The sequence below is a fragment of the Delftia sp. SD018 genome (genome assembly GCF_017355445.1).
Classification (GTDB): Bacteria; Pseudomonadota; Gammaproteobacteria; order Burkholderiales; family Burkholderiaceae_C; genus Comamonas; species Comamonas acidovorans.
In genome coordinates, this window is record NZ_JADDRN010000016.1 from 1 (window position 1) to 54650 (window position 54650).

The 54650-nt window shown below is 68.5% G+C and carries 56 protein-coding genes (1 of these 56 running past the window's edge); 18 read left to right on the forward strand and 38 right to left on the reverse strand.

All coding sequences use genetic code 11. The annotated features are described in order from the left end of the window. From INR38_RS16630 to INR38_RS16675, 10 genes are all read right to left on the reverse strand, one after another. Positions 1-952: PDR/VanB family oxidoreductase (locus tag INR38_RS16630; protein ID WP_207475978.1), on the reverse strand; the 952-nt coding region annotated here is incomplete at its 3' end. Continuing rightward, entirely contained in the window at positions 949-1974 is a 1026-nt protein-coding gene (locus tag INR38_RS16635; RefSeq protein WP_012202896.1) for an aromatic ring-hydroxylating dioxygenase subunit alpha, read from the reverse strand. The genes INR38_RS16630 and INR38_RS16635, both read right to left, overlap by 4 nt. A gap of 24 nt (positions 1975-1998) precedes the next feature. Beyond that, a complete protein-coding gene (locus INR38_RS16640) occupies positions 1999-2220 on the reverse strand; it encodes a recombinase-like helix-turn-helix domain-containing protein (protein ID WP_012202895.1) in 222 nt (73 codons plus the stop codon). 38 nt (positions 2221-2258) lie between these two features. Beyond that, on the reverse strand, positions 2259-3236 hold the full coding sequence (locus tag INR38_RS16645; RefSeq protein WP_199135944.1) for a tripartite tricarboxylate transporter substrate binding protein: 978 nt from the start codon (positions 3234-3236) through the stop codon (positions 2259-2261). A 52-nt stretch (positions 3237-3288) separates the two neighbouring features. After that, on the reverse strand, positions 3289-4251 hold the full coding sequence (locus tag INR38_RS16650) for a VOC family protein (RefSeq protein WP_013804506.1): 963 nt from the start codon (positions 4249-4251) through the stop codon (positions 3289-3291). Between the two features lie 11 nt (positions 4252-4262). Continuing rightward, complete coding sequence (locus INR38_RS16655) at positions 4263-5738, reverse strand: aldehyde dehydrogenase (protein WP_034389880.1); 1476 nt, start codon at positions 5736-5738, stop codon at positions 4263-4265. Between the two features lie 35 nt (positions 5739-5773). After that, entirely contained in the window at positions 5774-7480 is a 1707-nt protein-coding gene (locus INR38_RS16660; RefSeq protein WP_207443402.1) for a thiamine pyrophosphate-binding protein, read from the reverse strand. Positions 7481-7514: 34 nt separating this feature from the next. After that, complete coding sequence (locus tag INR38_RS16665; protein ID WP_016452046.1) at positions 7515-8312, reverse strand: SDR family oxidoreductase; 798 nt, start codon at positions 8310-8312, stop codon at positions 7515-7517. Then, positions 8305-9198, reverse strand: a complete 894-nt coding sequence (locus INR38_RS16670) for an IclR family transcriptional regulator (protein ID WP_207443403.1) — start codon at positions 9196-9198, stop codon at positions 8305-8307. The genes INR38_RS16665 and INR38_RS16670 overlap by 8 nt, the downstream gene beginning before the upstream one ends. Before the next feature lie 12 nt (positions 9199-9210). Then, positions 9211-9981: an SDR family oxidoreductase gene (locus INR38_RS16675; RefSeq protein ID WP_207443404.1), complete on the reverse strand. Its 771-nt coding sequence runs from the start codon at positions 9979-9981 to the stop codon at positions 9211-9213. Positions 9982-10801: 820 nt separating this feature from the next. On the opposite strand from INR38_RS16675, the gene INR38_RS16680 reads away from it, so the two are divergent. Beyond that, positions 10802-11083, forward strand: coding sequence for a hypothetical protein (locus tag INR38_RS16680; RefSeq protein WP_071954164.1), 282 nt, complete (start codon positions 10802-10804; stop codon positions 11081-11083). Positions 11084-11313: 230 nt separating this feature from the next. Here the strand turns inward: INR38_RS16680 and INR38_RS16685 are convergent, their stop codons facing one another. From INR38_RS16685 to INR38_RS16725, 9 genes are all read right to left on the reverse strand, one after another. After that, positions 11314-12069 carry a 5'-methylthioadenosine/adenosylhomocysteine nucleosidase gene (locus INR38_RS16685; RefSeq protein WP_207443405.1) on the reverse strand — a complete coding sequence of 252 codons (756 nt, stop codon included), beginning with the start codon at positions 12067-12069 and terminating at the stop codon, positions 11314-11316. A 111-nt stretch (positions 12070-12180) separates the two neighbouring features. Next, positions 12181-12978: an aspartate dehydrogenase gene (locus INR38_RS16690; protein WP_207443406.1), complete on the reverse strand. Its 798-nt coding sequence runs from the start codon at positions 12976-12978 to the stop codon at positions 12181-12183. Between the two features lie 54 nt (positions 12979-13032). Then, positions 13033-13839, reverse strand: a complete 807-nt coding sequence (locus INR38_RS16695; protein WP_012202883.1) for an IclR family transcriptional regulator — start codon at positions 13837-13839, stop codon at positions 13033-13035. Between the two features lie 22 nt (positions 13840-13861). Further along, positions 13862-14692 carry an alpha/beta fold hydrolase gene (locus INR38_RS16700; RefSeq protein WP_242699094.1) on the reverse strand — a complete coding sequence of 277 codons (831 nt, stop codon included), beginning with the start codon at positions 14690-14692 and terminating at the stop codon, positions 13862-13864. A gap of 188 nt (positions 14693-14880) precedes the next feature. After that, positions 14881-15411: a cupin domain-containing protein gene (locus INR38_RS16705; protein WP_012202881.1), complete on the reverse strand. Its 531-nt coding sequence runs from the start codon at positions 15409-15411 to the stop codon at positions 14881-14883. 199 nt (positions 15412-15610) lie between these two features. Continuing rightward, positions 15611-16807, reverse strand: coding sequence for an MFS transporter (locus INR38_RS16710; RefSeq protein ID WP_207443432.1), 1197 nt, complete (start codon positions 16805-16807; stop codon positions 15611-15613). A 22-nt stretch (positions 16808-16829) separates the two neighbouring features. Continuing rightward, on the reverse strand, positions 16830-17714 hold the full coding sequence (locus INR38_RS16715) for an NAD(P)-dependent oxidoreductase (RefSeq protein ID WP_016449823.1): 885 nt from the start codon (positions 17712-17714) through the stop codon (positions 16830-16832). Positions 17715-17850: 136 nt separating this feature from the next. Continuing rightward, positions 17851-18441, reverse strand: a complete 591-nt coding sequence (locus INR38_RS16720; protein ID WP_207443408.1) for a TetR/AcrR family transcriptional regulator — start codon at positions 18439-18441, stop codon at positions 17851-17853. An 81-nt stretch (positions 18442-18522) separates the two neighbouring features. Beyond that, positions 18523-19014: an Lrp/AsnC family transcriptional regulator gene (locus INR38_RS16725; protein WP_016449824.1), complete on the reverse strand. Its 492-nt coding sequence runs from the start codon at positions 19012-19014 to the stop codon at positions 18523-18525. A 143-nt stretch (positions 19015-19157) separates the two neighbouring features. On the opposite strand from INR38_RS16725, the gene INR38_RS16730 reads away from it, so the two are divergent. Next, the gene (locus INR38_RS16730; RefSeq protein WP_207443409.1) at positions 19158-20612 is read left to right on the forward strand and encodes a transporter; all 1455 of its coding nucleotides are present in this window, start codon (positions 19158-19160) and stop codon (positions 20610-20612) included. Positions 20613-20680: 68 nt separating this feature from the next. On the opposite strand, the gene INR38_RS16735 is transcribed toward INR38_RS16730, so the two are convergent. Next, complete coding sequence (locus INR38_RS16735) at positions 20681-22360, reverse strand: long-chain-fatty-acid--CoA ligase (RefSeq protein ID WP_207443410.1); 1680 nt, start codon at positions 22358-22360, stop codon at positions 20681-20683. 156 nt (positions 22361-22516) lie between these two features. Further along, complete coding sequence (gene dkgB, locus INR38_RS16740; protein ID WP_207443411.1) at positions 22517-23338, reverse strand: 2,5-didehydrogluconate reductase DkgB; 822 nt, start codon at positions 23336-23338, stop codon at positions 22517-22519. A gap of 140 nt (positions 23339-23478) precedes the next feature. Between dkgB and INR38_RS16745 the strand changes: the two genes are divergently transcribed. From INR38_RS16745 to INR38_RS16755, 3 genes are all read left to right on the forward strand, one after another. After that, positions 23479-24372 carry a LysR family transcriptional regulator gene (locus INR38_RS16745; protein WP_207443412.1) on the forward strand — a complete coding sequence of 298 codons (894 nt, stop codon included), beginning with the start codon at positions 23479-23481 and terminating at the stop codon, positions 24370-24372. Between the two features lie 133 nt (positions 24373-24505). Next, complete coding sequence (locus INR38_RS16750) at positions 24506-25759, forward strand: M20 aminoacylase family protein (RefSeq protein ID WP_207443413.1); 1254 nt, start codon at positions 24506-24508, stop codon at positions 25757-25759. Continuing rightward, a complete protein-coding gene (locus INR38_RS16755) occupies positions 25756-26730 on the forward strand; it encodes a tripartite tricarboxylate transporter substrate binding protein (protein WP_043825429.1) in 975 nt (324 codons plus the stop codon). The genes INR38_RS16750 and INR38_RS16755 overlap by 4 nt, the downstream gene beginning before the upstream one ends. A gap of 12 nt (positions 26731-26742) precedes the next feature. On the opposite strand, the gene INR38_RS16760 is transcribed toward INR38_RS16755, so the two are convergent. The 4 genes from INR38_RS16760 to tkt form a co-directional block, all read right to left on the reverse strand. Beyond that, complete coding sequence (locus tag INR38_RS16760) at positions 26743-27102, reverse strand: tRNA-binding protein (protein WP_026062619.1); 360 nt, start codon at positions 27100-27102, stop codon at positions 26743-26745. A gap of 70 nt (positions 27103-27172) precedes the next feature. Next, the gene (locus tag INR38_RS16765; protein WP_207443414.1) at positions 27173-27433 is read right to left on the reverse strand and encodes a hypothetical protein; all 261 of its coding nucleotides are present in this window, start codon (positions 27431-27433) and stop codon (positions 27173-27175) included. Positions 27434-27532: 99 nt separating this feature from the next. Next, positions 27533-28534: a type I glyceraldehyde-3-phosphate dehydrogenase gene (gene gap, locus INR38_RS16770; protein ID WP_012202871.1), complete on the reverse strand. Its 1002-nt coding sequence runs from the start codon at positions 28532-28534 to the stop codon at positions 27533-27535. A gap of 109 nt (positions 28535-28643) precedes the next feature. Continuing rightward, positions 28644-30689: a transketolase gene (gene tkt / locus INR38_RS16775; protein ID WP_012202870.1), complete on the reverse strand. Its 2046-nt coding sequence runs from the start codon at positions 30687-30689 to the stop codon at positions 28644-28646. 117 nt (positions 30690-30806) lie between these two features. Here tkt and INR38_RS16780 point away from each other — a divergent pair, with 117 nt between their 5' ends. After that, positions 30807-31592 (forward strand): nucleotidyltransferase family protein, encoded by a 786-nt coding sequence (locus INR38_RS16780; RefSeq protein ID WP_063327479.1) that lies wholly within the window; start codon positions 30807-30809, stop codon positions 31590-31592. Between the two features lie 132 nt (positions 31593-31724). After that, positions 31725-32561 (forward strand): sulfite exporter TauE/SafE family protein, encoded by an 837-nt coding sequence (locus INR38_RS16785; RefSeq protein ID WP_012202868.1) that lies wholly within the window; start codon positions 31725-31727, stop codon positions 32559-32561. 58 nt (positions 32562-32619) lie between these two features. On the opposite strand, the gene fba is transcribed toward INR38_RS16785, so the two are convergent. The 3 genes from fba to INR38_RS16800 all read right to left on the reverse strand — a co-directional run bounded on the left by fba (position 32620) and on the right by INR38_RS16800 (position 35894). Further along, positions 32620-33684, reverse strand: a complete 1065-nt coding sequence (fba, locus tag INR38_RS16790; RefSeq protein ID WP_013804528.1) for a class II fructose-bisphosphate aldolase — start codon at positions 33682-33684, stop codon at positions 32620-32622. Between the two features lie 129 nt (positions 33685-33813). Then, on the reverse strand, positions 33814-35199 hold the full coding sequence (locus INR38_RS16795; RefSeq protein ID WP_207443415.1) for a histidine kinase dimerization/phospho-acceptor domain-containing protein: 1386 nt from the start codon (positions 35197-35199) through the stop codon (positions 33814-33816). Beyond that, positions 35196-35894, reverse strand: a complete 699-nt coding sequence (locus tag INR38_RS16800) for a response regulator transcription factor (protein WP_013804530.1) — start codon at positions 35892-35894, stop codon at positions 35196-35198. Before INR38_RS16800 ends, INR38_RS16795 begins: the two co-directional genes overlap by 4 nt. Before the next feature lie 93 nt (positions 35895-35987). Between INR38_RS16800 and INR38_RS16805 the strand changes: the two genes are divergently transcribed. Both INR38_RS16805 and INR38_RS16810 read left to right on the forward strand, forming a co-directional pair. Beyond that, complete coding sequence (locus INR38_RS16805; protein WP_207443416.1) at positions 35988-36764, forward strand: phosphatase PAP2 family protein; 777 nt, start codon at positions 35988-35990, stop codon at positions 36762-36764. A gap of 12 nt (positions 36765-36776) precedes the next feature. Next, entirely contained in the window at positions 36777-37346 is a 570-nt protein-coding gene (locus INR38_RS16810) for a phosphatase PAP2 family protein (protein ID WP_207443417.1), read from the forward strand. Positions 37347-37421: 75 nt separating this feature from the next. Here INR38_RS16810 and pyk read toward each other — a convergent pair whose 3' ends face one another. Further along, positions 37422-38858, reverse strand: a complete 1437-nt coding sequence (gene pyk / locus INR38_RS16815) for a pyruvate kinase (RefSeq protein ID WP_012202862.1) — start codon at positions 38856-38858, stop codon at positions 37422-37424. Between the two features lie 373 nt (positions 38859-39231). On the opposite strand from pyk, the gene INR38_RS16820 reads away from it, so the two are divergent. The 3 genes from INR38_RS16820 (at position 39232) to INR38_RS16830 (ending at position 43330) form a co-directional block, all read left to right on the forward strand. Beyond that, positions 39232-40215: a cyclase family protein gene (locus tag INR38_RS16820; RefSeq protein WP_207443418.1), complete on the forward strand. Its 984-nt coding sequence runs from the start codon at positions 39232-39234 to the stop codon at positions 40213-40215. Next, positions 40212-41873, forward strand: coding sequence for an AMP-binding protein (locus INR38_RS16825; protein WP_207443419.1), 1662 nt, complete (start codon positions 40212-40214; stop codon positions 41871-41873). Before INR38_RS16820 ends, INR38_RS16825 begins: the two co-directional genes overlap by 4 nt. Positions 41874-42064: 191 nt before the next feature. Then, positions 42065-43330 (forward strand): TIGR03118 family protein, encoded by a 1266-nt coding sequence (locus tag INR38_RS16830; protein ID WP_012202859.1) that lies wholly within the window; start codon positions 42065-42067, stop codon positions 43328-43330. Positions 43331-43332: 2 nt separating this feature from the next. On the opposite strand, the gene INR38_RS16835 is transcribed toward INR38_RS16830, so the two are convergent. The 4 genes from INR38_RS16835 to INR38_RS16850 form a co-directional block, all read right to left on the reverse strand. Next, a complete protein-coding gene (locus INR38_RS16835) occupies positions 43333-44151 on the reverse strand; it encodes a hypothetical protein (protein ID WP_012202858.1) in 819 nt (272 codons plus the stop codon). Continuing rightward, the gene (locus INR38_RS16840; protein ID WP_097204092.1) at positions 44144-45526 is read right to left on the reverse strand and encodes an aminopeptidase P N-terminal domain-containing protein; all 1383 of its coding nucleotides are present in this window, start codon (positions 45524-45526) and stop codon (positions 44144-44146) included. The genes INR38_RS16835 and INR38_RS16840 overlap by 8 nt, the downstream gene beginning before the upstream one ends. Before the next feature lie 100 nt (positions 45527-45626). Beyond that, complete coding sequence (locus tag INR38_RS16845; protein WP_088165822.1) at positions 45627-46157, reverse strand: rhodanese family protein; 531 nt, start codon at positions 46155-46157, stop codon at positions 45627-45629. A 27-nt stretch (positions 46158-46184) separates the two neighbouring features. Beyond that, a complete protein-coding gene (locus INR38_RS16850) occupies positions 46185-46502 on the reverse strand; it encodes a metalloregulator ArsR/SmtB family transcription factor (RefSeq protein WP_012202855.1) in 318 nt (105 codons plus the stop codon). An 85-nt stretch (positions 46503-46587) separates the two neighbouring features. On the opposite strand from INR38_RS16850, the gene INR38_RS16855 reads away from it, so the two are divergent. Further along, a complete protein-coding gene (locus INR38_RS16855; RefSeq protein WP_207443420.1) occupies positions 46588-47484 on the forward strand; it encodes an MBL fold metallo-hydrolase in 897 nt (298 codons plus the stop codon). A 56-nt stretch (positions 47485-47540) separates the two neighbouring features. After that, positions 47541-47951, forward strand: a complete 411-nt coding sequence (locus INR38_RS16860) for an OsmC family protein (protein WP_012202853.1) — start codon at positions 47541-47543, stop codon at positions 47949-47951. A gap of 82 nt (positions 47952-48033) precedes the next feature. On the opposite strand, the gene INR38_RS16865 is transcribed toward INR38_RS16860, so the two are convergent. After that, positions 48034-48330, reverse strand: a complete 297-nt coding sequence (locus INR38_RS16865; RefSeq protein WP_012202852.1) for a hypothetical protein — start codon at positions 48328-48330, stop codon at positions 48034-48036. Between the two features lie 191 nt (positions 48331-48521). Between INR38_RS16865 and INR38_RS16870 the strand changes: the two genes are divergently transcribed. Beyond that, a complete protein-coding gene (locus INR38_RS16870) occupies positions 48522-49475 on the forward strand; it encodes a pirin family protein (protein WP_207443421.1) in 954 nt (317 codons plus the stop codon). Positions 49476-49576: 101 nt separating this feature from the next. Here the strand turns inward: INR38_RS16870 and INR38_RS16875 are convergent, their stop codons facing one another. Next, positions 49577-49957 (reverse strand): HPF/RaiA family ribosome-associated protein, encoded by a 381-nt coding sequence (locus tag INR38_RS16875; RefSeq protein WP_012202850.1) that lies wholly within the window; start codon positions 49955-49957, stop codon positions 49577-49579. Between the two features lie 372 nt (positions 49958-50329). On the opposite strand from INR38_RS16875, the gene INR38_RS16880 reads away from it, so the two are divergent. Then, entirely contained in the window at positions 50330-51211 is an 882-nt protein-coding gene (locus INR38_RS16880) for a type 1 glutamine amidotransferase (RefSeq protein WP_012202849.1), read from the forward strand. On the opposite strand, the gene INR38_RS16885 is transcribed toward INR38_RS16880, so the two are convergent. Beyond that, entirely contained in the window at positions 51113-52132 is a 1020-nt protein-coding gene (locus tag INR38_RS16885; RefSeq protein ID WP_207443422.1) for a LysR family transcriptional regulator, read from the reverse strand. The genes INR38_RS16880 and INR38_RS16885 overlap by 99 nt on opposite strands. 76 nt (positions 52133-52208) lie before the next feature. On the opposite strand from INR38_RS16885, the gene INR38_RS16890 reads away from it, so the two are divergent. Then, positions 52209-52550 (forward strand): protocatechuate 4,5-dioxygenase subunit alpha, encoded by a 342-nt coding sequence (locus INR38_RS16890; protein ID WP_016449852.1) that lies wholly within the window; start codon positions 52209-52211, stop codon positions 52548-52550. Positions 52551-52597: 47 nt separating this feature from the next. Beyond that, on the forward strand, positions 52598-53443 hold the full coding sequence (locus INR38_RS16895) for a class III extradiol dioxygenase family protein (RefSeq protein ID WP_207443423.1): 846 nt from the start codon (positions 52598-52600) through the stop codon (positions 53441-53443). 87 nt (positions 53444-53530) lie between these two features. On the opposite strand, the gene INR38_RS16900 is transcribed toward INR38_RS16895, so the two are convergent. Together INR38_RS16900 and INR38_RS16905 are read right to left on the reverse strand one after the other, a co-directional pair. Continuing rightward, positions 53531-54001 carry a peptidylprolyl isomerase gene (locus tag INR38_RS16900; protein ID WP_034399899.1) on the reverse strand — a complete coding sequence of 157 codons (471 nt, stop codon included), beginning with the start codon at positions 53999-54001 and terminating at the stop codon, positions 53531-53533. Between the two features lie 111 nt (positions 54002-54112). Beyond that, on the reverse strand, positions 54113-54650 hold the 3' portion of the coding sequence (locus INR38_RS16905) for a LysR family transcriptional regulator (protein WP_043825400.1). It continues 365 nt past the right edge of the window; only the last 538 of its 903 coding nucleotides appear in the window; the start codon falls outside the window, past its right edge; the stop codon is at positions 54113-54115.

Genomic DNA, 54650 nt, shown 5'->3' on the forward strand with positions numbered 1-54650 from the left:
CCAGGACCAGTCGCTCGCTCTTGCAGCCGGAAACGCAGACCATCATCACTTTGTTGCTGGCCTTTTCCTTGGGGCTGAGCACCGAGTCGCGGTGGTCCGGAATGCCTTCGAGCACGCGCGTCTCGCAGGAGCCGCAGACGCCTTCGCAGCAGCTGTGGTCCATCTGGATGCCGGCATCCAGCAGGGTGTCGAGCAGCGACTTCTCGGGCGTGATCTCGATGAAGCGGCCGCTGCGCTTGAGCTCCACCGTGTAGTTGCTGCGCGCGTCGTCGGCGGCCTTGACCTCCACGGGCGTGAAGCGCTCGACGTGGGCGTTGGCGTGGCCCAGCTCGGCGCAGAACTTCTCGAAGGCGTCCAGCATGGGCGTGGGGCCGCAGGCGTAGTGGTGCGTGCCCGCGTCGGGCTGGCGTTGGGCCAGCAGCGCGCGCAGGTCGGGCGGGCCACCGGCCTCGCTGTCGAAGTGCAGGTGCAGCGGCATGCCCAGCGCCTGCAGCTCTTCCAGGAAGGCCGCGCCCTTGCGCTCGCGGGCGAAGTACAGCATCTCGAATGAGCGGCCCTGGCCCTTGAGCCTGCGCGCCATGCACAGCAGCGGCGTGATGCCGATGCCGCCGGCCACCAGCACGGTGTGCGCGGCGCTTTCGTCCAGCGCGAAATGGTTGCGCGGCTCGGAGATGGTGATGGGCATGCCCACACGCAGCGACTCGTGCACGCAGCGCGAGCCGCCTCGGCTGGCGCGGTCGCGCAGCACGCCGACCACGTAGCGGTGGCGCTCCTCGCTGGGGTTGCTCAGCGAGTAGCTGCGCACCAGGCCGTTGGGCAGGTGCAGATCGATGTGCGAGCCCGGCGTGAAGGCGGGAAGCTCCCCGCCCGCCGCAGGCCGCAGGTCCACGCTGATGGTGTCCTGGGCCTCGAATCGCAGCGTGTGCACGAAGGCCTGGAGGTTGGTGCTCATGATGCGGCGCCTTCGTCGATCTGCTCCTGGGCCAGGCGGCGCAGGTGGCGGCGCAGGCGCACCAGGCCGATGTCGTGCTGGTAGAGGTTCTCGCGCTCGTTGGCGTCCAGCTCCATCTGCTCCATCATGATCCGGTCCTGCTCCAGCACGGCCCAGTGGCGCGCCTCCAGGCGGTTGCGGTACAGGAAGCGCCAGGTGTCGCGCATCCAGCCCTGCACCTTGCGGCAGCGCCAGAAGAACACGGCGCACAGGTCGGCGCTGATGGGCGTGACGCAGGCCACGATGGCGAAGTTGCCGCCGGGGCCGCCGGTCTTGGGGTACGGAATCTCCAGGCGCATCCAGTGCACGCCCGTGCTGCCCCACTCGGTCCAGTCGAAGTTCACGCCGCGCTGGCCCACCTTCTCGAAGACGAAGCCGTCATCGGTCTCGCGCACCTGGAACGTGGCCTTGCTGTCGCCCTCGGCCATGGAGTGCGACTGCTTGTGCAGGAAGGTGCCGTGCATGGGGTCCATGACGTTGTCCAGCGCATAGCGGTAGTCGCTGCGCCACTCGGCATAGCACAGGAAGTTGGAGTACTCGGGCGAGGTCAGCTCCTCGGGCAGCGTGAACTCGGGCGCCTCGTCAACGGCCTTGTCGCTGTTGTAGAGAAAGATGGCGCCATGGGCCTCGCGCGCATGGAAGGCCAGCGCCGCGCGCGAGCCTTCGAGCTTGCAGCCGGGGCTGCCGGGGACCTTGGTCACCGTGCCGTCGCCGCGCACTTCCACGCCGTGGTAGGGGCAGGCCAGGCGGTCGCCCAGGATCACGCCCTGCGACAGCGGCGCGCCGCGGTGCGGGCAATGGTCTTCCAGCGCGTGGACCTGGCCGGCGGCATCGCGCCACAGCGCGATCTTGCGGCCGAAGCGGCGCACCGACACGGGCTGGGTCTTCACGAAGTCCGAGGGGCAGACCGCGTACCAGAGGTTCTTCAGGCCTTTGTTGAGCAGGCCGTCCACCGGATCGATGGTGATGGTTTGTACGTTCATGGGGCTCTCCAGTCCTGCTCGGTATCAATAGCCCAGCCGCGCCATCAGCGCCTGGAAGCTGTCTTCGGTCCAGGCCTGGCCGTTCTCGCCGGCGGGGCCGCTGCGGTTGAGATAGGCCACCAGTTCGGGCAGGGTCTGCACGCCTTCGCCGAAGGCGCGTTCGATGGAATCGCCCAGCAGGTCTTCCATCAGGGTGGGGGCACGTTCGCGCGCCTGGTGCGGCTCGAGATAGCGATCAGCGGCCATGGTTCTCTCCTTCGAAAACTGTCTTGTGTGGGGGGTGCTCAATCAGCCCTGATATCCAGGTCTTTGATGAGCTTGCCGAAGCGGTTGAAGTCCGCTGCATTGGTCTTCTCAAGCCTCGCGGGATCGCCGCCTGCGGGCAGCGCGCCGAAGGTGGCCATCTTGGAGACCACGTCGGGCATCTTCAGGATCTCGTTGAGGTGCGTGTTCAGCAGCTTCACGGTCTCGGGCGACATGCCCTTGGGGCCGAACAGGCCCTGCCATGCGGACACTTCCACGTCCTTGACGCCCAGCTCGGCCAGGGTGGGCACATTGGGGGCCAGCGCGCTGCGCTGGCTGTCTGCCACGGCCAGGGCGGTGACCTTGCCACCGATGTAGGGCGCAATCGGGCCCCAGGTCATGAAGGTCGTGGGCACATGGCCGCCGATCAGGTCGTTGACGGCGGGTGCCACGCCCTTGTAGGGAATGTGGGCGATGCGCGTGCCGGCGGCGCGGTTGAACATCTCGCCCAGGATGTGCATGGGCGAGCCGCTGCCGGGGCTGGCGTAGGTCAGGCCGTCGCGCTTGCCCTGGGCGATCAGGGTCTTCATGTCCTTGATGCCCGAGGCCTGGTTGGTGGCCACGAACATGGGCTGCACGCTGGTCTGCACGATGGGCGTGAAGCCGTGCAGCACGTCGTAGCTGGAGCCCGAGGCCGTCTTGAGCACGAACTGCGCAATGGCGAAGGTATTGGGCGCCAGCAGCAGGGTGTAGCCGTCCGGCGCGGCCTTGGCCACATGCACGCTGCCGATGGTGCCGCTGGCACCGGGGCGGTTGTCCACCAGCACGGGCTGGCCCAGGCGCGTGGACAGCTTCTCGGCATACAGGCGCGCCATGGCATCGGTGTCGCCACCGGCCGGATAGGCCACGATGATGGTGATGGGCTTGGCCGGATAGGCCTGGGCCATCGCGGTGCCGGACAGCGTGGCTGCAGCCAGGAATGCAGCGGCAAGAGAAACCTGGCGACGTGTCTTGTTCATGGTGGGGGCCGTGGGGTGGTTGGGTTGTGGGGGTGAGCCGTCAGGCGCGGTCTCAATGCCGCTTGTCGGTGATGAACTTGCCGTCCGATGTGCCAACGCCCTTTTGGCGCCGGGTGTTGCCGTCGATGCCGCCATCGATGGCCCATTCGGCAAACACCGTGGGGCCGGGCTCGAACTCGCGCGGCTGCCAGTCGGCGGTGAGCTGGTCCTCGTCGGCGTAGTACTCGACCAGGGCGCCGGCCGGATTGCGGAAGTACCAGAAATAGGCCGAGGACACGGGATGGCGGCCCGGGCCCAGCTGGGTATCCCAGCCGCAGCGCGAGATGTGCATGCCGCCGCCGAAGACCTCGTGGATGTCGCGCACCGTGAAGGCCACATGGTTCAGGCCCGCGTCCTTGGCTGGGCGCTGCAGCAGGAAGATGTCGTGGTGGCCGCCGTCGGGTGCGCAGCGCAGGAAGGCGCCGCGCTCGGGGTAGCGGTCCGAGGCTGCGAAGCCGAAGTTGTCCACGTAGAAGCGCTCGCAGGCCTGCACATCCTTGACGAAGAACACCACATGGCCGACCTCGATGGGCTGGGCGCGTTCGTAGGCGGGGCTGGCCTGGTTGACGCGGTCCTTGCGGTTCCAGGTGTTGTAGGCGGCGCCTTGCACATCCACATCACGCTTTTGCGTGACCTGCAGGCGCACGGACAGGCCGTTGGGGTCGGTGCAGCCTATGCGCCCCTGGCCCTGTGTGAAGCCCGGCAGCGCGGCGATGCGACCGGCGTACAGCGCCAGATCGGCCTCGCTTTCCACACCCCAGACCACTTCGCGCAGCGTGGGGCCGGCCTCGATGGCGGGCGGCAGATCGGGATGGTCCACGGCGGCCACGATCACGCGGCAGCCGTTGAGGGTCTCGAACACCAGCCTGTCGTCCGCTTCCTGCACCAGCGCCAGGCCCCAGTCCAGGAAGAAGCGGCGGCAGGTGGCCAGGTCGTCCGCGCCGTAGGTGATTTCGTCTATGCCCAGTACGCTCATGTCGTGCTCCTTCAATTTGCCCAAGCGATGGGGCTCTCGTTCAAGCCCCAGTACATGCTCTTTTGCTCCATGTACTGCTGTATGCCCAGCCGTCCCTTCTCGCGGCCCAGGCCGCTGTCGCGCCAGCCGCCGAAGGGTGTGGAGATGGAGAACTGCTTGTAGGTGTTGATCCAGACCGTGCCGGCCTGCACGGCGCGGCCAATGCGCCAGGCGCTCTTGTAGTCGCGCGTCCAGATGCCGGCGGCCAGCGCGTAGACGCTGTCGTTGGCCTGGGCGAGCAGGTCGTCCTCGTTGTCGAAGGGCATGGCCACGAGCACGGGGCCGAAGATTTCCTGCTGGCAGATCTGCCAGTCGTTCTTCACGCCGTCGATGATGGTCGGGCGGTAGTAGTAGCCGCGCTCGAACTGCGCGCCCTCGGGCCGCTGGCCGCCCGTGAGCAGCCGGCCGCCTTCGGACAGGCCCAGGGCCACATAGCTCTCTATGGACTCGCGGTGCTTGGCGGTGATCAGCGGCCCCATCTGCGTGCGCTCGTCGGCCGGGTCGCCCACCTGCAGCGCGGCGGCCTTGGCCGTGAGGCGTTGCATGAATTCGGCATGCAGGCTGCGCGCCACGAACAGGCGCGAGCCCGCGATGCACGACTCGCCCGAGGAGCTGAAGATGCCGTAGAGCACGCCGTTGACGGCATGGTCGATGTCGGCATCGGCCAGCACCATGGTGGCCGACTTGCCGCCCAGCTCCAGAGAGACCGGCATCATCTTGTCGGCCGCGATGTGGGCGATGTGCTTGCCCGTGGACGTGCCGCCCGTGAACGACACGCGCTTGACCAGCGGATGCTTGGTGATGGCATCGCCAATCACCGAGCCCCGGCCCGGCAGCACGCTGACCAGGCCCTTGGGCACGCCGGCCTCTTCGCAGATCCTGGCCAGCTCCAGCGCCAGCAGCGGCGTGGCCTCGGCGGGCTTGACGACCACGGCGTTGCCGGCGGCCAGCGCGGGCGCCAGCTTTTGCGCCTCGCTGGCGATCGGCGAGTTCCACGGCGTGATGGCCGCGACCACGCCCATGGGCTCGTACACGCTCATGGTCATGAAGTCGCCGCGCGAGGGCGTGATGGTTTCCTCCATGGTCTCGCAGGCGGCTGCAAAGAACTGGAAGGTGGCGGCGGCGCTGGCCACCAGCATGCGTGTTTCCTTGATGGGCTTGCCGTTGTCCAGGCGCTGCAGCTGGGCCAGGGGCTCGGCGCGCTCGCGGATCAACTGGGCCACGCGGTGCAGCACGGCCGCGCGCTCATGGGGCTTTTTCTGGGCCCAGCCGCTGGTGCGGAAGGCGTGGTCGGCCTTCTGGATGGCCTCCTCCACATCCTCCAGGCTGGGCGCGCGCAGGCGGCCCACCACTTCGCCGGTGGCGGGATAGAGCGTGGTGGATTCGCCACCGCCGCCCAGGCGCCATTCGCCGGCGATGTTGATGGGGAGCAGTTCCAGGTTCGACATGGTCAGCCTCTCTCGTTCGTTCGAATCCAGCCGCCTCAGGCGGCCTTGGACGCCGTGGTGGTGGCCGGGATCTGGTCCAGCTTGTTCACGGGCGGGCCCGAGAACGTGGCCTTGAAATTGCCGATGGCGCGCATGTCGATCTCCAGCAGGAAGGGGCCCTTCTTCGGCCAGGCCGAGGCCAGCACGGAGGGCAGCTCGTCAAGGTTCTGCACGCGGGCATGGGGCAGCTGGATGGAGGCGCACAGCTGCGCGTAGTCGGGCGTGTGCAGCTCCACGTAGCAGCGGCGGCCGCCGTAGGAGGCGTCCTGGATGTTCTGGATCACGCCGTAGCGCTGGTCGTTCATCAGCACGATCAGGGTGTCGCACTCCTCCTGCACCAGCGTGGCCAGCTCGCCCAGGTTCAGGATGAAGCCGCCATCGCCCGCCAGGCCCAGCGTCTTGCGGCCCGAGCCGCTGACCGCCGCGCCCACGGCCGCGCCGATGGCCATGGGCATGCCCATGCCGATGCCGCCGCCCGTGGCGTGCACGCCCGCGTTGGGCTCGAAAAAGCGCAGCTCGCGGTTGCCCCAGGTGCTGTTGGAGACGGTCACGTCGCGCACCCAGTTGAAGTTGCGGCCCACGGCCTTTTGCAGCTCCTGCACCAGCACGCTGTACGGGCCCAGGCCGTCGCGCATGGTGGCCACGGCCTCGTCGTGCACCTGGCGCAGATCGGCCAGCAGCTCGGGGTCGGCCTTGTAGCCGCGTGCCTCCAGCCGGTCGGCCAGGCCCGTCAGCGCCAGGGCCGAGTCGCCGCAGACAAAGCCGTCATCGGCATAGCAGCGGCCCTGCTGGGCGGCGTCCACATCGATGCGCAGCAGCGGGCGCGGCAGCTTCAGTTCGTACTTCAGCGTCTCATTGCTGCGCAGGCGCGTGCCCACGGCCAGCATGGCGTCGCAGCGCTGGTAGAAGGCCTCCACGGGCTTTTGGATGTTGTAGGCGCCCAGCGAGGCCGGATCGTCCTCGGCCACGATGCCGCGGCCCTGGCCCGTGCTGACGATGCCGAAGCCCAGCGCCTTCAGGCGCTGCACGGCAGCGACTGCGTGGCGTGCGCCGCCACCCAGCCACAGCAGCGGGCGGCGTGCCTTGGCCAGCGTGTCGGCCAGCGCATCCAGCGACGCCTCGCTGGGTGCCAGCACGGCCACCGGCAGCGGCGACAGGTCGGCCGGCATGTCGATCACGGTCTGCTGGATGTCGATGGGAATCTCCACGCTCACCGGGCCCGTGGGCGCGGTCATGGCGGCCTGCACGGCGGCCTTCAGGGTGGACAGGCAGGTCTCGGCGCTGCGCACGCGGAACGCCGCCTTGGACACGGCGCCCAGCATGGTCAGTTGGTCGGGCGCCTCGTGGATGTACGACAGCTTCTGGTCCAGGTACTGCGTCTCGATCTGGCCCGTGATGTGCAGCAGCGGCGTGCCGGCCGTATAGGCCTCCACCAGGCTGCCGGCGATGTTGCCTGCGGCCGGGCCGGTGCTGGTGATGCACACGCCCAGGCTGGAGGTGGAACGCGCGCAGGCATCGGCCATGTTGCCGGCGCCGGCCTCGCCGCGCGCCATCACGAAGCGGACCCTGCCGCGCGCATTCATCGCGTCCAGGATGGGCATGTTGTGGATGGAGATCACCCCGAACGCGGCCTGCACGCCGCAGTGCTCGAGGAACTGGGCCACAACGGCGCCGACGGTGATTTTGGATGCGGAAGAAGTCATGTTCTGCTTTGAATCGGGTGAAGGGGCTGAAGCATTACGCTTGCCGTGCAAGACCACCGGAGACATCGATGTGGCTGCCGGTCGTGTAGGAGGACAGGGGCGTGGCGAGATAGAAGATGGCGCGCGCGGCCTCGTCGGGCGAGCCCAGGCGGCCCAGCGGAATGGACTTCTTGCGGGCGAGGTCGGCGCTCCAGGCGTTCCAGTCCTGGCTGCGGTCCTCGCGCGCCTCGAAGCGGCGGCGCCACTGGCCGGACTCGATCAGGCCGACCAGGATGCCGTTGACGCGCACGCCCTTGGGCGCGAACTCGGTGGCCATGGAGCGCACCAGGTTCTTGAGGCCGGCACGCGCGGCCGAGGTGGCCACCATGTGCGGCTCGGGCTGCGAGGCCAGCAGCGAATTGACGCAGACGATGGCCGGCTGCGCCGTGCGCTCGAGCTGCGGCAAAAAGGCGCGCGTGGGATGCAGCACCGAGAAGAACTTCAGGTGCAGCTCCTCGGTCCAGGCCGCATCGTCGGTGCTGGCAAACGTCGAGACCCGGCCCTGGCCCGCGTTGTTCACGAGGATGGAGGCCGGACCCAGCGCAGCCTCGCTGTCGCGCGCAAATTGCTGCACCTGGGCGGCGTCGAGCACGTCGCAGGCCTGGGCGAACAGGCGGGCCTCGGGATGGCGCCCGCGCAGCTGCTGCACGGCCTGCTCCAGGCGTTCGGCGCTGCGCCCGCACAGGGCGACACGCGCGCCCTGCGACAGCAGCAGATCGACCGTGGCCAGGCCAATGCCCGAAGAGCCGCCGGTGACGACGGCCGTGGTGTCCTTGAGTTGGGAATCAAACATGGCCGCCTCCTGCGCGCCGGGAATTGAGGGAAAGCAGCTGTGCCGTCTGCGTCTGCATTTGCGTTTGCGGGCGGTAGTTCAGCAGCTCGGACAGCTCGGCCGCCGCGTCGCAGACGCCGGCGATCAGGGTCTCGGCACGGCCCTCCTCCACATGGGGCGCGGGGACCGTCGTGCCCAGCGCCGCCACCACGCGGCCGCTGTGGTCGCGCACGGGGGCGGCGATGGTGCAGATGGAGCTTTCGTAGAAGCCTTCGCTGAACACATGGCCGCGCTCGCGGTCGGCCTCGACCAGGTTGAACAGGTCCAGCACCGTGCGCGGCGTCTTGGGCGTGTGCGCTTCCAGGTGGTCTTCGGGGTAGAGCGCGCGCAGCTCGGGCAGGGACAGGTCGGCCAGCAGCACGCGGCCCAGGGCCGTGGCATGGGCGGGCAGGCGCGTGCCCACACGCACCGAACTGGTCAGCGGCGTGGGCGGCGTGACCTTGGCCACGTAGACGATGGAGCGGCCATCGCGCACCACGATGTTGCAGGGATAGCGGATCTCGCCGCACAGCCGCGCGATCACGGGCTGGCCCAGCTCGGTCAGGTCCATGGACGACAGGAACTCGAAGCCCAGGCGCAGCACGGACAGGCCCAGCCGGTAGTCATTGCTGCCCTCGGCACGCTGCAGAAAGCCCATGGCCTCCAGCGTGTTGAGCATGCGGAAAATCGTGGCGCGCGGCAGCTGCAGGCGGCGGGCCAGCTCGGGCGCGCCCAGCGTGGCATTGCCGCGCCCGAACTCCTGCAGCAGGCGCAGGCCGCGCTCCAGCGCGGGCACCATGTACTTGTCGGCGCCGTTGTCCGCGCTCTCGGCGCTCTCGGCATTCCCGGAAGGGGTGGTGTCGGTCATGGCGAAACCCCTTCAATTCATGACGAAGCCGCCGTTGACGGGCAGCACCTGCCCCGTCACGAAGCGCGCGCCATCGGACAGCGCATAGGCCACGGCGCCCGACACATCCTCGGGCCGCTGCTCGCGCTGCAGCGCGCGCTGGTCGATGTACAGGCGGTGGCGGTGCTCGGGCACGTATTCCGTGGCCTCCACCAGCACCAGGCCCGGCGCCACGGCGTTGATGGTGATGCCGTCGGCGCCCAGCTCGCGCGCCATGGAGCGCGTCATGGCCATCACCGCGCCCTTGCTGGCCACATAGGCCATCAGGTTGGGGGCGCCCCACATCGCGGTGTCGGACGCCAGGTTCACGATGGCGCCCCGGCCGCTGTCGCGCAGCGCGGCGCGGCAGGCCCGCGTCATCAGCCACACGCCGCGCACGTTCACGTTCATCACCTGGTCCCACTTGTCCAGATCGATGTCGTCCATGCCCTTGCCGCCCGAATCGGTCACGGCCGCGTTGTTCACCAGGCCGTCCAGCCCGCCCAGCGCCTGCACGGCCTGCTGCGCGCAGCGCTCTATCGACTCCGGATTGCCGGCATCCAGCCCGAAGCCATGCGCCTCGAAGCCCTGCGCACGCAGCCGGGCCACGGACTCGGCCAGCAGCTCCTCGCGCAGATCGGCCATGGCGACACGCGCGCCCTGCTCGCAAAAGGCCTTGGCGAACGCAAAGCCCAGGCCGCGCGCCGAGCCTGTGACGAGGATGCGGCGGCCGGCAAGCTGGCCTGCGGAGGGCGTGGTGTTCATGGCGTACCTCAATCGAAGGGGGTTTGTGTCTGTTTCAAATTTGAAATGACACTTTTTTCTTGAAACAAGCGTGAGTTTAGGACTGATGGTTCGGGGTGGGATTGGGGAAAACACGGAGGCGTGTGGGAAATGGATGACAGAGGTGTGTCTGGGTGTGTGTTTTCGGGGTCTTTTTTGATGCTTCCTTGGTCTGCTTTGGACGCATGCCCGGCCTGCGGGCAGAGGCCGGGTTTCGGCCCGGCGGCCGACCGACTTTCTTGCCGCGCGGCAAGAAAGTCGGCAAAGAAACGCGCCCAAATGCCCGCGACCCCTGCGCTTCGCTCCGGGGCGACCTGCGTCGTGGCGGTTGCGGGGTTCGCTGCGGAACTCGCTGCGTTCACTGCGTGAACTCCGCTCAGACAACCGCAGCGAGTCAGATGACGAAGCAGTCCTGTCCTTCGGCAGGACTGCAACCCCACAACCACCACGCCGCAGGCGCGTTCATACGGGGAGTGGGTGCGGGCCGTCGCTTCGCTCGGCCTGGGGTTTGAGGCGGGGTTGTGGAATGCCTCTATGATTTCGATGGCCCCCTGTTCCGGGGCTGGTGCTTCAAAACACCTTTTCTCAAAGCGGTGCGGCCTCTCCGTTAACGAGGCCTTGTCACGTCTGAATCACTGGACAGTGGGCGCATGCCCACGTCCCTGCGGTTACGGGCGGGATGGGGCTACCCGTAAGGGCGTCCGCACGGCTTTGAGCGTGTTTTGAACATCCCGTCCACCTTCTTCGTGCGTCAAAACGCGGATTTGGTGGTTTCACGTCTCTCTCAAAGGAGCACGGAAACATGAGCGATCAACAGCATCCTCTGCCCGCCCACGCCAGCATCGAGCAACTGGCCCGCACCCTCACCGAAACCAACAGCTGGGTCCGCGAGGCCTGCAATGAGATAGGGGCTCTGGCCCAACTGGCCCTGGCCAGCCTGCATGCGCCGGAGGACTACCAACGCCCGCAAGCCCTGGCCCACGCCCTGCGCACCATCCGCGACGCCGCCGAGTCCCTGACCGACTACGTGCAGGGCGAAGCCAGAGCCGCAGGCTGCGACGCCACGTACCGCGCCAGCACATAGCCAGGCCGAGCGCAGCGAAGGCTCCGGCTGTTGGCTGCCCCTCAGCCTCCCCCCTTCTGCCAACGCAGGTCGCCCGTAGCGAAGCGAAGGGTCGTGGGCAGTGCGGGGCGCGCTTCTTTGCCTACTTTCTTATCGCGCGATAAGAAAGTAGGTCGGCCGCCGGGCCGACCCCCGGCCTCGAAAAACAACCCCCCGGCAGGGTCAAAAAACGCCCCCACCAGCGTCAAAAATCAAACAGCAAGCCGCCGCAAAAACCCATCAACAACCCGCAACGCATACCGACTCGCCACCACCCGCACAAACTCCGCAAAGTCCACATGCGCACTGTCATCCGCCCGATCGGAAACAGTCCGCATCGCAGCAAACGGCACGCCATAGTCCAGGCAGGCCTGCGCCACGGCGGCGCCTTCCATCTCCACCGCCAGCACCTCATGCCCTGCAGCACGCAGGCCCTGCGCCAGCGCGGAAGAGGCGCCCGCCGTGCCCACGAACTGGTCACCGCTGGCAATCAGCCCCTGGTGCGCGCGCGGCGCCGTGGTGGCGTGGGCGGCGCGCAGGTCTTCGCCCGCCTCGGCCACGCAGGCCTGGGCGGCGGCCAGCAGCGCGGCGGTCATTTCGGGGTCACAGGGCAGGCGAGTGCGTCCGTAGCCGGGCATTTCCCAGCGCGGGAAGATGGGCGAGGCGTCCAGGTCGTGCTGCAGGTATTCGTCGGCCACGACGACATCGCCCACGCGCACGCCTTCGCCCAGGCCACCGGCCACGCCGGTGAAGGCAATGCGGCGCACGCCGAAGCGCTCGATCAGCGCCGTGGCCGTGGTGGCCGCCGCCACCTTGCCTATGCCCGACAGCGCGCAGACCACGTCATGCCCATGCAGGCGCCCGCGCCAGAACATGCGGCCGGCGTGGGCCGTGCCCTGGGCGTCGAACATGGCATGGACCAGGCCTTCCTGTTCCTGCGGCAGGGCACTGAGGATGGCGATGGTCATGGTGGCTTCTCTTTCAACGTTTCAACGGCACAGGCAAAAAGCAAAGGCGGCCCGGGGGCCGCCTGCGGGGCGAAAGCGCCCATTGTGCCGCGAGCCTGTGCCCGGTACGGCTCAGATGGCGATGGCCGTGGCCTGGTTGAGCACGGCGCGCACCACGCTGTAGACGGTGAGGGCCGAGGTCTTGGGGTTGGCCTCCAGCGGCTTGCCGCGCATGGTCAATTCCATGGATCCGAAGGCGCCGCGCGCGGCCACATGGTGCACGTTCTCGTCCACGCCCGGGTCGGCGTACAGGCGCACCGTGGTGCGGTCCAGGCCCATGCCGGCCAGCGACAGTGTGGCGGCCACGTTGGCGTTCTTGGGGTAGAGCTGGGCGGCCTCGCGCGCGCTGCCTTCGAAGATGCAGAAGGCTTCCTTGAGGCTGGCGAGGTCGCAGCGCTGTTCTGCGGGCGTGCCGGTCCAGGCCAAGGGCGGCTTGCGGCCGGTGTAGACCACTTCGTCCAGGCCGCCGATGCGCGCGGCGGCCAGCGCGTCCACACCGCCGATGGCGCCCGACAGCAATTGCACCTGGGTGCCTCCGGCCTCGGCCGCGGCCTGCACGGCCTCGGCCATGCCGGGGGCGCTGAGTGCGCCGATGGAGGCCACGACGGCAGGAATGCCGCGCCGCAGGGCGGGCAGCACATGCTCCTCGATGGCGGCATGGCCCGCGCACTCCACGATGAGGTCGGGCCGGTCTTCGGCCGCCAGCGCAGGCAGTGCGCGCGCCTGGGGCGCATGCCGGGCCAGGGTGGCGCGCACGGCGTCCGTCACTTCGGGCACAAGCACCCAGCCCACCTGCACCGCGGCATGGCCCTTGAGCAGTTCGAGCACGCTGGCGCCAATCGCACCGCAGCCAATCACAGCAATATTCATCGTCATTTCTTTCTGAGCAAGAACGCGCTGAAGGCCGGTGGGAGCACCGTCTCCTCAGCGCAGAAAACCAGGATGCTGGGTGCGCAGGTGGCCCGTCAGTTCGACGGCGGCCTCGCGCACCTGTTCCACCCAGTGCGCCATGCGCCCGGGTGCGATTTCGGTAAAGGCCACGGCCATGCCCAGGCCCGCGATGATGCGGCCCTGCGCATCGCGCACGGGCGCGGCAATGCTGGAGACGCCGGGCTCGTAGAAGCCCTCGCCCATGGCGTAGCCGCGCTCGCGGTCCTGCAGCAGCAACTGCTGCAGTTGCTGCACGTCGCGCGGGGTGCTTTCCGAGAATTGCGGCAGCTCGCTGCCGCCGAAGAGTTCGCGCAGCTGGTCTGCGTCCATGTCCTGCAGCAGTGCCCGGCCCAGCACGGTGGCATGGGCCGGCAGGCGCGAGCCCACGCGCACGGCGCCCTGGAAGGCGCCGGCCGGCGCAATGCGCGCCACGTAGACCACGGAGGTGCCGTCCAGCAGCGCCAGGTTGGTGGTGAAGCCCAGGCGCTCGCACAGCGCCTGCAGCACGGGCTCGGCCAGCTGGGCCAGCGGCTGGGTGGACAGGTAGTCGTAGCCCAGGCGCAGCACGGACAGGCCCAGCCGGTACTCGGTGCCCGAGCGTTGCAGATACCCCATGTTCTCCAGCGTCGTCAGCATCCGGAACACCGTGGAACGCGGCAGCGCCAGGGTGCGCGCCAGGTCGGGCGCGCTCCACACGGGCTGCGAAGGCGTGAAGCAGGCCAGCAGGCGCAGGCCGCGCTCCAGCGCGGGGACGGTGTAGCGGTCGTTGTCGTTCGAGAGGGTTTCGGAGGTGTCGCTCATCGCAATTCGGGCCGGTAGGCCATCAGGTCAGCAGGGTGGCCAGCCTCTGTGCGACATCCGCAGGTTGTTCGACGACAGAGGCATGGCCGGCTGCCGCAAGCGTAACGTACCGCGCGCCCAGCCTTGCAGCCCAGGCCGCGCAGGCGGCGGGCGGCGTGACCACGTCGTGCTCTCCCACCCAGACCTCGACCGGCATGGCCAGTTGCCCCGCCGCCTGCCCCAGGTCGCTGCCGCACAGCAGCTCCACGGCCTGGGCGTAGCCGGCACCATGCAGGCGCGCCGTGTTCCAGCGCACCCATTGGCGCACGGGCTCGGGCGCGGCGGGCGAGACCAGGCGCTGGTCGATGGCGGCGGCCAGGCCTTCGATGCCTTTTTCCTGAAGGGCCGCAAGACGGCCCTGGCGTACCTTGGCCTGCTGCTCGCCCATGCCGGGTGCGCCATAGCCGCCAGCGGGGCTGATCAGCACCAGTTGCTGCACGCGCCCGGCACCGGCCTGCATAGCCCAGGGCGTGCCCATGAGCGCACCCAGCGAGTGGCCCACCAGCAGGCAGCGGCGCACGCCCAGCGCCTGCAGCGACTGCTCCAGCACGCGAGCGTAGTCGGCGCCCGCGGGCGCGGCGGGTGCCAGCGGCGTGGAGCGGCCATAGCCGGGCGCGTCCCAGGCCAGCACACGCGCGCGCGGCGCCAGCTCCAGGGCCACGTCCAGCCAGGAGGCGGCGCCCGAGCTGATGCCATGCAGCATCACCACGGCAAAGTCCGAGGCCGTGTCGCCGGCCTCGCGCCAGGCGGCCTGAGCGCCACCGGGCAGGGCGATGAGGTGTTCGGGGAACTGCGCCTGAAGGCGCTGCTCCATGCATGCTGTTACCGAGGGGGTCATTTCAGTTATCCATGGCGATGGCATGGCCCTTCAGCCATGAGACTGGCACGATCCGAGCCAGGGACAGCAGGCAAGGGCCTGCGCCGGCTGCACCGCCCCGCCGCGAGGCTGTCGTCCCCCTTTCAAGGGGGAAGGCGCGAAGCGCCTCAGGGGGTGCTCCATTTCTAACGTTTGATTTTTGCCAGAGGGTGCTCGGGCGGGTATGTGGGCGTGATGGGCTTCTTGGCGCCCAGCATCACGCACATCAGCGCGTCTTCGTCGCCGATGTTGATCTCCTCGCGGTACACGCCGGGCGGCACGGAGACCACGTCGCGGTCGGTGAGGATGGTCTCGAAGCGCTGGCCGTCCTTCTCCAGCACGAGCTTGAGCTTGCCGCGGATCAGGAAGAAGACTTCCTCCACATCGGTGTGCAGGTGCGAGGGGCCTTCATTGCCGGCCGGGATGACCATGGTGGAGAAGGTGAAGTTCTCGGAAGGGATGGTGTTGCTGTCCGCAGCCACGCCCGTGCCGCCCGTGCCGATGTAGCGCATCTGGCCACGGCGGTACTTGGGGTCGAAGTCGGCCTGGAACTTCAGCGCGTCGAAGTCGTACTTGCGCGTGGAAAACCGCGCCACGCGCGATTCCATCCATTGTTCGAAGCTGGAGCCTTCGGGCTGGTCCCAGGTGCGGGGCGTGTTCTGAGCGGATTCGGACATGTGTCTCTCCATCAACGTCGGTGGATCATGGCGGGGAAGGCGCCATTTGTTTTATCCATGAATCACAGTTCATGGGGTAAAACAATTATAGGAAGATTGATCGCACGCAACAAGGGCTACATGCGCAGCGGCATGTGGCCCGTTGGCTGCCCGTCTGTTGAGGGAACAGCGATGCGGGTGCAACAGCGATGCGGGTGCCTCAGGCAGCCATGCTGCGCCGCCCAGGCCGAAAGCCCGCCTGGCTGGCCGGCCAGACCACGGACAGACAGGCCAGCGCCAACACCACCAGAGCCCAGGGCAAGGCGGAGGCACCCCGCCAGCCCAGCAGCAGTCCGCCGGCCACGCCGCCGCTCGCCACGGCCAGGTTGAAGACCGTCACCAGCATGGACTGGGCCACGTCGGCGCCCTCGCCCGCCGCATCGGCCAACGCGGTCTGCAGCAGGGTGGGCGCACCGCCAAAGCTCAGGCCCCAGGCCGCAACCCCGATCAGAACGGCCACGGCCGACTGCCCGGCCAGGCCCAGCACCAGCGCAGACACGGCGAACAAGGCCAGGCTCAGCACGGTGAGCGCGCGCAGCCAGCGGTCCACCAGCAGGCCCGTGAGCCAGATGCCGGCAATGGCCGCAAGGCCGAAGAGCAGCAGCACCACATCCACCCTTTGCCCCAGACCCGCCGAAGCCAGGAAGGGCGCGATGAAGGTGTAGAGCATGTTGTGGGCCAGCATCCAGCCGAACAGCGCCAGCAGCACGGGGCGCACGCCGGGCACGAGCAGGATGCGCGCCACGGGCTGGCGTTGGTGCGCCGTCTGCCCGGCGTAATCCGGCACACCCAGCCGCACCCAGGCCAGCAGCAGCAGGCACAGCGCCGACAGCGCCCAGAACACGCCGCGCCAGTCGAACAGGCTGCCCAGCCAGGCGCCCAGCGGCACGCCGGCCGCCAGGGCCAACGGCTGGCCCACGCCCGCCACGGCCAGTGCGCGCCCCTGCAGATGCGGCGGCACCATGCGCCGCGCATAGCCGGCCACCAGCCCCCAGATCACGCCGGCAGCCATGCCTGCGGCAAAGCGGGCGACCAGGGTCAGGCCGTAGTGGCCGGACAGCGCGGTGAGGCTGTTGAAAAGCAGCAGCCCGCCCACCGCCGCCATGAACAGCGGCCGGCGCCTGAGGCCGCGCGTGGCGGCCACGACGGGAATGGCGGCCAGTACCGAACCCAGCGCGTACAGCGTGACCATCTGGCCGGCCATGGCTTCGGACACTGCCAGTCCCGTGCCGATCTGCGGCAGCAGGCCGGCCGGCAGGGTCTCGGTCATGATGGCCAGAAAGCCTGCCATCGCCAGGGCCAGCAGCCTGCCCAGCGGCAGGCCCGTGTCGCCGGAGGTGTCCATGGGCTGGTTCATTGCCTTTTCCTCGCTGCGCATCTCAGGCATGGGAGGCTGGATGGGATGCCAGGTGGGATGCCGCCATGTCCTTGTCGCCATGCCCGGCGGCCAGCGCGCGCTCGAAGCGGCGCAGCCCGGCCTGGGCGCCATCCAGCAGCAGGCCTGCGCCGGCTGCGGCATCGGCCACCAGTTGAGCGTCCTTGACGGCATTGGCCACGGTGAAGCTGGCGTCGTAGCGGCCTGACAGCATGGCAGCGGCCTTGGCCTGGAAGAAGCCGCTGTCCATGGGCCCGCCCGTGACGGCATCGACCACCAGGGCCGGTTCTATGTCCAGCCCCTTGGCCAACGCCAGGCTTTCGGCCAGGCCATGCGTGAGTGCGAAGGCCCAGTGGTTGAGCGCCAGCTTGAGCCGGCTGGCGGCGCCTGCCTGCTGCGCAATCCACAGGCTGCGTTTGCCAATGGCATCGAACACCGGCTGCACCTGGCCGCGCTGCGCCAGCGGGCCTGCGGCCAGGATGACAAGCTGGCCCTGCTCGGCCGGCTGGCGCGTGCCCTGCACGGGGCAGTCGTAGAACACCAGGCCATGCCGATCGGCGAACTGCGCCAGCGGCGCGATGGCGTCAACACCCACCGTGCTCAGTTGCAGCCACAGTGTGCCCGGCTGCAATGCGGGCGCTGCAGCCTGCATGGCCTGCAGCACGGCCGGCCCGTCCTTGAGCACAGTGACGACGATGCGGGCGCCACGCACGGCGTCGGCCGCATCGCCACAGGCCTGAACGCCGTCGGCCGCAAGGGCCTGGGCCTTGGCGGCCGTCCGGTTCCAGGCGCGGACGGTGAAGCCCTTGCGTTGCAGGTTGCGCGCGACGGGCGCACCGATCAGGCCCGTGCCGAGCACGGCAATGGTGGTTTGAAGGTTTGAATGCATGGGAACTCCAGGGTGATGAGAGAGTGAAACGGACACGGAAAATTGAAATCCGGATTACTGGAACGATCATTCCAATTTAAGGAAAATAAAAACCCGCAACGGCACGACATGCGCGCGGCGGGTGACGGGTGGCCGGCTATTGCGCCTGCAGCGCCATGTCGACCACGTCGACCACATCCATCAGGCACTGGCGGCGCTGCGGCGCGCTGCTGCCCTTGCCCAGCACGCGCAGGCCCTGCACGGTGTTCAGGACGAAGCGCGCCAGGGCGCGCGGCTTTTTGCTGTCGGTGATGTCGCCTTCCTGCTGGCCGCGCAGGATGAGCTTTTCCAGCGCCTTTTGCAGGCGCTGGAAGTTGCCGGCCACCCTCTCGGCCACGGTCTCGTCATGGCCGGCCAGCTCCAGCGCGGCATTGGCGACCAGGCAGCCACGGCGCCCGGCATCGCTCAATTCGTCCTGCACGATGCGCAGCAGCAGCTGCCGCACCAGGTCCCGGGCGCGCCCCGGGCCGGACAGCAGTTCCACGTTGGAGGTGGTCACGGCCTCATAGCGGCGCAGCGCATGCTGGAACAGCCCCTGCTTGTTCTCGAAGGTGCCGTACAGGCTGCTGCGCGACAGGCCCGTGCCGTCCACCAGGTCCTGCACCGAGGTGGCCGCGTAGCCGCGCTGCCAGAACACCTGCATGGCGGCGTCTGCGATGTCATCGGGGTCGAAGTCCTTGGTGCGCATGGTGGCTCATTGAATTGGAACGATCATTCCACTCAATGTAGGCGGCCGTTCCGCGGCTGTCAAGATTGCGCCAAAGGGCCTTCACTCGCAGGGAATTTCCAGCCCCACCTTCACGCGGTCCAGCGCCACGATGGTCTTGAACCATTTGACGTTGGGGTTCTCGGCGAACAGGCGCCGCGCCAGGGCCTCGTACTCCTGCATGGTGGCCACGGTGAGCACGAGCACGAAGTCCACCTCGCCCGTGACGTAGTAGCACTGCTGGACCTCGGGCACGGCGAAGTGCGACTTCATGGCGTTGAGCGCGTCGATGCTGGTGCGCTCGGTCATGACCTCCACGATGATCGTGATGGGCCGGCCCACGCGCGTGGGGTCCACGGTGGCGGCCTGGCCGGTGATCACGCCTTCGGCCTGCATGCGCTTGAGGCGGCGCTGCACGGCGGCAGTGGACAGGTTGACCTGCTCGGCCAGCAGGCGCAGCGGCACCGTGCTGTCGCGCTGGACGATGGCCAGGATGGCGCGGTCGAAGCCGTCCAGGTCGGCCAGGTGAGCAGGGTGGGCGGTGTGCTTGGTCATGGGAAGCGAGGACTTTTGGAGGGTGAGAAATTTTCTCGCAAACATCCCCAATTCAGAGACCAAAAAACAGGTGCCGCGAAATAGTATTTCGTCGTTTTCCGCATCCAACGCATGCGGACCTGCCTGCCGAGAAAGCCCATCCCATGGCCACCCTGCTCCACCTGTCTCCCGTGTTTCTTGTGATGTCCATGCTCATGGTTTTGCGCCGCCCGCCTGTGCAGGCGGCCATGGCCGGGGCGGCGCTGGTCGCCCTGCTGTGGCTGGTCGATGCCTGGATGGCGACGGGCACCTCCGCTTCCGGCGCCGCCCTGGCCGCAGCGCGCGACACGGGCGTGCTGTTCCTCAGCACGGCCTTCGTGATCGTGCCGGGCCTGGGCTTTGTGATCCTCATCGAACGCATGGGCGTGAACCAGGCGCTGAGCCAGTGGGTGCGCTCGCTGGGCCTGGGGCCGGCCGATCAGGTGGTGTTCATCGTGCTGGGCCTGGCGCCGCTGCTGGAGGCGATGACGGGCTTTGGCGTGTCGCTGATCGCCACCGTGCCGCTGCTGCTGAGCCTGTTCGAACGGCGCGCCGCGCTGCGCATGGCGCTGGCGGGCATGGCCATCATGCCCTGGGGCACGCTGGGCCTGGCCACGGTGATCGGTGCCTCGCTGGCCCATGTGGACGCGGCAGCGCTGGCCGCTGTGTCCTCGCTGACCAGCGCGCCGGTGTTCCTGGTGCTGGGCGCCCTGTCCCTGCATCTGGCCGGCGAGCGCGGTGCGCGGGCCTGGCTGCTGCTGGGCGGCTTTGGCCTGCTGTTCGTGGGCGTGCTGCATGGCATCAGCCGCTGGATGGGCCCCGAGGTGGCGGGCGTGGGCGCAGGCTTTGCGGTGGCGCTGGGCATGCTGGTGCGCGCACTGCTGCTGCGCGGCACGGCCCAGGCGGCACCCGGCTGGCCGCGACAGGCCTGGCCGTATCTGGCGCTGGCCCTTGCCATCGTGCTGCTCAAGCTGCTGGCCCTGGCCACGCAGTGGGACCAGCGCTGGATCGTGCAGGGCGCCCAGGTGGCCTGGAAGCCGCTGGCCTCGCCCGGCGTGGCGCTGACCCTGGTGCTGGCCCTGCTGCTGGCGCGCGGGGCTGGCCGTGGCGCTGCCCTGGCTGGTGCTCTGGCCGCCCGCGCCAAGCGCCCGCTGCTGACCATCTTCTTCTTTCTGGCCATGTCCCAGATGATGGTCAAGGCCGGTTACCTGTCCGGCCTGGTGCAGCTGCTGGCCGAGCTGGCGCCCGCTGCCCTGGCGCCCATCGTGGCTGCCTTCGGCGCACTGGCCGGCTACATGACGGGCTCCAACGTGGGCGGCAACGCGATCTTCATGCCCGCCATCGCCCTGCTGCCCGAATCCTCGCGCCTGCTGCTGGCCGCCGTGCACAACAGCGCCGCCGGGCATGCGGCGCTGGGCTCTTTGTCCATCGTGATGCTGGTGCTGGGCCTGGCACGGACCACCGCGCAGGAAGAAGGTGAGCTGGTGCGCTTCGGCTTTGCGCTGGCCTGCCTCAATGCGACGGCCGTGGCACTGGCGGCGCTGGCGGCGTTGGTCCTGGCGGGTCTGGGCGTGTTCTGAAGACGTGTTCCCTCCCAATGAAAAGAGGCGCCTCAGCGCCTCTTTGCAAACACGGCAAGCCGCCCGCGTTACTTGCTGTCGCGCAGCTCCCGGCGCAGGATCTTGCCGACCGGGGTCTTGGGCAGCTCGGTGCGGAACTCGATCACGCGAGGCCGCTTGTAGCCCGTGAGGTTGTCGTGGCAGAAATCGCGCACGGCCTGTTCGGTGAGGCTGTCGTCCTTGCGCACGATGACCAGCTTGACGGCCTCGCCGGTCTTCTCGTCGGGCACGCCGACCACGGCGCATTCGAGCACGCCGGGGCAGTTGGAGACCACGTCTTCCACTTCGTTGGGATAGACGTTGAAGCCGCTGACCAGGACCATGTCCTTCTTGCGGTCCACGATCTTGAAGTAGCCGCGCTCGTCCATGGTGCCGATGTCGCCGGTGCGAAAGTAGCCGTCGGCGGTGAAGACCTTGGCGGTTTCGTCGGGGCGCTGCCAGTAGGCGGCCATGACTTGCGGGCCCTTGATGGCGACCTCGCCGCGCTCGCCGATGGTGGTCACGTCGTTTCCTTCGTCATCGACGAGCTTCATCCAGGTGCTGGGCAGGGGCACGCCGATGGTGCCCGAGAACTCGGTGGAGGTGACGGGGTTGCAGCTGACCGAGGGACTGGTCTCCGACAGGCCGTAGCCCTCGCAGATGGGACAGCCGGTCTTTTGCAGCCACAGCTGGGCCACGGCGCTTTGCACCGCCATGCCGCCGCCGACCGAGACCTTCAGGTGCGACCAGTCCACGGTGTTGAAGTCCGGGTGGTTGGCCAGGCCGTTGAACAGCGTGCTCACGGCCGGGAAGCTGTGAAAGCGCTGCGTGGACAGTTCCTTGAGCGTGGCCTTGAGGTCGCGCGGATTGGGAATCAGGATGGTTTTGCCGCCCGTGCGCATGGACAGCATCATGTTCACCGTGAAGGCGAAGATGTGGTACAGCGGCAGCGCGCAGATGCTGGTGGGCTGCTCGCCGGCCGGCACCTTGCCCATGGCGGGCTGGTTCCAGGCCTCGGATTGCAGCACGTTGGCGATGATGTTGCTGTGCAGCAGCACCGCGCCCTTGCTCACGCCCGTGGTGCCGCCCGTGTACTGCAGCAGCGCCATGTCGGAGGCCTGCAGCTGCGGCGCCTGGAAGGGCGAGCGCATGCCCTTGGCCAGCGCGTCATTGAAGCGCACTGCACCAGGCAGCGAGAACGGCGGCACCAGCTTCTTGACCTTGCGCACCACGTAATTGACGATGGCGCCCTTGAGCATGCCCAGCTGGTCGCCCATGGTGCACAGCACCATGTGCTGCACGGGCGTGGCGGCCTTGCAGGCCTGCAGCGTGTGGGCGAAGTTCTCGATGATGACGATGGCCTTGGCGCCCGAGTCCTTGAGCTGGTGCTCCAGCTCGCGCGCCGTGTACAGCGGGTTGACGTTGACCACGACGAAGCCCGCACGCAGCACGGCGGCCACGGCCACGGGGTACTGGGGAATGTTGGGCATCATCAGCGCCACGCGGTCGCCGCGGGCCAGGCCCAGGCTCTGCAGATAGGCGGCGAAGGCGCGGCTTTGCGCATCGACCTGCGAGTAGGTCAGCTCCTTGCCCATGAAGGAATAGGCCACGCGGTCCGCGTAACGGCTGAAGGCCTCCTCCATCAGGGCCACCAGCGAGGGGTATTGGGAGGGATCGATGTCGGCGGGCACACCTGCCGGATAGGCACCCAGCCATGGGCGGTCACTCATGCTGCTCGTCTCCTGGTTTCTCGATTGAACGTGCATTCTCATAAAAAGCACGGTCGTTCGATACTGTGATAACCCTAGTACTACCCCTAGGGTCACCATTGCGTTGCTCCAGGTCAAAGCCCGCCGGGCCGCGCAGGCCCCCGATCCCAGCCCCGCTCAATCCCAGGCGGGAGCCAGGCCGTCAGGGCTGACCTGGCGGTCGCCGCGTTCCAGCGCGGCGATGCGCTGCATGTCTTCAGCGCCCAGCACCAGCTGGCAGCTGTCCAGGTTGGCCTGCAGGTGGGCGCGCTGGGTGGACGAGGGAATGACGGCATAGCCCATGGCCATGGCCCAGGCCAGCGCCACCTGGGCGGGCGTGGCGCCGTGGGCGGCGGCGATGTCGGCCAGCACGGGATCGGCCAGCAGCTTGCCGTAGCCCAGCGTCATGTACGAGGTGGTGTGAATGCCCTGCTGGCGTGCGAAGTCGGTGACGGCACGGTTTTGCAGATAGGGGCTCAGTTCGATCTGGTTGGTGGCGATGTTCGCGGCGCCCACGGCGGCGATGGATTGCTGCAGCAGCGCGATGTTGAAGTTGGACACGCCGATGTGGCGCGTCAGCCCCTGCTCCCTGGCGCGCAAGAGCGCGCCCAGGCTGTCCTCCAGCGGCACGCTGCGCGAGGGCCAGTGGATCAGCGTCAGCTCCACATGGTCGGTGCGCAGGGCTTCAAGGCTGCGCTCCAGGCTGGGGATCAGCGCGTCGGCGGACAGGTTCTCGGTCCAGATCTTGGTGGTGAGAAAGAGCCGATCGCGCGACACGGCGCTGGCGGCGATGGCGGCACCCACATCGGCCTCGTTGCCGTAGATCTGGGCGGTGTCGATGGCGCGGTAGCCCACCTCCAGGGCCTGGCCCACGGAGTGGCGCACCACCTCATCCTTGAGGCGGAAGGTGCCCAGGCCGAACGCGGGCACCACGGAAGCGAGAGAGGCAGTCGATGTCATGCAGGTCTTTCAAAAAGCAAACAAGGCGCGGAACCACGCCCCGAAGACTGCAGTCTGGCGGGTTAACGCTTGCAGATAAAGCCTGGTATCAGCAGAAAATATTTGACGCTGCAGCAACAATTGCGCCAAGCTGGCGCCCCATGAAAACCACCCTGGACGAGTTGCAGGCCTTTCGCGCCGTGATCGACTGCGGCAGCATCACGGCGGCGGCCGAGCAGTTGGGACAGACCACCTCGGGCATCAGCCGCAGCCTGTCGCGCCTGGAGAAAAAACTGGCCACCACCCTGGTGCGGCGCACCACGCGCAGCCTGGAACTGACCGAGGAAGGCGCGCGCTTCCTGGCCCGCGCGCGCGAGGTGCTGCAGGCCCTGGACGCGGCCGAGGAGGAACTGGCCGCGCGGCGCCAGGCGCCGGCCGGGCTGCTGCGCGTCAATGCGGCCTCGCCCTTCATGCTGCATGCCATCGTGCCGCTGGTCGGCGAGTTCCGCGCGCTCTATCCGCTGATCACGCTGGAGCTGAACACCGATGACCTGCACATCGACCTGCTGGCCCAGCGCACCGACATCGCCATCCGCATCGGCGAGCTGCGCGACTCCACGCTGCATGCGCGACTGCTGTGCCACAGCCTGCTGCGCGTGCTGGCCAGCCCCGCCTACCTGCAGGCCCATGGCCCCGTGGCGAGCGTGGCTGCGCTGGCGCGCCACCAGCGCATCGGCAACAGCCAGGTGCCGGGCCTGAACCACTGGCCGCTGCGCACGCCCGAGGGCGGTGACCGCTGGGATGCCGCGCCCCAGCTCACGGCCTCCAGCGGCGAGACCATGCGTCAGCTGGCCCTGGCAGGCCAGGGTGTGGTCTGCCTGGCCGACTTCATGACCGTGCGCGATCGCGCCCAGGGCGAGCTGGTGCAGGTGCTGGCGCGCGAGACCGTGCAGCAGCGCCAGCCCATCCACGCCGTCTACTACCGCAACACGGCGCTGGCCGCGCGCATCACGGCCTTCCTGGACTTTCTCGCGCAGCGCATGGCGCAGTCCTGAGGGCCCTGTGACGTCCGCCTGAACGGCTTGATCGGCCCGTTCGGCTTGTGCATGCAGGGCGCATGCATATGCGTTTTGCTTCGTTGCCACAGGGCTGGCGGCTTTACAGAATCCGGGATTCGCCGCAGCAGGCATGGGCCGGCTGCGGCCGGAGACCGCCTTGCCCCACCTGATCGAAAGCTTTGCCGACATGGCGCCCTTCGTGGCCCTACGGCGCGACCTGCATGCCCACCCCGAGCTGGGCTTCGAGGAACACCGCACCTCGGCCATCGTGGCCGAACGCCTGGCCGCCTGGGGCGTGGAGGTGCACACCGGCCTGGCCGGCACGGGCGTGGTGGGCGTGGTGCACGGCAGGCATACGGACGCACGCCACGGCACGCGCACCATCGGCCTACGCGCCGACCTGGATGCGCTGCCGCTGCAGGAAGAAAACCGGTTCGCCCACCGCTCGCAGCACGCAGGCTGCATGCATGCCTGCGGCCATGACGGCCACACCACCATGCTGCTGGCCGCGGCCTGGCATCTGGCACGCACGCGCGACTTCGCGGGCACGGTGCACCTGATCTTTCAGCCGGCCGAAGAGATGGGCAAGGCCGGCGCACGCAGGATGATCGACGAAGGCCTGTTCGAGCGCTTTCCCTGCGATGCGGTCTTCGCCCTGCACAACTTCGCGCTGGACCGCGTGGGCAGCTTCGCACTCAACCCGGGCGCGCTCATGGCCTCCAGCAACACCTTCCGCATCGTGCTGCACGGGCAGGGCACGCATGCCTCGCTGCCGCACACGGGCATCGATCCGGTGGCCGCCACCATTGACCTGGCCCAGCAACTGCAGACCCTGGTCGCGCGCCATGTGGATTCGCGCGAACGCGCGCTGCTGGCGGTGACGCAGATCCAGGGCTCGGACGCGCCCAACGTGATTCCCGACAGCGCCTGGGTGGGCGGCACGGTGCGCACCTTCTCCGTGGCGGCGCTGGACATCCTCGAAGCCGCCCTGCGCCGCCAGGCCGAGCACACGGCCCTGGCCCATGGCTGCAGGGCCGAGATCCATTTCCGCCGCGCCTCGCCGCCCCTGGTCAACCACGCGGCCGAGGCCGCCTTCGCCGCCGCCGTGATGCGCGAGATCGCGGGCGACGACGCCGTGGACACGCAGTTCCCCGGCGTGCTGGCGGCCGAGGACTTCGCCCACATGCTGCAGGCGCGGCCCGGCTGCTACGCCTTCATCGGCAACGGCCAGGGCGATCACCGACTGCCCGGCCATGGCGACGGCCCCTGCCTGATCCACAACCGCTCCTACGACTTCAACGACGACATCCTTGCCATCGGCGCCAGCTACTTCGTGCGGCTGGTGGAGCGGTGGCTTGCCGGCACCCAGGAAACTTCCCCATGAAAACCTCTCATCCTTCTCCCGTCACCCGCCGCGTTCTGCTGGCAGCAGCCCTGGCCCTGGGACTGGCACCGGCCGTGCATGCCGAACGCGTGATCCGCATCGTCGTGCCCTTCGGCGCAGGCGCCACGCAGGACACGGTGGCACGCACCTTCAGCAATGAACTGGGCCAGGCCCTGGGCGCCACCGTGGTGGTGGAAAACCGGGCGGGCGCGGGTGGCAGCGTGGGCACGGCCCAGGTGGCCAAGTCCGCGCCGGACGGCAACACCCTGGTGCTGGCTGCGGCCAGCCACAACCTGGCCGGCCATCTGTACGCGAAGCTGCCCTATGACCCGCTCAAGGACTTCGTGGGCGTGTCCTTCCTGGGCCGCACGGGCTATGTGGTGGGCGTGCCGGCCGCCTCGGGCGTGCAGACCCTGGGCGAGCTGCTGCAGCGCGCCAGGGCCCAGCCCGGCCAGCTCAACTATGCGTCGGCCGGCAATGGCAGCGCCTCGCACCTGGCCTCGGCCTCGCTGGCCGCGCAGGCGGGCATCAAGCTGCAGCACATCCCCATGAAATCCACGGGCGACGCCACCACCGAACTGCTGGCTGGCCGCGTGCAGCTGGTCACGGGCGCCACCATCGGCATGCTGGCCTTCCAGAAGGACCCGCGCGTCAAACTGCTGGCCTACTCGGGCCAGCAACGGTCGCGCTTCCTGCCCGATCTGCCCACGGTGGCCGAGTCCGGCGTGCCCGGCTATGCCTTCGACTCCTGGCTGGGCCTGCTGGCACCGGCCGGCACGCCACCCGCCGAAGTGGAGCGCATCAACGCCGCCGTGCGCAAGGTGCTGGCCGAGCCCGTGGTCCAGGAGCGCCTGGCCCGCGTGGGCGTGGAAGCCGCCACCCTGCCGGCCGCCGAATTCCAGCGCCTGCTCAAGGACGACTGGGAAGCGTCCGGGCGCATCGTCAAGGCGGCCGACGTGCGCATCGAATAGTCACCCAGGCCGTCACAGCAGCTTGGTGCCCAGCGGCACCTCGCGGTCGGGCACGCACAGTGCGACCTCACCGTTCTCGTTGTGGAATCCCGTGACCAGGCACTCCGAGCGCATGGGACCGATCTGCTTGCTGGGAAAGTTCAGCACGGCCACCACCTGGCGGCCTATCAGTTCCTCGGGCCGGTACAGCGCCGTGATCTGGGCGCTGGACTTGCGCAGGCCCAGCTCCGGGCCGAAGTCGACCTGCAGCACATAGGCGGGGCGGCGCGCCTCCTTGAACACCTGGGCGTCCACGATGCGGCCCACGCGCAGCTCCACCTTGAGGAAGTCGTCAAAGCCAATGGTCTCGTGCAATGCGGATGAAGTAGTCATGCGGCCATGATGCCGCGCCGCCGGGGCCGGCTTTGTCGAGCAACGCTTGCAGTGCGGAACAGTGGCGGGCTCACGAACGCGCGCAGGCATGCGCCAGCCGTGCCATCGCTTCCTGCTGCGGCAAATGCGCGAGGGCCTTCGCCGCCGGCAGATGCAAAGAGCAGAAATAGGCCAGTCCCTGCGGATGGGACAGCATGCCGGCCTGCTCGGCGCAATGGTCGGCAAAGCACAGCCAGGCTCCGTGCAGCGGGCCGGGTTCCTTCGTCGGATCCTTGTTGCAGACGCTGCAAAGGGCGGGTTGCATGGCGGTCGAATCACAGGTGACGAACAAGCCGTCAGTGTCGCAGCTTCCATGAAAAAGGCCGGCATCGCGTCCGATGCCGGCCTGGTGCGGGGCCCTCGACAGGCCCCGCAGCGGTTCGCGCCAGGATTACTTGGCGGCGACCACGCGCACCATTTCCAGGCACTTGTTCGAGTAGCCCCACTCGTTGTCGTACCAGGACACGACCTTCACGAAGGTCTTGTCCAGGGCGATGCCGGCTTCGGCATCGAACACCGAGGTGCAGGACTCGCCGCGGAAGTCCGTGGCCACGACCTTGTCTTCGGTGTAGCCCAGCACGCCCTTGAGCGCGCCTTGCGACTGGGCCTTCATTTCGGCGCAGATCTCTTCGTAGCTGGCTTCGCTGTTCAGTTCCACCGTCAGGTCCACCACCGACACGTCGGAGGTGGGCACGCGGAAGGACATGCCGGTCAGCTTCTTGTTGAGCTCGGGAATCACCACGCCCACGGCCTTGGCTGCGCCCGTGCTGGAGGGAATGATGTTTTCCAGGATGCCGCGGCCGCCGCGCCAGTCCTTGTTGCTGGGGCCGTCCACGGTCTTTTGCGTGGCGGTGGCAGCGTGCACGGTGGTCATCAGGCCGCGCTTGATGCCCCACTTGTCGTTGAGCACCTTGGCCACGGGAGCCAGGCAGTTGGTGGTGCAGGAGGCGTTGGAGATCACGTCCTGGCCGGCGTAGGTCTTGCAGTTCACGCCGAAGACGAACATCGGGGTGCTGTCCTTGGAAGGCGCGGACATGATGACCTTCTTGGCGCCGGCAGCCAGGTGCTTGCGTGCGGTCTCGTCGGTCAGGAACAGTCCAGTGGCCTCGATCACGATGTCGGCGCCGACTTCGTTCCACTTCAGGTTGGCGGGGTCGCGCTCCTGCGTCAGGCGGATGGTCTTGCCGTTGACGATCAGGTTGGAGCCCTCCACCGAGACCTCGCCCTTGAAGCGGCCGTGCACGCTGTCGTACTTGAGCATGTAGGCTAGGTAGTCGGGCTCGAGCAGGTCGTTGATGCCCACGACTTCGATGTCGCTGAAGTTCTGCACGGCAGCGCGGAACACCATGCGGCCGATGCGGCCGAAGCCGTTGATACCGATCTTGATCGTCATATTTGCCTCTTGGATTGACGGATTGCGAAAAACGGAAAAACTGAAACGGTGAGGGCCAAGCCGGGCCTGGCGGGCGGCAAAAAGGGGCCACAGGCCCCTTCTCGCAGCTTTACTTGCCGGCGCGCTGCAGCGCAGCCTGCACGGTGTCGGCCACGTTCTCGGCCGTGAAGCCGAAGTGCTTGAACAGCACGGGCGCTGGGGCCGATTCGCCGTAGGTGTCGATGCCGACGACGGCGGCGCAGCCGTACTTCCACCAGAAGTCGGTCACGCCCATTTCCACGGCGATGCGCGGCAGGTTGGCCGGCAGCACCTGGCTCTTGTACTTGGCGTCCTGCTTGTCGAAGGTGGTGGTGCTGGGCATGGAGACCACGCGCACGGCGACCTTGCGCTCGGCCAGCAGCTTCTGGGCTGCCAGGGCCAGCTGCACTTCGGAGCCGGTGGCGATGATGACGGCCTGGGCCTTCTTGTTCAGGCCGACGGCCTTGGGCTCGGACAGCACGTAGGCGCCGCAGGCGATGTCGTCCAGCGCGTCTTCGGTCTTGGCTGCGTAGGCCAGGTTCTGGCGCGACAGCAGCAGGGCCGTGGGCTTGTTCTTCTGGCTCAGGGCCACGGTCCAGGCGACGGCGGTTTCCGTGGTGTCGGCAGGGCGCCAGACATCCAGGCCAGGGATCAGGCGCAGCGAGGCGGCGTGCTCGATGGACTGGTGGGTGGGGCCGTCTTCGCCCAGGCCGATGGAGTCGTGCGTGAAGACGTGGACCACGCGCTGCTTCATCAGCGCGGCCATGCGGATGGCGTTGCGGCTGTAGTCGCTGAAGGTCAGGAAGGTGCCTGCGTAGGGGATGTAGCCGCCATGCAGGGCGATGCCGTTCATGATGGCGGCCATGCCGAACTCGCGCACACCGTAGTTGATGTGGCGGCCGATCTTGCCGTCTTCAGTCAGGACCACGGCACCCTTGTCGTCCACGCGCAGCGAAGGCGTGCTCTTGGTGTTGGTCAGGTTGGAGCCGGTCAGGTCGGCCGAGCCGCCCAGCAGCTCGGGCAGGGCTGCGGTCAGGCCTTCCAGGGCCAGCTGGCTGGCCTTGCGGCTGGCCACGGTGGCGCCTGCGTCATGCGCGTCGGAGGCGATCTGCGCGGCGATCTCGCCGAAGTTGGCAGGCAGGTCGCCGGCCATGCGGCGCGTGAAGTCGGCAGCCAGTTCGGGGAAGGCCTTGGCGTAGGCGGCGAACTTCTTGTTCCAGGCCGCTTCGGCCTTGGCGCCGGCGGCCTTGGCATCCCAGTCGCCGTAGACGCTGGCGGGGATGTCGAAGGGGCCGTGCTCCCAGCCCAGGGCCGCGCGGGTCAGCGCGATTTCCTCGGCGCCCAGGGGCTCGCCGTGGGCCTTGGCCGTGTCCTGGCGGTTGGGCGAGCCCTTGCCGATGCTGGTCTTGCAGCAGATCAGCGTGGGCTTGGAGCTGTTCTTCTTGGCAGCGGCGATGGCGGCATCGAGGGCCTGGACGTTGTGGCCGTCCACGTCGCGGATCACGTTCCAGCCATAGGCTTCAAAGCGGGCGGGCGTGTTGTCGATGAACCAGGGAGCGACCTTGCCGTCGATGGAGATGCCGTTGTCGTCGTACAGCGCCACCAGCTTGCCCAGCTTCCAGGCGCCGGCCAGGGCCGCGGCCTCGTGGCTGATGCCTTCCATCAGGCAGCCGTCACCCAGGAACACGTAGGTGTGGTGGTCGACGATGGCGTGGCCGGGACGGTTGAATTCGGCAGCCAGCAGCTTTTCGGCCAGCGCGAAGCCCACGGCATTGGTGATGCCCTGGCCCAGCGGGCCGGTGGTGGTTTCCACGCCGGGGGTGATGCCTACTTCGGGGTGGCCGGCCGTCTTGCTGTGCAGCTGGCGGAAGTTCTTGAGCTCGTCGATCGGCAGCGCGTAGCCCGTGAGGTGCAGCAGCGCGTAGATCAGCATGGAGCCGTGGCCGTTGGACAGGATGAAGCGGTCACGGTCAGCCCATTGCGGGTTGACGGGGTTGTGCTTGAGGTGACGGCTCCACAGTGCCACGGCCATGTCGGCCATGCCCATGGGGGCGCCGGGGTGGCCGGAGTTGGCTTGTTGAACGGCATCCATTGCGAGTGCGCGGATCGCATTCGCCATTTGTTGAGTGTTGGCCATCAGGGCGCTCCGTGAAGGAGGGGGTAATCAGAATAAGCCGGCCATTTTAAAGGACTGGGGTTTTCGGCTCCCGGGCGCGGGGCAATGGCCGCTGGCAATGGTCTACAGTTGCCCTCCATGACCGCCCAGCCCATCCCGCCGTTCCCCGCCGCCAAGGCGCTTTCCCTCACCGAACAGCCGCCTGCCATGCTGCTGGCCGCAGGCCGTGGCGAGCGCATGCGGCCGCTGACCGACACCACCCCCAAGCCCCTGCTGCAGGTGCAGGGCCAGCCGCTGCTGCAGCACCACATGCAGGCGCTGGCCCGGGCGGGCGTGCGCCGCGCGGTGGTCAACACGGGCTGGCTGGGCGCGCAGATTCCGGCGCGATTCGGCCCCCAATTCGTGCCTGACAACGGGGGCGAGCCGCTGCAACTGGCCTATTCCCCCGAGCCCGAGCAGGCGCTGGAGACCGCCGGCGGCATTGCGCGCGCGCTGCCGCTGCTGGGCGAGGTGTTCTGGCTGGCGGCCGGCGACGTCTACGCGCCCGACTTCGATTTTCCGTTCGAGGCGGCCCGCGAATTTGCCGCCAGCGGCCGCCTGGCCCATCTGTGGCTGGTGCCCAACCCCGAGCACCACCCGCGCGGCGACTTCGGCGTGGACGAACTGGGCCTGGCCTGCGACTGGCCCGAGGGCGATGCCCGCCCGCGCCAGACCTACGGCACCATTGCGCTGCTGCGCGCCGAGCTGTTTGCCGCGCCCTGGTGCGACATCCCGCCCGGCAACCCCGAGGGATGGCGCGTGCCGCTGGTATTGCTGCTGCGCCGCGCCATGGCGGCCGGCCAGGTGGGGGCCAGCCTGTACACGGGCCGCTGGACCGACGTGGGCACGCCCGAGCGGCTGGAACGCCTCAACGCGCCGGGCTGATACACCGCGCGTCGGTGAGTGCGGCCTGGCGATCGGCGGCTTGGCGCCCTGCCCGCTGCGCCTGCAGGCAGCGGCTCGCGCTTCGTGATAGCGTCGCCGGTTCGGCGCAGCGGCGCGCCAGAAAGCCTTTCGATGAGCGTGATCCAGTATGTGATGTTCCTGGCCCTGGTGGGCCTGGCGACGTTTTGCCAGAACCTGACGGGCTTTGCCTTCGGGCTGATCTTCGTGGGCGTGGCCGGTGCCACGCACCTGATGGGCATTGGCGATGCGGCCAACGTGGCCTGCCTGCTGTCCGTGGTCAACGGCGTGGCCTACCTGCGCGCCCACCGCCAGGTGCCGCAGTGGACGCTGCTCAAGCCCATGCTGATCAGCAGCGTCATCGGCGTGATCGGCGGCGTGCTGCTGCTGCAGTGGCTCAGCGGCAATGCGCTGAGCGGGCTGCGCATGCTGCTGGGCCTGGCCATCGTGGCCTGCGCGCTGTTGCTGTTGCTGCAAAAGCAGGTCAACGCGCAGGTGTCGGGGCCGGTGTCGCTGTGGGTGGCCGGTGTGGCATCGGGGGTGCTGGGCGGCCTGTTTGCCACGCCGGGCCCGCCCATGGTCTACCACCTGTACCGCCAGCCGCTGGACCGCCTGGTGGTGCGCCAGTGCCTGTTTGCCATGTTCCTCACCTGCGCGCTGCTGCGCCTGGCGATGGTGGCCTGGGAGGGCGAGATCACCGCCAGCGTGCTGCTGGCGGCGGCCCTGGCCTTTCCCGTGGTGACGGTGGTGACCTGGCTGCACATGCGCCATCCGCCCGCCCTGCCCAAGCGGCTGGTCGAATGGATGGTCTGCCTGCTGCTGGTGCTGTCGGGCACCAGCCTGCTGGTGTCGGGCTGGAACGCCAGCCACCCCCAGCCCGTGGTGCCCGATGACGAGATGGCCATGGCCGTACCCCAGCGGTCACCGGCTGCGGCCCCCGCACCGCGCTGACAACAAAAAAGCCCGCCGGGCGGACCGGCGGGCTTTTTTTGAAGGGGGAAGGAACCGATCAGTTCACGACCTGCTGCAGCGAACCGGCAGCGTACTTGGCGGCCATCTGCTCCAGCGTGTAGCCCTTGATCTTGGCGCCCTGGCCTTCGCAGCCGAACTCGATGTAGCGGGCCTTGCAGATCTGCTTGGCGGCTTCGCGGGCGGGCTTGAGCCATTCGCGGGCATCGAACTTCTCGGGGTTCTCGGCCAGGAACTTGCGCACGGCGCCGGTCATCGCCAGGCGGATGTCGGTGTCGATGTTGATCTTGCGCACGCCGTGCTTGATGGCTTCCTGGATTTCCTCGACGGGCACGCCGTAGGTTTCCTTCATGGCGCCGCCGTACTGGCGGATGATTTCCAGCAGTTCCTGGGGCACGGAGGAGGAGCCGTGCATGACCAGGTGGGTGTTGGGCAGGCGCGCGTGGATTTCCTTGACGCGCTGGATGGACAGGATGTCGCCCGTGGGCTTGCGCGTGAACTTGTAGGCGCCGTGGCTGGTGCCGATGGCAATGGCCAGCGCGTCCAGCTGCGTGGCCTTGACGAACTGGGCCGCTTCCTCGGGATCGGTCAGCAGGGCCGAGTGGTCGAGCACGCCTTCGGCGCCCACGCCGTCTTCCTCGCCGGCCATGCCGGTTTCCAGCGAGCCCAGGCAGCCGAGTTCACCTTCGACGGTGGCGCCCAGCTTGTGGGCCATTTCCACGACCTTGCGGGTCACGTCCACGTTGTATTCGAAGGAGGAAGGCGTCTTGCCGTCTTCCATCAGCGAGCCGTCCATCATCACCGAGCCGAAGCCCAGGTTCAGCGCGCCCTGGCAGATGGCGGGCGAGGTGCCGTGGTCCTGGTGCATGACCAGGGGGATGTGGGGATACTGCTCGGCAGCGGCCTGGATCAGGTGCTTGATGAAGGGTTCGCCGGCGTACTTGCGGGCGCCTGCGCTGGCCTGCAGGATGACGGGCGCGCCCACTTCGTCAGCGGCCGACATCACGGCTTGCACCTGCTCCAGGTTGTTGACGTTGAAGGCGGGAAGACCGTAGCCGTTTTCGGCAGCGTGGTCCAGCAGTTCGCGCATCGAAACGAGAGGCATGTGTAGGGTCCGTATCAAGTTGTTGAGAGGGGGATGCCCCTGCCGCATGGCAGCCGCCGCTGCGTCATGGGTGCGCTGCGGGGCCACGGCCGGGGGATCGCGGCAGTAACCGCTTGGTAACTGGCGATTTTAACCAGCTGCCGCCAACCCTGTCCCGGGCATTCCCATGCGGTAGCAGGTCGTGAAGCCTTCGGGCGGCGCGGCCTCGCCAAAGCTTCCCTGGTGGGCGCGCAGCACGCGCGCCACGATCTCGTGGCCCAGGTGCAGGCTGTCCACGGGCGCTGCCGCGCGCTCGGCGCCATCGCGGCGGCCGTCGCTACGGCGGCCGTCGTCGCAGACCTGCAGCCAGACCTCGCCGTCGGGCCCCTGCCCGGCCTGGACCTCGATCTGCGTGCCGTGCGGCGTGTGCTTGAGGGCGTTTTCCACCAGATTGCGCAGCGCCAGCTCCAGCAGCACGGCATTGCCCATCACGCCCAGTGCCTCAGGCGCCTGCACGGACAGGCTGCAGTCGCGCTGCCATGCCGCCTGCGCATGGGCGGCCACCACCTGCCGGGCCAGCGCGGCCAGGTCCACGGGCACGGGCGGCTCGGCCAGCATGGCGCGGCCGGCGCGCGCCAGTGCCAGCAGCTGGTTGAGCACATGGCCGGCATGCAGCGCGTCCCGGCCTATCTGCGCCAGCGCCTGGCGTTGGGCCGGGGCGTCCATGGCACCGGCCGGCGCATCGCCCAGGGCCCGCGCCTGCAAGGCGATGGAGGCCAGCGGCGTGCGCAGTTCATGGGCCACTTCGTTGGCCAGGCTGCGCTCGCGCTCCAGCGCCTCCTGCTGGCGGTCCAGCAAGGTGTTGATGGAGTTCACCACGGGCATGAATTCCCGCAGCGCGTGGCGGTGCGAGACGCGCTCGGCCTGGGCCAGGTCCAGGCGCTCCACCTCGCGCGAGAGTTCGTTGAGCGGCCGCATGCCCCGGCGAATGGCCAGCCCCAGCGCCAGCGCCACCACGGGCAGCAGCCACAGGCCGGGCTCGACCATCTGGCCCGCAATGTCGTCGGCCAGTTCGTCGCGCTCCTGCAGCTCGATCATCACGCTGACCTTGCGTGCGTGGTCGCGGCTCCATTGGGTGAAGCTGCGCCAGGCCCGATGCTCGGGACCCAGGCGCAGCGTGGCAAAGCCCTGCTCGGTGTCGAAGGAGGGCTCGGGCGCATCGCCCGTGCGCGAGATGAGCCGGCCCGAGCCATCCCACAGGGCCACGCTCAGCGACTGCTGGTAATCGTGGGCCATGAGGCCGGGGGGCTCATGCACGGGCGTGGCTGCTCCCTGGCCTACGGCGCCTGCGACTTCCAGGTTGAGTACCAGCGCAGCGACGCCGGCCAGGTGGCCGTCGGTGAGCTCGTCTGCCTCGTGCACGCCGGTCTGGTAGCCCAGCGCCACGAAGCTGGCCCAGACCACGACCAGCGCGCCCAGCATCCAGGCCATCAGATGCCAGATCAGCGAGGGGCGGCGGTCCGGCGCGGTGCTCATGTGTTCTCCACGGGCAGGAAGTAGCCCACGCCACGCATGGTGACGATGCTGGCATTGCCCAGCTTCTTGCGCAGGTGGTGGATGTGGACTTCGACGGCATTGCTTTCCACGGCCGTGCCCCAGCTGTAGAGGTGCTCTTCGATCTGCTGGCGCGAGAGCACGCGCCCGCGCGCCTGCAGCAGCACCCAGAGCACGGAGAACTCGCGCGGCGACATCTCCACCAGCTTTCCGTCGCGGCGCACGGTGCGCGCGGCCGGGTCGACCTCCAGCTCGCCATGGCGGATCACGGGTGCCGCCTGCCCGCCTGCGCGGCGCAGCATGGCGCGCAGCCGCGCCTCCAGCTCGTCGATGTCGAAGGGCTTGACCAGGTAATCATCGGCACCCAGGTCCAGCCCGGCGATGCGCTCGCGCACCTGGTCGCGCGCGGTCAGGATGAGCACGGGCGTGTTGGGGTCCGGCAGGGCCTGGCTGTCGCCACCCGGGCGGCGCGGGCCCCGCAGGCGGCGCAGGATTTCGCTGCCGTCGCCATCGGGCAGGCCCAGGTCCAGCAGCACGGCATCGAAGCGCTCCATCTCCAGCGCATGCCAGGCCTCGGCCACGGTGGTGCAGACATCGACCGCGTAGCGGCGCTGTTGCAGATTGGCCTGCAGGCCTGCGGCAATGCCCGCGTTGTCTTCGACGACCAGTATTCGCATGCGCGCATTGTGCAATGACCGCTGCCGGCTGCGGTGCCAGACGATGGCCGCACGCCGAGGCATGCGTTAAGACGGGTTTAAGCCGCGCTTCTCATGCTGCCGGCCATGCCGACACCTGAACCCCGAGATTTCTCCGCAGCCCCCGCGCAGGGCCCCTCCTTCAAAAGCACCCTGCTGTGGACCCTGGCGGCGCTGGCCGTGGTCTTGGCCTGGGATGCCAGCGCCCTGGACCTGGCCATGGCCCGCTGGTTTGGCGAAGCCGATGGCTTTGCGCTGCGTTCGGACTGGTTCTTCGTGAACATCGCCCACGAAGGCGCACGCCGCCTGGCCTGGCTGGTGGTGCTGGGCCTGACGCTGTGCGTCTGGCGGCCCGTGGGCCCGCTGCGCCTGCTGCCCCATGGGCGGCGCGTGCAGCTGGTGGCGGGCATCTTGCTGTCGCTGGCCCTGATATCGCTGCTCAAGTACACCAGCGCGACCAGCTGCCCCTGGGACCTGGCCGAGTTCGGCGGTGTGGCGCGCCATGTCTCGCACTGGTCGCTGGGCCTGGCCGATGGCGGGCCGGGGCGCTGCTTTCCCGCAGGCCATGCCTCGGCAGGCTTTGCCTTTCTGGCCGGGTATTTCGCGCTGCGCCGCCATGCACCGCGCGCAGCCTGGATCTGGCTGGCCGTCTCGCTGGCCGCAGGCCTGTCGATGGGGCTGGCCCAGCAGATGCGCGGCGCCCATTTCATGAGCCACACGCTGTGGACCGGCTGGCTGTGCTGGACGGCGGGCTGGCTCTTCGACCTGGCGGTCACGCGTGCGCTGCGGACCCGGGACAGCGCGCCTGACTCCCTGTGGCCCGCCGCCAGCCTTCCGCCTTCCGCACCCTGATCGAGCATTGCAATGCTGCCCCTGGACCCCGCCCTGTTCACGCTGCTGAACGCCAACGCGCAAACGCCCGCCATCTCGATCGAGGCGGCGCGCGCCATCTCCTCCTGGCTTCCCTCGCTGTGCGCCGTTCCCGTGATGGCCGGGCTGCTGCGCGGCTCGCCCGCCCTGCGCCGCACCCTGGTGCTGGCCCTGCTGTCCATGCTGGCCGCCTGGGCCGTGGCGCGGCTGATCCGCTGGGGCTTTCCGGCGCCGCGTCCTGCCCAGCTGGGCATGGGCGTGCAATGGGTGGATCACGCGCTGCGGTCCAGCTTCCCGAGCATGCACGCCACGGGCGCCTTTGCCCTGGCCCAGGCGCTGACCCTGGGCTGCACGCGCCACCGTCGCTGGGTCATGGTGTCAGCCTGGTCGCTGGCCCTGGGCATGGCCTGGAGCCGCGTGCACCTGGGCGTGCACTTCCCGTCCGATGTGGTCGGCGGTGCCATCGTGGGCATCTGCAGCGCCACCCTGGTCTGGCATGCCGCGCTGTGGCGCCGCCGTGCAGGCGGGCCGCTGCTGGCACGCCTGGGCTCAGGCACGCTCTGAAACAAAGAACCCGGGAAGACCTGTGGGCCTGTCCCGGGTGGGTTCAATTACTGACGCGCAGCGGATGCGTGCGCATCAGTTCACACGACATATCTTCAGCATGTTGGTGCCACCGGGCTGGCCCATGGGCTCGCCGCAGGTGATGGCATAGACATCGCCGCTTTGCACGATGTTGCGCGCGCGCAGATGGCCTTCGGCCTGGTCCAGCGCGGTGTCGCGGTCGGCGCTGGTGTCCATGAGCAGGGGGCGCACGTTGCGGTACATGGCCATCTTGCGCTGCGTGGAGATCTTGGGCGTGAGCGCGTAGATGGGGATGTGGATGCGGTGGCGGCTCATCCACAGCGCGGTGGAGCCGCTGTCCGTCATGGCGACGATGGCCTTGGCGCCCAGGTGGTGGGCCGTGAACAGCGCGCCGATGGCGATCGACTGGTCGATGCGCGAGAACTGGCGGCCGGTGAACTCGGCATCGCTGTCCGGGTCTTCGGCGGCTTCTGCGGCGGCGCAGATCTTGGCCATTTCCTGCACGGTCTCCAGCGGGTACTTGCCGGCGGCGGTCTCGGCGCTGAGCATGACGGCGTCCGTGCCGTCCAGCACGGCGTTGGCCACGTCGCTGACCTCGGCGCGCGTGGGCACGGGGTTGGTGATCATGCTCTCCATCATCTGCGTGGCGGTGATCACGAACTTGTCCATGTCGCGCGCCATGCGGATCATCTTCTTTTGCAGCGCGGGCACGGCCGCGTTGCCCACTTCCACGGCCAGGTCGCCACGGGCGACCATGATGCCGTCGGAGACATGCAGGATCTCTTCCAAGCGCGGAATGGCCTCGGCACGCTCGATCTTGGCGATCAGGCCGGGCTTGTGGCCGTACTGGGCCGCAGCCACGTTGCACAGCTGGCGCGCCATCTCCATGTCGGTGGCGTTCTTGGGAAAGCTCACGGCCACGTAGTCGGCCTGGAAGCTCATGGCGGTCTTGATGTCCTCCATGTCCTTGGCCGTCAGCGCCGGGGCCGTCAGGCCGCCGCCCTGCTTGTTGATGCCCTTGTTGTTGGACAGCTCGCCGCCCAGCTTGACGGTGGTGTGCACCTCGTCGCCGCGCACATGGTCCACGGTCAGCACGATCAGGCCGTCGTTGAGCAGCAGCACATCACCGGGCTTCACGTCGCGCGGCAGCTCCTTGTAGTCCAGGCCCACGCCGCCAAGGTCGCCGGGCGCGGTGCGCGATGCGTCGAGCACGAAGCGCGCGCCGGGCTCCAGCATGACCTTGCCTTCGGCGAACTTGCCGACGCGGATCTTGGGGCCCTGCAGGTCGGCCATGATGGCCACCTCGCGGCCTGCGCGCTGGGCCGCCTCGCGCACCATGGTGGCGCGGTCGATGTGGTCCTGCGCCTTGCCGTGGCTGAAATTCAGGCGCACCACGTTGACGCCTTCACGCACCATCTGTTCCAGCAGTTGCGGGTCGCTGGAAGCGGGGCCCAGGGTGGCGACGATCTTGGTGGCACGGCGGACTTGCATGGAATGTCTCTCGCTCAGGGTTTGTAATCGGGTTTCAATTCTCACACGAATGCGGTTACATGAAGGCAACATTCCGGCATGCGGCCAAGGGCTGAAAGCCAGGCCCCAGGCACACCGCAGATCGCGCAGGCGCGGCACGCAGCGCATCGCAAAGCACCGTGGCGCCTGGCCTTTGCCGCTATGGGTTTTGATGCTGCAGCGCAGCATCGCCGGCGCAGGCACGCCGCCATGCCTGCCGCCTGTGAAAGCAGTTTTGCCCGGGACGTTCGCAATGCCTGCCGCCCGCGTGTCGAACCCGCGACAGCCTCGCGCCCCTCCTGGCGTTTGAATGCCCTGCGCGCCTTGTTCGACAAACCAACGACAGGAGACAGACATGGGACATGCTCACGACCATGGACACACGCACGACGACGCCCCGCTGATGGAGGATCTGCTCAGGAACGCCCCCAGCAACTGGGGCCGCTGGGGACCCGACGACGAGGTCGGGGCGCTGAACTTCCTCACGCCCGCCGAGGTGCTGCGCGGCGTGTCCCACATCCGCTCGGGCGAGACGTTCACGCTGCAGCGGCTGATCGGCGACCCGCGCGGCGATCCGGTCTGGCCCGGCCGCACACCGGCCGAGCGCACCATGGTGTTTGACGAGTCCAGCTGGGACGGCCCCGATGCACCCCGGTTCCCCGGCGGCCTGCACTATGCCGATGACAAGCTGGACGCCTTCCTGCAGGGATCGACCCAGTACGACGCGCTGGGCCATGTCTGGTACGGCGGGCGCATCTGGAATGGCTATGACGCGCGCACCACCGTCGGCGGGCTGGACAAGGCCAGCGTGGAGGCGCTGGGCGCGCGCGGCATCGTGGGGCGCGGTGTGCTGCTGGACATGGCGCGCCACCGCGGCAAGGCAGCGCTGGAGCGTGCCGAAACCTTCACGCACGAAGACCTGATGGCCTGCGCCAAGGCCCAGGGACACACCATAGAAAAGCACGACATCCTGATCGTGCGCACCAATTTCCTGTCGGGCTTCTACGAAGACCAGGCGAGCTTCTACGACGACTTCTGCGAGCCCGGCCTGACCTACTCGCCCGAACTCGTGGACTGGTTCCATGCGATGGAGATCCCCAACCTGGTCACCGACACCATCGCCAACGAAGTCACCATGGACCCCGTGCACGGCGTGGCCCTGCCGCTGCACTGCGCGCTGATGCGCAACCTGGGCGTGACGCTGACCGAGATCTGCGACCTGGAGGCCCTGGCCGACAGCTGCGCGCACGACGGCCGCTACACCTTTCTGTACGTGGCCGCGCCGCTGAAGATCCACCGCGCCACGGGCTCGCCCGTCAATCCCGTGGTGATCAAATGAGCGCGGCCCCATCGCACGACAGGCCATGGCTGGGCCTTTACGCGCCGGGCCAGCCGGCCGAGATGCGGCCGCAGTTCAGCAACATGCTCGACCTGTTCGAAGCCTCGCTGGCTGCGGCACCCGGCTGCGCCATCGTGCGCTACTTCGACGGCGGGCTGAACCTGCGCGAACTCGACCAGGCCGCCAGCGCGCTGGCCCATGCGCTGCAGGCGCGGGGCTTTGCGGCCGGCGACCGGCTGGCCCTCTATACGCAGAACAATCCGGCCTTCGTCATCGGCCTGGTGGCGGCCTGGAAGCTGGGCGGTATCGCCGTGCCGGTCAATCCCATGAACCGGCAGCGCGAGCTGCACTACATCCTGCACAACGCGGGCACCCAGGCCCTGCTGTGCCTGGACCAGCTGTACCTGGACGTGGCCCGCGAAGTGCATGCGGCCGGCGGCCTGCCGCTGGCCACCGTGGTCACCACATCGGCGCTGGACTGGCAGACGCGCGGCGATGCGCGCGTGCTCGGCGACGGTCCGCGCCTGCCGGTGGCCGATGGCACGCTGGACCTGCTTGCGCTGGTGCAGGCCGGCGGCCAGCCCGCGCCGCTGGCGCGCCGGCCCGCGGCGGGCGATACGGCCGTGATCACCTACACATCGGGCACCACGGGCCAGCCCAAGGGCGCCATGAACACGCATGGCAACCTGGCCTTCAATGCCCAGACCTACCGCGACTGGATAGGCATCACGGCGGACGACAGCGTGCTGGGCCTGGCGCCGCTGTTCCACATCACCGGCCTGGTCGGCCATGTGGCCCTGGCCCTGCTGGTGCCCTGCCCGCTGGTGCTCAGCCACCGCTTCCATCCCGAGACCATGCTCGAATCCATGCGCGAGCACCGGCCCAGCTTCACCATCGGCGCCATCACCGCCTTCGTGGCGCTGATGAACCACCCGGGCGTCTCGCGCGAGGATTTCCGCAGCTTCAAGGCCTTGTACTCGGGCGGCGCGCCCATTGCGCCGGCCGTGATCCAGGCCTTCGAGCAGCTTTCGGGCCTGGCCATCCACAACGCCTTCGGCATGACCGAGACCTGCTCGCCCACGCACTTCGTTCCGCTGGGCGCGCGGGCGCCGGTGGACCCGGCCTCGGGTGCGCTGTCCATCGGTGTGCCGGTCTATGGCACGGTGGTGCGCATCATCGACGACCAGCACCGCGAGGCCGCGCCGGGCGAGATCGGCGAGATCGTCTCGGCCGGCCCGCAGATCATGTCCGGCTACTGGAACCTGCCCGAAGCCACGGCCGACGCCATGTTCGAGGGCGGGCTGCGCACGGGCGACGTGGGCTTCATGGACGAGCGCGGCTGGTTCTACCTGGTGGACCGCAAGAAGGACATGATCAACGCCGCCGGCTACAAGGTCTGGCCGCGCGAGGTCGAGGACGTGCTCTACACCCACCCCGCCGTGCGCGAGGCCGCCGTCATCGGCGTGCCAGACGACTACCGGGGCGAGACCGTCAAGGCCGTGGTCTCGCTGAAAGCGGGCCGGCAGGCCGCGCCCGAGGAACTCATCGCCCATTGCAAGGCACACATGGCCGCCTACAAGGTGCCGCGCATCGTCGAGCTGCGCGAGGAACTGCCCAAGACCGTGACCGGAAAGATTCTGCGCAGGCAGCTGCGCTGAGTCCTCCTGCATCGCTCTGCAGAATCAGACGGGGCCGCATTGACCCGGCAGGCGGCCTCTCTCTAGCATCGCCTGTTCATATCTGCGGCCCCCCAGGGTTCGCAGGCAGCAGCCAGAACATCCGGTGCCCCTTGGTTTCGCATGCTCAGCCAACCCGTCCACCGCTTTGCCATGCCACCAGAAAATCCAACATGCTCGACCGGCGACATTTTGTTCTGAGCGCCCTCGCCTCCTCGGCCCTGACCGCCTGCGGCGGCGGCGCACCCGCCAACCGCTACCTCCAGACACCCCTGCTCGCCAGCCATGCTGGCTACGGCGCGCGCTTCACGGAACCCGACTTCGTCAACGGCTGGGGCATTGCCATCCGCCCGGCCGGCGCAGGCGGCCATTTCTGGATTGGCGGCGGTGGCACTTCCTGGCAATTCCTGGGTGACGTCTCGCGCTCGTCCGAGCCAAGCCTGCGCACACTGCGCCAGGACGGCCTTCGCAAGGTGGCCGTGCCCCAGTCGGACTCCCGCATCGACGACGGCAGCGCAGGCAAGGTCACTGGCGTGGTCTACCACGGCGCGCCCCTGGAATCCCACCTGTTCCGCGTGCGCAGCCAGCCCGCAGGCGGGCGCCTGCTCGACGGCGCGGCGCGCTTCGTCTTCGTGACCGACAGCGGCAGCGTCAGCGCCTGGACCGAGCGCGACGCCGAGACGGGCGCCATCGTGCGCGTGGACGGCCCAGCCGTCGAGGTCTTCGATGGCACGGGCCGGGGCATGGCCTTCTTCGGCGCGGCCCTGCATACGGGCCGCTGGGACCGTCTGTGGCTGGCCGATTTCGGCGACCAGCCTCAGATCCGCACACTGGACGCGCAGTGGCAGCTCACCCCCACCCAGGGCTTCGTCAACCCCTTCGCCAGCGGCCCTGCCGGCGTTGCCAGACCTGGCGATCCCGTGCCGTTCAACATCCAGGTTGTCAACGACGGCTCAAGAGACCGCGTCTTCGTGCTCTACGCCATGAGCCAGCCCGACCCCGAGGACGCCAGCGCCTTCTTCGCGGGTGAGGAAGATGCCATGGATGCAGAGCGCGAGGCCGCAACCGGCAACCGCCCCGCGCGCGGCAAGCTGGCCGAGTTCGATCTGGACGGCCGCCTGCAGCGGATCTATTCAGACGACGGCAGGCTCAACGCGCCCTGGGGCGTGGCCATCGCACCGCCCGACTTCGGGCCGCTATCGGGCCGGTTGCTGGTGGGCAACTTCGGCGGCGCGGGCCGCATCTGCGCCTTCGACCTGGACAGCGGCAGCTACGTGGACGAGCTGCGCGATGGCCAGGATCGCCCGGTCGCCATACCCGGCCTGTGGGCGCTGCAGTTCGGCAACGGCGTGGCCCTGGGCGACAGCAACGCCCTGTACTTCGCGGCCGGCCCCAAGGATGAGACCGAAGGCTTGTTCGGCTCGCTGAGGTTTGGCTAGAGTCACACCAGCCCGTGCGAGAGCAGATAGGTGATCGCATGGGCCACCATGGCCGCCTCCAGGCCATAGCGCCAGAACAGGAAGCCGCCCACGGCGCCGTGGACGATTTCGAACAGCAGCAGCTGCAGCACCAGCCCGTCCGACAGGCCGCCCCAGGTACCCCAGGCCAGCGCCAGCTGCAGCAAGCCCCAGAGCAGGGCCGACAGCATCACCGACCACCAGCCCAGCATCCAGCCCGGGCGGCGGTCGGTGCGCCCGCTCAGCCGCCACAGCAGCCACATCACCAGCGTCATGCCGCCCAGGCGCATCACCAGCTCGGCCGTGATGCCCGCGTACAGGATCTTGGCGCCCAGCGGCATGGCGTAGACGGGGTCGATCAGGGTCAGGTCGTCGGGCCAGGCCAGGGCCAGGGTCACCAGCCAGGCCGCGCCGACCACGCCGCCGGCCAGCCCTGGCAACGTGAGGTAGCGCACGGCGCGCTGGGGCGAACGCCCGGCCACCCAGGTGGTCAACAGCGGTGCGGACAGGCCCAGCCTTGGCCCCAGCCACACCCCGACGCCCACGGGCAGGGCCAGCAGCGCGGCCATCACGCCAATGCCGGCCAGCGGCGTGGCCAGCGGCTCCACGGGCAGGCCCAGCAGGCGCATCCAGTCGGGCAGCACGAACCAGGCCATGGCCGCCACGCCGGGCAGGCCCAGCAGCCAGAGCACCGTGAAGATGCGCCAGCTCAGCCGCGGCAGCGCGGGTGGGACATAGGCCGATGGGGCGGGCATGAGGGTGGACACGGGGCCGGTGGTGGGCAGGCTGGCGTTGTCAGTCACGCATCAAGGCTTCTATCTCGTCGGGCTCCACGGGCACGCCACGCGTGATCAGCTCGCAGCCCGTCTCGGTGACGATGGCATCGTCCTCGATGCGGATGCCGATGTTGTGGAACTGCTCGGGCACGCCGGCCGCAGGGCGCACGTAGATGCCCGGCTCGATGGTGGTGCACATTCCCGGGCGCAGGATGCGGCTGGGGCGGTTGGTGATGGTCTCGCCCGACAGCGGGTCCTTGCGCTCGTGCGACTGGCCCAGCTCCGAGGGCTCCACATAGCTGCCGCAGTCGTGCACGTCCATGCCCAGCCAGTGGCCCGTGCGGTGCATGTAGAACTGGAAGAAGGCGCGCTGCTCGATCACGTCCTGGGCGTTGCCATAGACCTTTTTGTCCAGCAGGCCCAGGTCCAGCATGCCCTGCGCCAGCACGGCCACGGTGGCGTCGTGCGGATCGTTGAAACGCGCACCGGCGCGCGTGGCCGCCACGGCGGCCTTCTGGCTGTCCAGCACCAGCTCGTAGAGCGCGCGCTGCGGGCCGGTGAAGCGGCCATCGGCAGGGAAGGTGCGCGTGATGTCGCTGGCGTAGCCGTCGAGCTCGCAGCCCGCGTCGATCAGCACTAGCTCGCCCGCATGCACGGGCGCCTTGTCGGCCTGGTAGTGCAGCACGCAGGCGTTGGCGCCGGCCGCCACGATGGAGCCGTAGGCCACGTACTGCGAGCCCTGCTGGCGGAATTCATGCAGCAACTCGGCGTCGAGGTGGTATTCGCGCACCTCCTGGCCTGCGCGCAGCATGCGTGCCGAGCGCTGCATGGCGCGGATATGGGCCTGGGCGCTGATGGCGGCGGCGCGGCGCATGATGTCCTGCTCATGCGCGTCCTTGACCAGGCGCATCTCGTCCAGCAGCGTGCACAGGTCGCCCTGCTCGGCCGGGCACAGCGCGCCAAAGCGCACGCGCGCGCGCACCTGGCCCAGCCAGCCTTCCACGCGCACGGCCAGGCCTTCATGCGTGGCGAACGGATACCAGAGGCGGCCCCGGTTCTCCAGCAGGCGGGGCAGGCGCGTATCGATTTCGGCGCTGGAAAACGCCTGGCTCACGCCCAGCGTGGCCACGGCGGCCTCGGGGCCCAGGCGGATGCCGTCCCAGATTTCGCGCTCCAGGTCCTTGGGCTGGCAGAACAGCACGCTGGTGCCGTCGGCGGCCAGCACCAGGCAGGCGTTGGGCTCGGCAAAGCCGGTCAGGTAGTAGAAGTAGCTGTCGTGGCGGTACAGGTAGCCGGTGTCCCGGTTGCGCTGACGCTCGGGAGCGGTGGGAATGATGGCGATGCCGCCAGCGCCCAACTGGGCGGCCAAGCGTGCGCGGCGTTGAGCGTAAACAGATGTCATACAGCTATCGTACTGCCGTCCGGGGTTCTCCACAGTCCCCTGAACAGGGGAACTTGGGGGTCGGACAGCAGGCGTCAGGCTGGATTCAGTGCAGGCGCCGTCACTGCCCCAGGGCGCGCCGGTTCCAGGGCGCCTTCATCAGAACGCGCGCCAATCCGCAAAAGCCCGTGGCACCGGCCACGATCAGGCCGCAGCCCACGAAGGCCGACAGCAGGTGCCACCACGGGGACACCGTGGCGCCGAGCACGGCGCCCAGCAGCGCCAGCCCGCCCGCGCCCAGTTGCACCTGGCGCTGCAGCTCCAGCGGCTGGCGGCTGTCGCGCAGCACGGGCAGGCCTTGTGCCTTCCAGGCGTCCAGGCCGCCGTCGAGCACATGGCCGGCACAGCCGGGCGGCAAGGCTGCCGCCAGGGCCTGGGCGTTGAGGCGCGTGCGGTGGCCGGAGCGGCAGTGAAACACAACGGCGGCGGGCGCGCCGGCCAGGGCTCCCGCCGCCAGGCGATCCATGGGCAAGCTGCGGGCGCCGCCTATGCGTTCGCGCGCATGTTCGTCCGGCGCGCGGATGTCGATGAGCCAGGCGCCCTGCTCCTGCATCTGGCGGGCGGCTTGGGAGGAGACGGAGGAAAGGGACATGGATCAGCTCCTTGGGAACAGAGGATTTCAGGCGCAGAAGATGCTCTTGAGCGTGGCCACCAGCTTTTGCACATCGGGATTGGCGATGCGGTAGTACAGCGTCTGCGACTCGCGGCGGTAGGCGACCAGACCCTCTTCGCGCATGCGGGCCAGGTGCTGGGACAGGGCCGACTGGCTCAGCGGGATCTGCTGCAGCAATTCGCCCACGGACAGCTCGCCATGCTCGATCAGCAGGCACAGCACCAGCAGGCGCCTCTCGTTGCCCACGGCGCGCAGCAGCGCGGCGGCACGTGCAGCGCCCTGCTGCAAAAAGGCCTGTTCGGGAGAGAGCGTCGGTTCGGTCATGGTTGATCAAGAACAATCTAATTTAGCAAATTCTAATATAATTGCCGACAGGCTGCACACGAGCCATCGAACCAGGAGTGCCTCCATGACATCACCGCTGCGCATTGCACCGTTCTTCGACGCCAAAACCCACACCGTGACCTACCTGGCCTGGGACGCGGACACGGCCGATGCCGCCGTCATCGACCCCGTGCTCGACTACGACCACGCCAGCGGCCAGGCCCACACCGGCTCGGCCGATGCCGTGCTGGACGCCGCGCAGGCCCAGGGCCTGCGAGTGCGCTGGATTCTGGAAACCCATGCCCATGCCGATCACCTCAGCGCAGCCCCGTACCTGCGCGAGCGCACGGGCGCCCCGATTGCCGTGGGCGAGCACATCCGCGAGGTGCAGCGCATCTTCCGCCCCGTCTTCAACCTGCCCGCGTCCGGCGGCGACCAGCCCTTCGACCGGCTGCTGGCCGACGGCGACAGCCTGCCGCTGGGCGGGCTGCGCATCGAGGTGATGCACACGCCCGGCCATACGCCGGCCTGCGTGTCCTACCGCATCGCGGACGCGGTCTTCGTGGGCGATACGCTGTTCATGCCCGACTACGGCACGGCGCGCGCCGACTTCCCCGGCGGCGATGCGGGCACGCTGTTCCGCTCCATCCAGCGCCTGCTGGCCCTGCCGCCCGCAACGCGGTTGTTCATGTGCCATGACTACAAGGCGCCGGGCCGCGACCGCCATGCCTGGGAAACCACGGTGGACGCGCAACGCGCCGGCAATGTGCATGTGCACACGGGCGTGGACGAGGCCAGCTTCGTGGCCATGCGCAACCAGCGAGACGCCACGCTGTCCGCGCCCGCCCTGCTGCTGCCCGCCATCCAGGTCAACATGCATGCAGGGCATTGGCCTGCGGCCGAGGCCAATGGTGTGCACTACCTCAAAATCCCGCTGCGCATGAAGCACCGGCCCCGGGCAGCGGACGCAAAGCAGGCGTAGAGTCGTCCGTTGCCTCTCCCACCCCTCTTGCGACACCCCAGGACAAAGGACCTTCCATGATCCACAGCGCCCACGCCACCAGCACGGACACCCCCTATCGCGTCACGCTCGGCGACCCCCAAGGCCACAGCTGGCATGTGGACGAACCTGCGGACAAGGGCGGCGGCGACACGGCGCCCAACCCGCTGCAGCTGCTGCTGTCGGCCCTGGGCGCCTGCACCACGGTCACGCTGCAGATGTACGCGGCGCGCAAGCAGTGGAAGCTGGAGCAGGTGGACGTGCAACTGCGCCTGAACCCCGAAGGCACGCCGGCCAGCGGCAACCTGATCGAGCGCCAGATCACGCTGCAAGGCGCGCTGGACGACGAGCAGCGCCAGCGCCTGCTGCAGGTGGCCGAGGCCTGCCCCGTGCACAAGCTGCTGGCCGGCGAGGTGCACATCCAGACCGCGCTGCAGTTGCCGGCCTGAGCGCGGGCCGGGCCACCATGCAAAAAGCCCTGCAGCTGTCAGGCCGCAGGGCTTTTGGGAGTGGATGGGGACATGGCCGGCGTCAGGCTTGGCTGACCTCGATCTCCCCGGTGTCGACATAGAGCTCGAACTCGCGCTTGGCCAGCGACACGGTGATCGGCTGCTCGTCCTGGGTCCAGGACAGCACATAGCTTCCGATGGCCGTGGCCACCTGCACACGGGTGCCGCGCGGAATGTCTTCCAGGGGGCCGTCGCCTACCCGGTGCTGCACATTGCCGGTGACCGTGGCTTCGAACTTCTCGGGGAATCGCTGGACTTCCACGGCGCTCTGGACCGCCTCTTCAGCGGCTTCGGCTTGCGTCTGTACGGATGTATTCATGGCGTTTTCTCCTGTAAGAGTGAGGCCGGCGCCCGCCAAAATGGCGGGCGCCGGTCCGTTCTTCGAATGTAAACAATGTTCCTGAGAACGCGCTGTCAGCGAACAGGCCCAATCGATGCGAGCCGCGTTTGCCTGCTGCGCCGCGCTGCACGACACTGGTGGCTTCCCCCACGAAACAGGCCGATCCGACCATGTCCGACACGTCCCAGCCCCAGACCCAACCCCAGCACCTGCCCACCCGCACCGCCGATGTGGGCGGCATTCCCATCCAGCGCGCCATTCCCCAGCGCGCCCTGCGCAAGGTCGGCGCCTGGTGCTTTCTCGACCACGCCGGACCTGCCGACCCCGCGCCACCGGGCATGCAGGTCGGCCCGCATCCGCACATCGGCCTGCAGACCTTCACCTGGATGATCCGCGGCGAAGTGCTGCACCGCGACAGCCTGGGCCACACCCAGATCATCCGCCCCGGCCAGGTCAACCTGATGACGGCCGGCCACGGCATCGCCCACTCCGAGGAAAGCCAGACGCCCTCGCACATCCACGCCGCACAGCTGTGGATTGCGCTGCCCGAGTCGCACCGCAACGGTCCGCCGCGCTTCCAGCACTACCCCGAGCTGCCCAGGACCACGGTGGGCGACTTCACGGCCACGGTGCTGGCCGGCGAAGCGCTGGGCCTGACATCGCCGGCCGAGGTGCACACGCCCCTGATGAGCGTGGACCTGCATGCGGACAGCGCGGGCAATGGCAATGCCGTCGCCACGCTGCCGCTGCGCGCCGATTTCGAGCATGCCGTGCTCAGCCTGGAAGGCAGCGTGAGCGTGAACGGCCAGCCCCTGCCGGTGGAGGAACTGCTCTACCTGCCCCTGGGCACGGCCTCGGTCGCCATCGAGACCACGCCCGGCAGCCGTCTGCTGGTCATTGGCGGCGAGCCCATGGATGAAGCCATCTTGCTGTGGTGGAACTTCGTGGCCCGCACCAGCGAGGAGATCGCCGAGGCCCGCGCGCAATGGGAAGCGGAGGCCGGTCAGGATGCGCAGGCCCTGCCCGCAGGTGCGGCGCGCCGCTTCGGGCCGCCGCTGGCATCGCCCCTGAAGCCGCTGCATGCGCCTTCGCTGGACGGCGTGGTGCTGCGCGCCTCGCGTTGAACGCGCTTGCTGCGGTAATCGACCTGCAGCCATGGCCCTGCCCAACCAAAAGGCGCCCCAAATGGGGCGCCTTGCCGTTTGTGTTGCGGGAATTTCGAGGGTCAGGCCGGGCTGGCCGCATCCACCTCGGTGCCGTCTTCCACGCCGCGAACGCTCTCGCGGCCGTTCTTGTCCTTGAGCTTGCCCAGGTCGGTCTCCACGGCCCGCTTCAGCTTTTCAATGGCCGCGTTGAAGGCATCCTTGACCTTTTCAGCCTCGGCGTTCACGGCGATCGGCGGGCGGCCATTGGCCCGGGTCTCCAGAACGCAGCGCTTGCCGGGAGCGCCGGAGGTCTTGAGCGCATCGACGCCGGTGAGGAAAACCTCCACGCGTACCACGTAGTCCTTGAATCTCGCCAGCTTGGCGTTGATCTCTTCCTGCGCCCATTGCGCCAAGGACTCGCCACCCTGGATCGAATCGTCGGCATGAACCTGAACTTGCATGCATATCCTCCTAGTCGCCAAAAGCCGCACCACCGGCGCGGCGGGGTTGTCGGGGCCATTGATGAACTGGCGAATCCATCGTAACGCCATGCGGGCTGCCTGCACAGCAAGTCGCACCCTGCGTCGTCAGGTTTTTCGCGCTGCAGCATCCGCAGCCCCAACCCCTGCCTACAGGCTACACCCGCGGGCGGGGCGCCTGCACGAATGGACGGAAAAAGCTTGAGATGCCTCAAGACAACTCTTGCATTCACCTACACCTATTTGCAGTGATGGCCCTGCGCCGGTCGCGGGCGTTCAACCCCTTCCTACAGGTCGCAGGCACGATTGGGCTTACAACGTGGTCATCAGGACTTTCCCCTTGCCCACCACCCCATGAGCCCACTTGCCTCACGCCGCCTCAAGATCGGCCTTTCGGCCTGTTTCTCCCATGCGGACCCGCAGCGTCCGCTTTTCACGGGCAAGACGCTGCAGTACGTGGAGCAATCGATAGCGCACTGGATCATGTCGGCCGGCGCCATGGTGGTGATGGTGCCCTGCCCCACAGGAGAGACCGCGCGCGGCGACGTGACGCTGGAGCACTATGCCGAGTGGCTGGACGGCGTGGTCATGCACGGCGGCGCCGATGTCTGGCCCGGCAGCTATGGCGAGGAACCCATGCGCCCCGAATGGCTGGGCGACCGCGTGCGCGACCTCTACGACCTGGCCGTGGTCGAGGCGTTTTCCCAGGCCGGCAAGCCCATCTTCGGCGTCTGCCGCGGTCTGCAGCTGATCAACGTGGCCTTCGGCGGAACGCTCTACCAGGACATCGAGACCCAGGTGCCCGGCTCGCAGCTGCACCGCAATCCCACCGAGTACGACCGCCACTACCACGACATCGCCATCGTGCCCGGCAGCCGGCTGGAGGCGCTGTACCCCACGCTGGACCGCGCACGCGTGAACAGCATCCACCACCAGGGCATCAAGGACGTGGCGCCCGAGTTCGATGTGGAGGCCTGGAGCCTGCCCGACCGCATTCCCGAGGCCATCTTCCGCAAGCCCGGCACGCTCAAGAGCTATATCGCGGCCACGCAGTGGCACCCCGAATTCCAGTTCCGCAACCCGGACACCAGCACGCTGGATGACAGCGTGCTGCTGCGCGACTTCCTGGCTGCCTGCTCACGCGCCCGCGTGAGCCCGGCCGTGAGCCACAGCCCCTTCCAGATCCGCAACCGCGCAGCACGCCTGCTGCGCCGCGCCTTGCTTCGCAGGCATTGACGGCCCGGCGCCTCCAAGCGCCTGCGCCACCACCTGCTGCAACTGCCCGCGCAGCCACGCATGGGCGGGATCGGCCTGGTGGCGCGTGTGCCAGATCATGAACATGGGCAGCGGCGGGCAGTCCACGGGCACGGCAAAGCTGGCCAGCGATGACAGGGCCGTGCGGCCCAGCAGCGACGGCGCCGTCGCCAGCAGCGGCGTGCCGCGCACAAAGGCGGCCAGCGCCGCAAAGCCCGGCACGCGCACGGCAAAGCGGCGCTCCAGCCCGCGCGCCTGCAGTTGCAGGTCCAGGTCCAGCGCCTGGCGGTCGGCATAGGCCACGGTGGCGTGGTCGGCGTGCAGATAGTCGGCCAGGCTGGCCGGCGGCTGTCGCACGGCGCTGTCATAGAAGACTGCGTACTCATCGCTGAACAGGCGCTTTTGCACGATGTCCGTGGCATCGGGCGGGCGCGGGCTGATGGCCAGCAGGCAGGCGTCCGAGCGCAGCAGTTCGGCATCCGGCGCGCCGCTGTCGATCACGCGCAGCACCGTCCCGGGCGCGGCTGAGCGCAGGCGCTGGGCCAGCGCGGGCAGCAGCAGTTCGCGCTGCAGGTCGTTGGCGGCAATGGTGATCTCGGCACGCCAGTGCGCGGGGTCAAAGCTGGGCCCCTGGCCGAACTGCTGCATCTGCCGCAGCAGCTCGCGCGCCGGGTCCTGCAGCGCCAGCGCATGGGCCGTGGGCGCAATGCCCCGCCCCTGCCGCACGAACAATCGGTCGCCCGTGATGGCGCGCAGCTTGTCCAGCAGATGGCTGACGGCCGATTGCGTCACGCCCAGGCGCTGCGCCGCCGCCGTGACGCTGCCGGTCTCCAGCACGGCCAGCAGCAGTTGCAGCAGCCTGCCATCGAGCTGCGATCCATCGATTTGTCTCATGCATTCCATGATTGGCCGCCGCTTTATCTTTGGCAACGCGGGCCGGACACTGCCGCTGATCCAACGCAAATACCGGAGACAAAACATGGCCGATCAGCCGCAGATTCCCGGCACCACCCTGTTCGACGGCAGGCAGGCCCGCAAGGGCTATGCGCTCAACAGCATGTGCTTTTCCTTCAACGAGCTGGCCAACCGCCAGGCCTTCCTGGCCGACGAGGAGGCCTATATGCGCAGCTACGGGCTGAACCAGGAGCAGGCCGAGGCCGTGCGCGCCCGCAACGTGCTGCAGATGATCGCGGCCGGCGGCAACGCCTACTACCTGGCCAAGCTGGCCGGCATCTTTCACCTGGACATGCAGGACATAGGCGCCCAGCAGACCGGCATGACCAAGGCCGAATTCCAGGCCCTGCTGCGCTCGCACGCCTGAGCCCCGCCGCAGACCACACGCAAGACACAGCACAGGAGACACCCACCATGGCACATCTCATCGGCGGCCTCGGCACCTCGCACATACCCGCCATCGGCAACGCCATCCACAAGGGCCTGCAGAACGAGCCCTACTGGAAGCCCTTCTTCGACGGCTTCCCGCCCATCCGCGAATGGCTGGCCACGCAGCGCCCCGACGTGGTGGTGATGTTCTACAACGACCACGGCCTGAACTTCTTCCTCGACAAAATGCCCACCTTCGCCGTGGGCGCGGCCGAGCGCTACTGCAACGCCGACGAAGGCTGGGGCATTCCCACGCTGGCACCGCTGCGCGGCCACACGGAGCTGTCATGGCACCTGATCGAGTCCCTGGTGGGCGAGGATTTCGACGTGGTCAGCTGCCAGGAAATGCTGGTGGACCACGCCTGCACGCTGCCGCTCAAGCTGTTCTGGCCCGAGGGCGACTGCCCTGTGGCCGTCGTGCCGGTGTGCATCAACACCGTGCAGTTCCCGCTGCCCTCGGCACGCCGCTGCTATGCGCTGGGCCAGGCCGTGGGCCGGGCCATCGCGCGCTGGAACAGCGACCAGCGCGTGGCCGTCATTGCCTCAGGAGGCCTGTCGCACCAGCTCGATGGCGAGCGCGCGGGCTTCATCAACAAGGCCTTCGACCTGCAGTTCCTTGAAAGCATGGCCACCAATCCCGAATGGGCCACGCAGTTCAGCGTGCATGAACTGGTGGAAAAGACCGGCACCCAGGGCGTGGAACTGCTGATGTGGCTGGCCATGCGCGGCGCCCTGTCCGCGGCTGCGCCCGGCGTGCGCCGCGTGCACGGCAACTACCACATACCGATCTCCAACACCGCCACGGCGCTGCTGGCGCTGGAGGCGGTCTAGTCGGAAAACACAAAGGCCGCCGGGCATGCCAGGCGGCCTTTGTGCTTTGCGGGGCCGTGCGGACCGGGTGTATCCCGGCCCTGCCTCTCAATGGTGGTGGCCGTGGCCGCCGTGCACGTGGCGGTGCTCGATTTCCTCGGGCTTGGCCGCGCGCACTTCAGTCACCTTGCAGGCAAAGTGCAGCGCCATGCCGGCCAGCGGGTGGTTGCCGTCCAGCAGCACCACGGGGCCCTTGATCTTGACCACGTGGTAGATCTGGGGCTGGCCCTGGTCATCGGTGCCGCGCAGCTGGCCGCCGACCTTCACGCCGGGCGGGAACTCGCCCTTGGGGATGGTGCGGGTCAGGCTCTCGTCGCGCGCGCCGAAGGCGTCTTCCACGGCCAGGTCCACGGTCAGCGTGTCGCCCACGGCCTTGCCGTCCAGGGCGGCTTCCACCTTGGCGAAGATGTTGTCGTAGCCGCCGTGCAGATAGGCCACGTCGCCCTTGTCGAGCAGTTTGCCCAGCTTGTCGGTGATCTTGTAGTTGATGGTGACGGCGGTGTCTTTGGTGATGTTCATGGCAAAGGCCTTGGAAAACCGCAGCGCAGAAGGCGCGCCGCGCAAAGCTGCCATTGTCGGCGACCTGGGGCATTCCAGCGTCGCGGCCGTGGGTTCACCGGCCGCCCAACCTCAAGCCAGGCACTCGCGCGCACATTCGAGCAGGCTGCGCGCCCAGCGCGCGCGGGCCGAGGTGTTCAGCCACAGCAGGCCGACCTTGCGCGCATCGGCGGGGCGGGAGCCAGCTCCGTCCGCAGCAGCGCCCTGCTCCGGCAGCGCCAGCACGCGCACGTCGCGGCCCTGGGAGAGCACGGGGCCTATGTCGGGCACCAGGCCCACGCCCAGGCCCTGGTCCACCATCATGGCCACGGCCAGCACCGAGTTCAGTTCCATGCGCTCCAGCGGCGCAATGCCCTGGGCGCGCAGGTAGCGGTCGGCCAGCCGGCCACCGGCCAGGGAACGGTCGTAGCGCACCAGGGGCCGGGTGCGCAGCAGGGCCAGCGGGTCCTGCTGCGCATCGCGGGCACGGCACAGCACGACCAAAGGCTCCTGGCGCAGCTCGGCCCAGCACACGGTCTTGGGCAGGTCGAACGAGGGTTGCAGGCAGATCAGCACGTCCAGCTCGGACTGGACCAGGGCCGTGTACAGCTCGGGCGTGAGGCCGGCGCGC

Bases quoted from the DNA above. Each gene is read 5' to 3' on its own strand.
- INR38_RS16795 (WP_207443415.1), bottom strand. From the start codon at position 35,199: ATGAGCACCGCGCCGGACCGCCGCCCCTCGCTGATCTGGCATCTGATG.
- INR38_RS16755 (WP_043825429.1), top strand. From the start codon at position 25,756: ATGAAAACCTCTCATCCTTCTCCCGTCACCCGCCGCGTTCTGCTGGCA.
- INR38_RS16705 (WP_012202881.1), bottom strand. From the start codon at position 15,411: ATGTCCGAATCCGCTCAGAACACGCCCCGCACCTGGGACCAGCCCGAA.
- INR38_RS16675 (WP_207443404.1), bottom strand. From the start codon at position 9,981: ATGAACACCACGCCCTCCGCAGGCCAGCTTGCCGGCCGCCGCATCCTC.
- gap (WP_012202871.1), bottom strand. From the start codon at position 28,534: ATGACGATCAAGATCGGTATCAACGGCTTCGGCCGCATCGGCCGCATG.
- pyk (WP_012202862.1), bottom strand. From the start codon at position 38,858: ATGCAAGTCCGCCGTGCCACCAAGATCGTCGCCACCCTGGGCCCCGCT.
- INR38_RS16645 (WP_199135944.1), bottom strand. From the start codon at position 3,236: ATGAACAAGACACGTCGCCAGGTTTCTCTTGCCGCTGCATTCCTGGCT.
- INR38_RS16730 (WP_207443409.1), top strand. From the start codon at position 19,158: ATGGCCACCCTGCTCCACCTGTCTCCCGTGTTTCTTGTGATGTCCATG.
- INR38_RS16685 (WP_207443405.1), bottom strand. From the start codon at position 12,069: ATGACCATCGCCATCCTCAGTGCCCTGCCGCAGGAACAGGAAGGCCTG.
- INR38_RS16715 (WP_016449823.1), bottom strand. From the start codon at position 17,714: ATGCATTCAAACCTTCAAACCACCATTGCCGTGCTCGGCACGGGCCTG.
- INR38_RS16855 (WP_207443420.1), top strand. From the start codon at position 46,588: ATGACATCACCGCTGCGCATTGCACCGTTCTTCGACGCCAAAACCCAC.
- INR38_RS16745 (WP_207443412.1), top strand. From the start codon at position 23,479: ATGAAAACCACCCTGGACGAGTTGCAGGCCTTTCGCGCCGTGATCGAC.
- INR38_RS16665 (WP_016452046.1), bottom strand. From the start codon at position 8,312: ATGTTTGATTCCCAACTCAAGGACACCACGGCCGTCGTCACCGGCGGC.
- tkt (WP_012202870.1), bottom strand. From the start codon at position 30,689: ATGGCCAACACTCAACAAATGGCGAATGCGATCCGCGCACTCGCAATG.
- INR38_RS16890 (WP_016449852.1), top strand. From the start codon at position 52,209: ATGGCCGATCAGCCGCAGATTCCCGGCACCACCCTGTTCGACGGCAGG.
- fba (WP_013804528.1), bottom strand. From the start codon at position 33,684: ATGCCTCTCGTTTCGATGCGCGAACTGCTGGACCACGCTGCCGAAAAC.
- INR38_RS16680 (WP_071954164.1), top strand. From the start codon at position 10,802: ATGAGCGATCAACAGCATCCTCTGCCCGCCCACGCCAGCATCGAGCAA.
- INR38_RS16725 (WP_016449824.1), bottom strand. From the start codon at position 19,014: ATGACCAAGCACACCGCCCACCCTGCTCACCTGGCCGACCTGGACGGC.
- INR38_RS16845 (WP_088165822.1), bottom strand. From the start codon at position 46,157: ATGTCCCTTTCCTCCGTCTCCTCCCAAGCCGCCCGCCAGATGCAGGAG.
- INR38_RS16640 (WP_012202895.1), bottom strand. From the start codon at position 2,220: ATGGCCGCTGATCGCTATCTCGAGCCGCACCAGGCGCGCGAACGTGCC.
- INR38_RS16850 (WP_012202855.1), bottom strand. From the start codon at position 46,502: ATGACCGAACCGACGCTCTCTCCCGAACAGGCCTTTTTGCAGCAGGGC.
- INR38_RS16785 (WP_012202868.1), top strand. From the start codon at position 31,725: ATGAGCGTGATCCAGTATGTGATGTTCCTGGCCCTGGTGGGCCTGGCG.
- INR38_RS16895 (WP_207443423.1), top strand. From the start codon at position 52,598: ATGGCACATCTCATCGGCGGCCTCGGCACCTCGCACATACCCGCCATC.
- INR38_RS16760 (WP_026062619.1), bottom strand. From the start codon at position 27,102: ATGACTACTTCATCCGCATTGCACGAGACCATTGGCTTTGACGACTTC.
- INR38_RS16885 (WP_207443422.1), bottom strand. From the start codon at position 52,132: ATGGAATGCATGAGACAAATCGATGGATCGCAGCTCGATGGCAGGCTG.
- INR38_RS16880 (WP_012202849.1), top strand. From the start codon at position 50,330: ATGAGCCCACTTGCCTCACGCCGCCTCAAGATCGGCCTTTCGGCCTGT.
- INR38_RS16800 (WP_013804530.1), bottom strand. From the start codon at position 35,894: ATGCGAATACTGGTCGTCGAAGACAACGCGGGCATTGCCGCAGGCCTG.
- INR38_RS16690 (WP_207443406.1), bottom strand. From the start codon at position 12,978: ATGAATATTGCTGTGATTGGCTGCGGTGCGATTGGCGCCAGCGTGCTC.
- INR38_RS16860 (WP_012202853.1), top strand. From the start codon at position 47,541: ATGATCCACAGCGCCCACGCCACCAGCACGGACACCCCCTATCGCGTC.
- INR38_RS16660 (WP_207443402.1), bottom strand. From the start codon at position 7,480: ATGACTTCTTCCGCATCCAAAATCACCGTCGGCGCCGTTGTGGCCCAG.
- INR38_RS16805 (WP_207443416.1), top strand. From the start codon at position 35,988: ATGCTGCCGGCCATGCCGACACCTGAACCCCGAGATTTCTCCGCAGCC.
- INR38_RS16750 (WP_207443413.1), top strand. From the start codon at position 24,506: ATGGGCCGGCTGCGGCCGGAGACCGCCTTGCCCCACCTGATCGAAAGC.
- INR38_RS16710 (WP_207443432.1), bottom strand. From the start codon at position 16,807: ATGAACCAGCCCATGGACACCTCCGGCGACACGGGCCTGCCGCTGGGC.
- INR38_RS16875 (WP_012202850.1), bottom strand. From the start codon at position 49,957: ATGCAAGTTCAGGTTCATGCCGACGATTCGATCCAGGGTGGCGAGTCC.
- INR38_RS16670 (WP_207443403.1), bottom strand. From the start codon at position 9,198: ATGACCGACACCACCCCTTCCGGGAATGCCGAGAGCGCCGAGAGCGCG.
- INR38_RS16780 (WP_063327479.1), top strand. From the start codon at position 30,807: ATGACCGCCCAGCCCATCCCGCCGTTCCCCGCCGCCAAGGCGCTTTCC.
- INR38_RS16650 (WP_013804506.1), bottom strand. From the start codon at position 4,251: ATGAGCGTACTGGGCATAGACGAAATCACCTACGGCGCGGACGACCTG.
- INR38_RS16840 (WP_097204092.1), bottom strand. From the start codon at position 45,526: ATGACATCTGTTTACGCTCAACGCCGCGCACGCTTGGCCGCCCAGTTG.
- INR38_RS16735 (WP_207443410.1), bottom strand. From the start codon at position 22,360: ATGAGTGACCGCCCATGGCTGGGTGCCTATCCGGCAGGTGTGCCCGCC.
- INR38_RS16870 (WP_207443421.1), top strand. From the start codon at position 48,522: ATGTCCGACACGTCCCAGCCCCAGACCCAACCCCAGCACCTGCCCACC.
- INR38_RS16865 (WP_012202852.1), bottom strand. From the start codon at position 48,330: ATGAATACATCCGTACAGACGCAAGCCGAAGCCGCTGAAGAGGCGGTC.
- INR38_RS16655 (WP_034389880.1), bottom strand. From the start codon at position 5,738: ATGTCGAACCTGGAACTGCTCCCCATCAACATCGCCGGCGAATGGCGC.
- INR38_RS16700 (WP_242699094.1), bottom strand. From the start codon at position 14,692: ATGGAGCAGCGCCTTCAGGCGCAGTTCCCCGAACACCTCATCGCCCTG.
- INR38_RS16825 (WP_207443419.1), top strand. From the start codon at position 40,212: ATGAGCGCGGCCCCATCGCACGACAGGCCATGGCTGGGCCTTTACGCG.
- INR38_RS16830 (WP_012202859.1), top strand. From the start codon at position 42,065: ATGCTCGACCGGCGACATTTTGTTCTGAGCGCCCTCGCCTCCTCGGCC.
- dkgB (WP_207443411.1), bottom strand. From the start codon at position 23,338: ATGACATCGACTGCCTCTCTCGCTTCCGTGGTGCCCGCGTTCGGCCTG.
- INR38_RS16810 (WP_207443417.1), top strand. From the start codon at position 36,777: ATGCTGCCCCTGGACCCCGCCCTGTTCACGCTGCTGAACGCCAACGCG.
- INR38_RS16720 (WP_207443408.1), bottom strand. From the start codon at position 18,441: ATGCGCACCAAGGACTTCGACCCCGATGACATCGCAGACGCCGCCATG.
- INR38_RS16635 (WP_012202896.1), bottom strand. From the start codon at position 1,974: ATGAACGTACAAACCATCACCATCGATCCGGTGGACGGCCTGCTCAAC.
- INR38_RS16900 (WP_034399899.1), bottom strand. From the start codon at position 54,001: ATGAACATCACCAAAGACACCGCCGTCACCATCAACTACAAGATCACC.
- INR38_RS16695 (WP_012202883.1), bottom strand. From the start codon at position 13,839: ATGAGCGACACCTCCGAAACCCTCTCGAACGACAACGACCGCTACACC.
- INR38_RS16820 (WP_207443418.1), top strand. From the start codon at position 39,232: ATGGGACATGCTCACGACCATGGACACACGCACGACGACGCCCCGCTG.